This is a genomic window from Actinophytocola sp. (genome assembly GCF_036378875.1).
GTDB lineage: Bacteria > Actinomycetota > Actinomycetes > Mycobacteriales > Pseudonocardiaceae > Actinophytocola.
The window spans coordinates 1-54,744 of record NZ_DASUVO010000107.1 but is presented as its reverse complement, the minus strand read 5'-3'; the positions used below and the strand labels follow the sequence as shown (position 1 = coordinate 54,744).

Genomic DNA, 54,744 nt, shown 5'->3' with positions numbered 1-54,744 from the left:
CACCATCGGCAACGCCCGGTGGGAGGCGGGCAACGTCCGCGACGTCCTGCACTACTACGCGGCCGCGCCGGAGCGGCTGTTCGGCCGGCAGATCCCGGTCCCCGGCGGGGTGGACGTGACGTTCAAGGAGCCGCTCGGGGTGGTCGGCGTGATCGTGCCGTGGAACTTCCCGATGCCGATCGCCGGCTGGGGTTTCGCGCCCGCACTCGCCGCCGGCAACACCGTCGTGCTCAAGCCGGCCGAACTGACCCCGCTGACCGCGATCAGGCTCGGTGAGCTGGCCCGCGAGGCCGGCATCCCCGAGGACGTCTTCCAGGTGCTGCCCGGCCGCGGGTCCGTGGTGGGTCAGCGGTTCGTGGACAACCCGTTGGTGCGCAAGGTGGTCTTCACCGGCTCGACCGAGGTGGGCCGGCAGATCATGGCCGGCTGCGCCGCACAGGTGAAACGCGTGACGCTCGAGCTGGGCGGCAAGAACGCCAACATCGTGTTCGCCGACGCCGACCTCGAGAAGGCGGCCGCCACCGCGCCGTACGGTGTGTTCGACAACGCGGGCCAGGACTGCTGTGCCCGCTCGCGGATCCTCGTACAGCGCGACGTGTACGAGAGGTTCATGGAGTTGCTCGAACCGGCGGTGCGTGGCGTGGTGGTCGGTGACCCGGGGGACGAGAAGACCGAGATGGGGCCGCTGATCTCCGCGGCGCACCTCGCGTCCGTGTCGTCCTATGTGGACGACGAGACACCGGTCGCGTTCCGCGGCGGCAAACCCGATGGGCCGGGATTCTGGTTCCCGCCAACGGTCGTGACCCCGCGCTCGGCCACCGACCGGGTCGTCACCGACGAGGTCTTCGGCCCTGTCGTCACGGTGCAGACGTTCGCCGACGAGGACGAGGCCGTCCGGTTGGCCAACGACACGGAGTACGGCCTGTCCGGCTCCATCTGGACCGAGAACGTCGGTCGCGCCATGCGGGTCGCCCGCGGCGTCGAGGCCGGCAACCTGTCGGTCAACTCGCACTCCTCGGTGCGGTACTGGACGCCGTTCGGCGGCGTCAAGCAGTCCGGTCTCGGCCGCGAGCTGGGGCCGGACGCGCTGGCCGCGTTCACCGAGACCAAGAACGTGTTCATCTCCACAGAGGGGGTCTAAGTGAATCGTTTAGAGGGCCGCGTCGCGGTGATCACGGGGGCGGCCAGCGGGATCGGGCTCGCCTCGGCGAAGAGGTTCGCCGAGGAGGGTGCCGTCGTGGTCGGTGTCGACCTCAACACCGACGCCATCGAGACGCTCGCGAAGGAGACCGGCGGCGCCGCGATCACCTGTGACGTCACCGACGAACAGGCCGTCGAGGCCATGTTCGCGCAGGTCGTCGCCGACCATGGCCGCGTGGACGTCGCGTTCAACAACGCGGGTATCTCCCCGCCGGAGGACGACTCCATCCTGGACACCGGCATCGAGGTGTGGGAGAAGGTGCAGCGGGTCAACCTCACCTCGGTGTACCTGTGCTGCAAGCACGTTCTGCCGCACATGCGCGCCCAGGGCAAGGGGTCGATCATCAACACCGCGTCGTTCGTGGCGGTGATGGGCGCCGCGACCTCGCAGATCTCCTACTCCGCCTCGAAAGGCGGCGTGCTCACGATGACCCGCGAGCTGGGCGTGCAGTTCGCGCGGGAAGGGATCCGCGTCAACGCGTTGTGCCCCGGCCCGGTGAACACGCCGCTGCTCCAGGAGCTCTTCGCGTCGGACGAGGAACGGGCGCAGCGTCGGCTCGTGCACGTGCCGATGGGCCGGTTCGCCGAAGCCGCGGAGATCGCCGCCGCCGCCGCGTTCCTCGCCAGCGACGACTCGTCGTACATGACCGCTTCGACGTTCCTGGTGGACGGCGGGATCTCGGGCGCGTACACCACTCCGTTGTAAGGCCGTGGGGGGAATGAGCCAGCGGACCGTGACCGAACACAAGGGAGTGACCGAGGCGTTGTTCCGCCCGGTACGCACCCGGAACGCCTTCGAGGAGACCGTGGAACGGCTGCTCCAGGCGATTCGGCTCGGCGTGGCCGCGCCGGGGGAGAAGCTGCCCGCCGAACGGGACCTGGCCGCGCGGCTCGGCGTGAGCCGGGTGACCCTGCGGGACGCCATCCGGGCGGTCGCCGACGCCGGTTACGTCGAGTCACGGCGCGGCCGCTACGGAGGCACGTTCGTCGCGGAGTCCCTGCCGTCACCGGCGCCCAGCCCGGCGCCGGCAGGGGACCTGGAGGATGTGCTCACATTGCGGCACGTTCTGGAATGCGGCGCGGTCGAGGCGGCGGCCGCCCGCGCACTCACCCCGGCCGACAGGCAACACCTGACCGCGGCGCTCCTCGACGTGTCCGGTGTGGACACCGAGCAGGCGGAGTACCGCCGCCGCGACTCCCGGCTGCACCTGGCCATCGCGGAGGTGGCCGGGTCCCCGTCGCTCACCACCGCGGTCGCCGACGTCCGCACCCGGGTCAACGAACTACTGGACGCGATCCCGTTGCTGGCGGCCAACATCGAGCACTCCAACACCCAGCACCGGACCATCGTGAACGCCATCCTGGCCGGCGACGCGCCCGCGGCACGCCAGGCCATGGCCGAACACCTCGAGGGCACCGCCGCACTGCTGCGAGGGTTCCTGGCGGGCCGCTAGAAACCACGCAGCCGGAGGCCGTCGACGTCGTAGCCGCCGTTCGCCAGCATCATGATGCCGTCGACCCAGCTCCAGATGATCCCGACGAGCAGGAGCGAGGACACCAGCTGCGCCACCGCGATACCCGTGTGTCCGGTGTAGAACCGGCCGATCCCGAACGGGAACGCGAGCTGTAACACGCCGGCCACCAACCGGTACCGCTCGGACTCGTACTGCACCGCCGGCGGTGCGGACGGGACGTACGTCGGTGGCCCGACCGGCGGTGGCAGGGTGATCAGCGGCGCCATGAACGGCGGGTGCGGCGGCGGCAGATCCGTGAACAGGTGTTTCAGGTCCGCTCTGGTACGGGCCTCCAGCGCGGCGGACATCCGCTCCTCGTACTCCTCTAGCGAGAGCCGACCGGCGGACATGTGGTCAGACAGGAACTTGACCGCGGACTCGCGCTCCTCGGTGCCGATGCGGAGGCTGTCACTGTCGGTCATAACTGTTCCGCCTCCCCGAATTTCAATGTGTTGGTCACGTTGGGGAGGGCAGGTCCCGCTTGGTCACGTGCCTGTGGCCGGCTTACGTCACGTTCCCCTGAGGTGCGGTCGCCAAGCACTCGGCCTGATCTCGATCCCGAGGCCGACACAGGGAGCGTCATGTATCCACTGTATCCCCGCCGCGCGGTATGCCGGCGGGAAGCGGCGAGCGGCGATAGGCTCCCGCTGGCCGGGCAACGGCGTCCGGGTGGAGGGAGGGGTCGGGGATGCTGGTCGGAGTGCCTCGCGAGGTGAAGAACCACGAGTACCGGGTCGCGATCACGCCCGCCGGGGTCGTCGAGCTGGTGCACCACGGCCACGACGTGCTGGTCGAGGCCGGCGCCGGGGACGGGTCGTCGCTGCCCGACCACGACTACGTCGCGGCCGGCGCCAAGATCGTCCCGACCGCCGACGAGCTGTGGGCGTCCGCCGACCTCGTGCTCAAGGTCAAGGAGCCGATGCCGGAGGAGTACCCGCGACTGCGGCGCGGCCAGATCCTGTTCACCTACCTGCACCTCGCCGCGAACGAGGAGTGCACCCGCGCGCTGGTCGACGCAGGCACCACCGCCATCGCCTACGAGACCGTCCGCGGCCCGGACGGCTCGCTGCCGCTGCTCGCGCCGATGAGCGAGGTCGCCGGCCGGATGGCCCCACAGGTCGGGGCGCACTGCCTGGAACGCGCGCAGGGTGGCCGAGGAGTGCTGCTCGCGGGTGTGCCCGGGGTGCCGGCGGGCAAGGTCGTGGTGATCGGTGCCGGGGTCGCGGGGATGAACGCGGCGACGGTCGCGCTGGGCATGCAGGCCGAGGTGATCGTCCTCGACACCAACGTGAACCGGCTGCGGCAGATCGACTTCACCTACCGGGGCCACCTGCAGACCGTCGCCAGCAACGCCTACGAGATCGCCAAGGCGTGCCGGTGGGCGGACCTGGTGATCGGCGCGGTGCTCGTGCCGGGCGCGAAGGCGCCGAAGCTCGTGAGCAACGAGTTGGTGGCGCAGATGCGACCCGGGTCAGTCCTGGTCGACATCGCCATCGACCAGGGCGGTTGCTTCGCCGACTCGCGACCGACCACACACGCCGACCCGACGTTCACCGTGCACGAGTCGGTGTTCTACTGCGTGGCGAACATGCCGGGCGCGGTGCCGAACACCTCGACGTGGGCGCTCACCAACGTGACCCTGCCGTACGCGGTGGCACTGGCCGACAAGGGGCTCGCCGCGCTCCAGGACCCCGCCCTGGCCGCGGGCCTCAACGTCGCCGAGGGCAAGGTGATGCTCGCCGAGGTGGCGGAGGCGCACGGCATGGTGTTCGGGGGTGCGGGCTGACCGTCGGCAGCGCCATCACCGCTTACCTGGACCACCTCGCCGTCGAGCGAGGTACCGCACGCAACACACTCGACGGGTACACCCGTGACCTGCGCCGGTACGAACGGCACCTGGCCGCACTCGGCGTGCTGACTCTGGACGCGGTGACCGAGGCACACGTGTCGGCGTTCCTCGCGGTGCTGCGGGAGGGCACCGACGAGCACCCGCCCCTCGCCGCGTCGTCGGCCGCGCGTGCACTGGTCGCCGTGCGTGGCCTGCACAAGTTCGCTGTGCGGGAAGGGATCGCCGAGCTGGACGCGGCCCGCGAGGTGAAGCCGCCGGCCGCGCCACGCCGGTTACCCAAGGCACTGCCGGTCGACGACGTGCTGCGGCTGCTGGAGACGCCGTCGGGGCTGCGGGAGCGCGCGTTGCTGGAGGTCCTGTACTCGACCGGCGCCCGCATCTCCGAGGCGGTCGGCCTGGACCTGGACGACATCGACGCCGCCGAGCGCACGGTGCTGCTGGACGGCAAGGGCGGCAAGCAGCGGCTGGTGCCGATCGGCCGGCCGGCGCTCGACGCGCTGGACGCCTACCTCGTGCGAGCCCGGCCGGAGCTCGCCGCGGGTGGCCGGGGGAGTCCCGCCGTGTTCCTGAACGTGCGGGGTGGGCGGCTGTCCCGGCAGAGCGCGTGGCAGACGCTGAAGGTGGCCGCCGAGCAGGCCGGGCTCGCGGCGACCGTCTCCCCGCACACCCTGCGCCACTCGTTCGCCACGCACCTGTTGGAGGGTGGCGCTGACGTCCGCGTTGTCCAGGAGCTGCTCGGCCACGCGTCGGTCACCACGACGCAGGTGTACACCCTCGTCACGGTGAACACGCTGCGCGAGGTGTACGCCACCGCACATCCCCGAGCGCGTGGATAGCGCTTTCCCTAGGGCTTGTCACGCCAGGTGAACGTTCAGTGACCCATTGACGTCGTCGGTGTCCGGTTCTACCGTCTTAGGCAAGCGCTTTCCGCGTACCCTGCTGATCGTCGAATGTGCGGAGGCAACGATGCCCCCATTGCTTCGCCGCGCCCTCCTGCGGTCCTTCTCCGTCATATTGCTCGCGCTCCCATTAGTGGCGGTGGCGCAGTCGAGCGCCGAACCCGTCAGTCCACTGGCAGACACGCCGGTCGGGTTCGCCAGCGTCAACGCGTTGGGACAGAACGGCACCACCGGCGGCGCCGCCGGTCCGACCGTCACGGTCACCAACGCGACCGACCTCGCGTACTACGCGGGCCGAAACACCCCGTACACCATCCAGGTCACCGGGCGGATCACGTTCGACGACATGATCACCGTGGTGGCCAACAAAACCATCGTCGGCGTCGGCGCCGCGGAGATTTCCGGCGGCGGCCTGCAGATGGGCTCGACCACCCGGCCCGGGAACAACGTGATCGTGCGCAACATCAGGTTCACCGGCGCATCGGACGACTCGATCAGCGTCACGAACTCGGCGCATCACGTCTGGATCGACCACAACGACTTCTCCGGCGGCTACGACGGCCTGCTCGACATCAAGCGGGCGTCCGACTACGTCACCGTGTCCTGGAACCACTTCCACGGCCACAGCAAGGCCTCGCTGGTCGGTCACTCGGACACCTACACCCAGGACGCCGGGCACCTCAGGGTGACCTACCACCACAACTTCTTCGACGGCACCGAACAGCGCCACCCACGCGTGCGGTTCGGCGACCCGGTGCACGTGTTCAACAACTACTACCGGAACAACGGACTGTACGGCGTCGCGTCCACAATGGATGCCGGGGTGCTCGTCGAGGGCAACTACTTCGAGAACGTCGCGCACCCGAGCTACGTGGGGTACGACGAAAGCGGGCCCGGCCGGTTGGTGGCGCGCAACAACGTCTTCGTGAACTCCGGCGTGCCGGAGACCGCCGGCACGGTCACCGAGCCCCGCACGTTCTACGCGTACACGGTGGACGCCCCGTCCAGCGTGCCGTCGATCGTGCGCGCCGGCGCCGGCGTCGGCAAGATCACGGCGACGCTCGCGGCGAACGCCGTCGACGGCTTCGCCAGCGTGAACGCGTTGGGGCAGAACGGAACCACCGGCGGCGTCGGGGGTCCGGTGGTCACCGCGACCACCACCGACCAGCTGTTGGAGTACATCGACACCGTCGGCCCGATGGTCATCCAGGTGTCCGGGCGGATCGCCATCACCAGCAAGCAGGGCGTCCGGCCGAACAAGACCATCGTCGGCATCGGCACCTCCGCCGAGATCACCGGGGGAGGGCTGGACTTCTACCGCTCCTACAACGTGATCGTCCGCAACATCAGGTTCTCAGGCGCCGAGGACGACGCGGTGAACGTCGGGCAGAACTCACACCACATCTGGATCGACCACAACGAGTTCGTGGCCCCGGTGGACGGCGCGGTCGACATCGTCCGCGGCGCCGAGTACGTGACCGTCTCGTGGAACCACTTCCGCGGCACCGACAAGTCCATGCTGATCGGGCACTCCGACGGCAACGCGTCGCAGGACACCGGGCACCTGAAGGTCACCATCCACCACAACTTCTTCGACGGTTCGGTCCAGCGACATCCCCGCGTCCGGTTCGGCGAGCCGGTGCACGTGTACAACAACTACTTCCGCGCCAACAGCCTCTACGCCGTGGCGTCCACGATGAACGCCGGCGTGCTGGTCGAGGGCAACTACTTCGAGAACGTCCCGTTCCCGTGCTACTCGGCCAGCGGCTACGCCGACTCCGGTCCCGGCAGGCTCGTGCAGCGGAACAACGTGTTCACCAGCTCAGGTGGCTGTGAGGTGTCCGGTTCGGTCACCGAACCCCGCACGTACTACCAGTACACAGTGGACAACCCGGCCAGTGTGCCGGCGGCCGTGCGGGCCGGTGTCGGTATCGGCAGGATCTAACGGGCGAAGCCGTGCAGCAACCCGCGGTACGGCTTCGGTGGTGGGGCCGCGAACTCGCCGCGGTCGCCGGTGCGCAGCCCCATCGCCAGCAGTGACTGGACGGCGAGCGTCGCGGCCTGCACGCCGTCCACCACCGGGGCGCCGATCTCCGCGCTGAGGTCGGCGACCAGGTGCGTCATGCCGGCGCAGCCCAGCACGATCGCGTCCGACTCGTCGCGTGCCAGTGCTTTCCGGCACGCCGCGGTGATGGTCGCGAGCGCGTCCGGGTCACGATCGAGGTCCAGCACCCGGATGCCGCACGCGTGCACACCCCGGCAGAACCGTGCGACGCCGTACCGCTCGGCGAGGTCCCACGTGCGGCCCCTGCTCCGGTCCACAGTGGTCACGACGCTGAACCCGCGGCCGAGGTAGCTGGCCGCACGCATCGCCGCCTCGGCCATGCCGACCACGGGCCCGTCCGAGACCTCGCGGGCCGCGTCCAGGCCGGGATCGCCGAAGCAGGCGATCACGTACCCGTCCGCGTCCCCGATCTCGGCCAGCACGCCCGGCGCCGCGAGCGCCTCGTCGTAGTGGCTCTCGATCGACGCAGGACCCATGGACGCGGTCACCGCGTGCACCTTCTCACCGGCCACGGCCCGCGCCGACCGTTCGATCGCCTCGGTCATCGGCACGCTGGTGTTCGGGTTGATCACCTTGATCAACACGCGTCAGACCTTCCGCCGGGACAGCAGGGTGTGCACCACGAAGCCGACCGCCATGCCGATGAACCACGTGTACTGGGCGGTGGTGGACATCCCGGGACCGCCCTTCCACAGCACCGGTACCAGTGCGAGCACCGCGCCGGACGCCGTCGCGATGATCGCCTTCGGGTTGTATCCCTTGCGGAAGTGGTACTTCCCGTCCTCGGACAACGTGAACATTGCGTCGATGTCCACGACCTGCCGGCTCACCACGTAGTAGTGCGCGATCAGTACGCCGAACAGCGGGCCGATGAACGCGCCGAGCACCTCGAGGGTGTAGTGGATGACCTCCGGGTTGTTGTAGAGGTTCCACGGCGTGATGAGCACGGAGCCGACGGCCGCGATCATGCCGCCCGCGCGCCAGCTGATCCGTTGTGGACTGACGTTCGAGAAGTCGAACGCCGGCGAGATGAAGTTGGCCACGATGTTGATGCCGATCGTGGCGACCGTGAAGGTCAGCGCACCAAGGACGATCGCGAACGTGCTGTCGATGCGGGCCACCGTCTCGACCGGATCGGTGATCAGCTCGCCGAACACCGGCACCGTCAGCGACGCAGTCACGACGACGAGGATCGAGAACATCAGGAAGTTCAGCGGCAGGCCGAGCAGATTGCCGCGCTTGACGGCCGCGAAGCTCCTGCCGTAGCGGGAGAAGTCGCCGAAGTTCAGCATCGGACCGGAGAAGTAGGACACCACGAGCGCGATCGCCCCGAGCATCACCGGCACCGCGTCGAAGCCGGTGTAGCGGACCTCGCCGAGGTTCAGGTCGATCGCGCTCCAGCCGGCCTCGTAGATCAGGTAACCGCAGAGCAGGAACATCACGACGTACACCGCCGGACCGCAGAAGTCGATGAACCGGCGGATCGACTCCATGCCCGTCCAGAACACGGCCGCCTGCGCCACCCACAGGATCGCGTAGGACAGCCAGCCGAGCAGCGGCAGGCCGAGGAAGCCGTACTGGTCCACGTCCGCGAGCGGACCGAGGCCGGGGAACAGCTTGATCAGCACGACGTTCAGCGCGACCGAGGCGAGGTAGGTCTGGATCCCGTACCAGGCAACGGCGATCAGCCCGCGGATGATGGCCGGGATGTTCGCGCCGAGTACACCGAACACGGTCCGGCAGATGACCGGGAACGGCACCCCGGTGAGCTGGCTCGGCTTCGCGACCAGGTTGCAGAACAGGTAGACGATCGAGATGCCGACGACCAGCGAGATCAGCACCTGCCAGCTCGACAGTCCGAGCACGAACAGGCTGCCGGCGGTGACGTAGCCGCCGACACTGTGCACATCGGACATCCAGAACGCGAAGATGTTGTAGGAGCCCCAGGTCTGGTTGCGGAGCGGGGCCAGGTCCTCGTTCGTCAAGCGCGGGTCGTAGTCCGGTGCGGCTACGATCGTGGCGTCACGCGGCACGGTCTCGGTCATGCCCATCGACGCTAAGCGCGGTGTGTTACGCAGCTGTGTCCTGGATCATATATTTGGCCGGAAGAGTCCGGTGTGTTCCGGGAGCGTGGCGAGCGAGGCCTCGAGCCGCCGGTGGTGCTCGCCAGCCACCCGCAACAAAGCCGCCGCGTCGCGCCGCTCGAACGCGGCCAGCATCTCGCCGTGGTCGCGGTGCAGCGTCGTCCGGCCGGCCACGGACAGGTGTGCCATGGGCTGCACCGGTTCGGTGATGTTCCACGCGGACTCGAACATGGTGAGCAGCCGGTGCATCCCGCACGGCCGCACCAGTGCGAAGTGGAACCGCCGGCTCTCCCGGTGGTACCCACGCACGTCACCCGAGGAGATCGCGTCCTCCAGCGCGCCGTGCGCCTCGCGGGCGTGCGCGTCGTCCGCCGCCGTCGCCGCGCCGACCGCCGCGTTGAGCGCCGCGGTTTCCAGCACCTCGCGGACCAGGTACAACTCGCGCAGCTCGGCCGGGGTCAGCTTCGCCACCGTGTAACCGGCGTTGGGCCGGTGCTCGACCAGCCCCTCGCCGATGAGCGTCTTGAGCGACTCGCGGACCGGGATCCGGCTGACCCCGAACACGGCGGCGACCTCGTCGGGCGGTATCGGCGTACCCGGCGGCACGCCGCCGTCCAGCAGACAGCGCCGCAGCTCGGCGAGGATCGCCGCCTGCGAGGTGACCGCCGGTTCCTGCAACAACTGCGCGATCAGCGCTGACCGGCGTCGTGGCCCTGGCATCCCCCGAGGCTAGGCCGATTGGCAAGGATGTTGGTTGACGGCGTGTTTCAGCTCTCGTCCATCTGGAACAGAGTCAGCTGTAGCCCGGCCGGGCCCTCGACCCGCGCGTTCGTCGACCGGAACGGGGTCTTCCTCGGCTCCGCGAGGACCTCGCCGCCCGCGTCACGCAGCGCGGCGGTGCCGCCGTGCACGTCGTCCACCTCGAACGCGACGCGGATGTGGCCCGCCACCCGGCGCCCGACCTCGACCTGGTCGATGTACTCGGCCGTCGCAGGCTCGGCCAGCTCCAGGGTCGCCGCGCCGGCGTCCAGGATCATCACGCGGCTGCCGCCCTCCGGCTGGACGGACTCCCGTTCGGCCATGCCGAGCACGTCACGGTAGAAACGCACCGCGGCGTCGTAGTCGTCGGCCGTCACGACGAGGCGGAGCTGGCGAACGGACATCCGAACCCTCCAGGAAGATCGTTTTGCCATGGCAAACCGGCAGGTCAGGCTTTTTATTCCATAAAAAACCCGGGTTGACGGCGAGCCGCTTTGCCGGTTCGTGACAACAATCTCTAAGCTTCGGCGCACAGCGCGGACTACAAGGAGCTAGGTCGATATGTCGACATTGCAGCCCTCGGACCAAGAGCTGAGTCTCGCACCGAGGGCGGCCTCTGACGAGGACGAAGCACTCGACGAGAGCTCGAACGGATCGGGCGCCATCAACCGTGCCAAGCGGCAGATCCCGGAGCCGCCGCTGCTCAACGGCCACGGCCCGGCGAAGATCATCGCACTGTGCAACCAGAAGGGCGGCGTCGGCAAGACCACCTCGACGATCAACCTCGGTGCCGCGCTGACCGAGTACGGCCGCCGGGTGCTGATCGTCGACTTCGACCCGCAGGGCGCGCTGTCCGTCGGCCTCGGCATGCCAGCGCACACCCTCGACAAGACGATCTACAACGTCATGATCGAGCGGTCGATCACCGTCGACGACACGATCATCCGCACCGGCGTCGACAACATGGACCTGCTGCCGAGCAACATCGACCTGTCCGCGGCCGAGGTGCAGCTGGTCGCCGAGGTCGGCCGCGAGCACACGCTGCTGCGGGTGTTGCGGCCGGTCATCGACGTGTACGACTACATCCTCATCGACTGCCAGCCCTCGCTCGGCCTGCTGACGGTCAACGCGCTCACCGCCGCCGACGGGGTGCTCATCCCGCTGGAGTGCGAGTACTTCTCGATGCGTGGTGTCGCGCTGCTCACCGACACGATCGAGAAGGTGCGTGAGCGGCTCAACCCCAAGCTGGAGATCACCGGCATCCTCGCGACCATGTACGACCCGCGCACCGTGCACTCCCGCGAGGTCATGTCCCGCGTCATCGAACGTTTCGGTGACGTCGTGTTCGACGCCGTGATCAACCGGACCGTCCGGTTCCCGGAGACCACGGTGGCCGGCGCGCCCATCACTGTGTGGGCGCCGCGTTCGGCGGGGGCCAAGGCGTACCGCCTGCTGGCCAGAGAGGTGATCGCTCGGGAGACGGTCGCCCGACAGGTGTCCGCCAGGTGACGCGCCGGCCTTCGTTGCCGGGAGCGGATGAGCTGTTCAGACCGACGGGCCCCGCCGACGGTGTGGCCCCGGGGTGGGTGGAGCGTGCCGGGGGCCCGGCACGCCGCGGCACACCACGGCAGAAGCACACGTCGAAGATCACCGTCTACGTTTCCGACGAGGAACTGCTCGCGCTGGAACACGCCCGGCTCGCGCTCCGAGGTACACACGGGCTGACCGTGGACCGCGGCAGGATGGTCCGCGAGGCGATCGCGGTCGTGCTCGCCGACCTCGACGAACACGGCGAGGAGTCGGTGCTCGTGCGGCGCCTACGTCATGACGAATGAGACCCCGCCCGCCGAGGACACCCGGTCCGGCCGCTTCACGGTCCGGCTGTCGAACTTCGAGGGCCCGTTCGACCTGCTGCTCCAGCTCATCTCGCAGCACGAGCTGGACGTCACCGAGGTCGCGCTGCACCAGGTGACCGATGACTTCATCGCACACCTGCGCCAGGCGGGCGACGACTGGAACCTCGACGAGACCACCGAGTTCCTCGTCATCGCGGCGACGCTGCTCGACCTGAAGGCGGCCCGGTTGGTCCCGACGGGCGACGTCGAGGACGAGGAGGACCTGGCACTGCTGGAGGCCAGGGACCTGCTCTTCGCGCGGCTGCTGCAGTACCGGGCGTACAAGCAGGTGGCGGCACTGTTCGCCGAGCTGGAGGCCGGTGCCCTGCGCCGATACCCGCGGTCGGTGACCCTGGAGGACCGCTTCCAGGCGCTGCTGCCCGAGGTGATGCTGGGCGTGACCCCGAACCGCTTCGCCGACCTGGCGGCCGCGGTCTTCCGCCCGAAGAAGCCCCCCATGGTGTCCCTCGACCACCTGCACATGGGCAAGGTCTCGGTCCGGGAGCACGTGGCGGTGCTCCGCGTCCGCCTGGCATCGGCGGGCAGGCTGACCTTCGCCGAACTGGTGACCGACTGCGAGCACAGCATCGAGGTGGTCGCGCGGTTCCTGGGCCTGCTCGACCTGTACAAGGAAGATGTCATCCGGTTCTACCAGGAAGAAGCCCTGGCGGAACTACACGTCGAGTGGACGGGCGGCACCGTGGAGGAAGCCACAGCGGCCGCGACAACACCCGCCCCCGGCGACGAGGAGGAGTACGGGTGAGCGACCAGCACCCACACCACGAGCCCCACGCCGACAGCACCCCGGCACCGACTGGCTCATCCACTGAGCCAGTGCCGGGGGCTCCCCAGGAGGACGTGACGGAGGCGACCCGGGAAGCCGGGGACGCGGTCTCCGAAACCGCGGCTTCGGAGACTGGGCCTTCGGAGACCTCTGCCTTGGCTACCGCACCATCGGCCGACGCCCCTGCGGACAGCCAAGCCGAGCCAGAGGCCGAGTCCGATGCCGACCCCGGTGCCGAGAGCCGTGCCGCGTCAGGGGCTGAGCGGCATTCCGAGTCCGCTGTTGAGGCCCAAGAGGAGCCCACCGTCGAGCCGCCGGCGGAGACCCAGGCCGAGACTTCGGCGGAGGGCGCCGTAGCGGATCCTGCCGCCGCGACGGCACCCGACGAAGTGGCTGATCCACTCATCCACTCAGCCACGGCCGGCGAAAGTGGCTCATCCACCGAACCACCCGACTCCCAACCGGCCGTCGACACGACTGACCCCCAGTCGGCCATCGTTGACGACGCTTCCCTCCTCGTGGGCGATGCCGTGGATGACGGTCCCGCGAGCGGCGAGGGCGCGGTCCCTGTCGACACGACCGATCCCCAGCCGGCCATCGTTGACGACGCTTCTTTCCCTGTCGGCGATGCCGTCGATGACGGTCCCGCGAGCGGTGAGAGCCCAGTCCCGGCCGACGTTGCCGGCGAGGCAGCCGGTCCGGTCGACGATGACTCCGAGGACGGCCTTGCCCCACTCAGCGACGCCGACCTCGAGTCAGCGCTCGAAGCGCTCCTTCTCGTCGTCGACGCGCCAGCTGAGGAGGAGGGGCTCGCCGCCGCACTGGACACCACGCCTCTTCGGGTGGCCGAGCACCTGCGGCTTCTTTCCGACAAATACACCAATCAGGACCGTGGCATCGACCTTCGTCGGGCCGGGGGTGGCTGGCGTTTCTACACCCGCGACCGCTACGCCCCCTATGTCGAGAAGCTCCTACTCGATGGTCAGCGGGCCAAGTTGACCAGGGCCGCCCTCGAAACGCTTGCCGTCATCGCCTACCGTCAACCCGTGACCCGTGCCAGGGTCGCCGCCGTTCGTGGGGTGAACTGCGACGGTGTCATCCGTACCCTGCTCGCCCGCGGGCTGGTGGAGGAGACCGGTACCGACCAGGAGACCGGCGGTTTCCTCTACCGCACAACCGAACTGTTTCTCGAGCGCCTCGGACTGTCTTCTCTGGACGACCTGCCGCCGATCGCGCCTTTGTTGCCGGAGGTCGACTCCATCGATGAACTCTGAACCGGAGGGCATCCGCCTGCAGAAGGTGCTGTCCCGCGCCGGCGTCGCGTCCCGGCGTGCGGCCGAGGATCTCATCGCCCAGCGGCGGGTCAAGGTTGACGGCAAGGTGGTCACGGAGTTCGGCCGCCGCGTCGATCCGGACACCGCGGTGATCCACGTCGACGACGTGCGTGTCGTGGTTCGCGAAGGGCTCGTGTACTTCGCGTTCAACAAGCCGCGCGGCGTGCACACCACGATGTCCGACGACCGGGGCCGGCCCTGCGTCGGCGACTACGTCCGTGACCGGGATGAGCGGCTCTTCCACGTTGGACGCCTCGACGTCGAAACCGAGGGGCTGCTGATCCTCACCAACGACGGCGATCTCGCGCACCGCCTGATGCACCCGTCCTTCACGGTCAACAAGACCTACCTCGCCGAGGTGCCCGGGCCCGTGCCCCGCGGGGTCGGGCGCGCGCTCCGTGACGGCATCGAACTCGAGGACGGCCCGGTCAGGGTCGACGCGTTCCGGGTCGTCGACACGAGCGGTGGCCGCGCGATGGTCGAGGTGGTCCTGCACGAAGGCCGCAACCACATCGTCCGCCGGCTCCTCGCCGCCGTCGACCTGCCGGTGCGCAAGCTGGTCCGCACCCAGATCGGCGACGTCCACCTCGGCAACCAGCGATCCGCCTCGCTACGCCCGTTGACCCGCCAGGAGATCGGCTCGCTCTACGCCGCGGTCGATCTCTGACATGGGCTGGGTACGGCCGATCACGCGAGGTTGGGTCGTGCGCGACGAGGTGCCAGGCCCGGACGTCGACGAGTTCGCCGAGCCGGACCGGGTCACCGAAGCCCTCGCCCGGTCCGGCGCCACCCTCCTCGCCGTACAGCATCCACATCGGACCCCCGAGGCGTTGGCGGCCGGCCGCGGCCTGCTGGAGTCGTTGCCGGCGGCCAGGAACACGCTCAAGACGCTGCTGCGAACCGCCTACCGCGACGTGTCCACAGTGGTCGCACCGTACGAGGTGGACGGCCCGGACGGCACCGCGTGCGGCGTGCTGTGCATGGTCGACCCGGCCGCGGTCGGCGCCGGACACGTACGCCACAGCGAGGAGGTCTACCCGGACATCGTGGCGGAACGCGCGGCGGTGTTAGCCGGCCTTGGCTACGCCACCAGCGCCGCCCTCCTGGTCCCGGTGGGGGAGCGGGACGACCTGACGGCCGAGGTCCGGGCCCACACCGCGGGCCAGCGACCCGCGGTGTCCACGGTGGACTCCAAGGGCCGCCGCCATCGCCTGTGGCTGACCAGCGACACCTCGCTCCTCGCCGTCGTGGAAGCACATCCGCTCATGGTGGCCGACGGCAACCACCGGGTAGCCGCCGCCGCGTCCGCCGGGCTGGGCGGCTTGTTGGCACTCGTCACCGCGGGCCCCGGGCTCCGCATCGGCGCGATCCACCGGGTGCTGACGAACACGGGCCTGACGGCGTCGGACCTCGCCACGGCGTGGCGCAACGCAGGACTGACCGTCCACGAGGAACCGCGATCACCCGCACCGGGCACCGTGGTAGTTCGCTGCCCGAACACGACCCTGGTGGTGGACTTACCGCCGGGCGGCCTGGACCACGCGGTGGTGGAGGAGACCCTCCTCGCCGCGGCACTCCATCTGGACCCGGAAGGCTCCAAGGTTCAGCCCTTACCCGCCGGCCGCAAACCTCCACCCAACACCGACGCGGTGCTGGAACTGGCCCCCATCCCACTGTCCACTGTGCTGGCAGAACACGCGGCAGGTCGCCGCATGCCTCGCAAGAGCACGTACTTCACGCCGAAACCCCGCAGCGGACTGCTACTGGCCGACCTGCGTTAGCGCGAGTGCGGCGTACACGGCGGCGCCGTCGGTGATGACACCTTCGTCGAATACCACGGTCTCGGAGTGGTTGTCCGGCGCGGTCTTCGGGTCGGCGTCGGGCGGGCAGGCGCCGAGGATCACGAACGCCCCCGGCACCTCGGTCAGCACGCGCGAGAAGTCCTCGGCGCCGGCGAACGGGGCCGCCATGGGCTGGAACCGTTCCGTGCCAACGACGTCGGCGATCACCGTCGACGCGAACGCCGCCCTGCCGGGGTCGTTCACCGTCACCGGATAGCCGTCCGCGATGGACACGTCGACGGTGAGTCCGTGTCCGGTGGCGATCGAGGTGACCAACCGCCCCGCCGCCGACAGGACCTCTTTCCTGGCGCGGTCGGAGAACGCGCGCACGGTCGTCTCGAACCGGGCACGGTCGGGGATCACGTTGCGTCGGCTGCCTGCGTGGAACTGACCTGTGGTCAGCACGACCGGGTCGAACACGTCCATCCGGCGCGTCACCATGGTCTGGAGCGCGAGCACCATCTCGCACGCCGCCGGGATCGGGTCACGGGCCTTGTGCGGCGCAGACCCGTGCCCGCCCGAGCCGAGGACCGTGACGTCGAACGCGTCGCAGGAGGCCATGACCGGGCCGGGACGCGTGGTGAACGTCCCCTGCGGCAGCCCCGCGGTGAACACGTGCATGGCATAGGCGGCCGACACCCGCTGTCCGGCCGCGTCGAGCACGCCTTCGGCGACCATCAGCGCGGCCCCGTCGCAGCCCTCCTCGCCTGGCTGGAACATGAACACCACATCGCCGGCGAGCTCGTCGCGACGTGCCGCGAGCAGCCGTGCCGCGCCGACGAGCATCGCTGTGTGCAGGTCATGCCCGCACGCGTGCATCGCCCCGTCCACAGTGGACGCGAAGTCGAGTCCGGTCCGCTCGGTGAGCGGGAGGGCGTCCATGTCCGCGCGCAGCAGCACGGCAGGTCCTGGCCGGCCGCCACGCAGCACGGCCGTGACCGAGGTCAGGCCGGCGCCGAACGTCAGCTCCAGCGGCAACCCGTCGAGCGCGGCGACCACCGTGTCGCGGGTGCGGGGCAGGTCCAGGCCCACCTCGGGCTCGGCGTGGATGGCTCGCCGCAGCGCGACCAGGTCGTCCCGCATGTCTCGTGCGTCGTCGAGAATCATTCCTCCACTGTCACCGATCGGTCCTATCCTGGGTCCCAGGTATCGGAATCGCGTCACAACAGGGGTGATCGATGCCGGAATCGACCACGCTCGATGAAGTCGACCGCGCGCTGGTGAACGTGCTGCAGGTCGCGCCGCGCGCGTCGTGGACCGAGGTGGGCGCGGCGCTGGCGATCAACCCGGCGACGGTCGCCCGCCGCTGGACCCGCCTGCACGACAGCGGTCTGGCCAGGGTGACCGCCTACCCGAACCTCGCCGCGTGGGCACGGCACCGCTGCATGGCGTTCGTCGACGTCGACTGCGATCCGGCCGGCCGCGACGGCGTGGTCGCGCGTCTGGTCCGGGTGCCACGCATCGTGTCGGTCACGATTGCGAGCAGCGGCCGGGACCTGTACCTGACCGTACTGGCACCGGACCTGGCCGAGCTGTCGACGACGGTCCTCGGCGTGACCGGTGTCCGAGGCACCCGCACACACCTGGTGACACGCCTGTTCACCGAGGGCGCCACGTGGCGGCTCGACGCGCTGGACAGTGAGCAACGCGCGGCACTGCACCCGCGATCAAAGGCCGCCGCGGTCCTCCCGGACGCCGACCGTGACCTGCTCCTCGCCATGTCCGACGGCCGGCGCAGCGTCGCTGAGGTCGCCGAACGCACCGGCACCAGCACGTCCACCGCACGTCGCCGAATGGTCCGCGCCCTGCGCGACGGCACCCTGTCGCTCCGCTGCGAGACCACCCAGCGGGCGACCGGCTGGCCGGTGGCGGCGAGCTTCTGGGCACGGGTGCCCCCACACGAGCTCCGTGACGTGGCAGCCGGACTCGTCGGCCTGCCGGAGATCCGGATGTGCGCGGCGGTCACCGGCGTCGACAACCTGGTGATCAGCCTGTGGCTGCGCTCGCTCGCAGACAGTCAACGGTTCGAGGAGCAGCTCTCCACCCGGTTCCCGACCCTCGCCGTCACCGACCGCACGATCGCGTTGCGGGCCACCAAGCGCATGGGCTGCCTGCTCGCTCCGTCCGGTCACATCCGTGAGGTCGTCCCGGCCGACCCGTGGAGCGGGTAGGTCACGCCGTCGCCGGGCGCAGCCGGGCAACCGCCAGCCGGGCGATCGGTTCGACGAAGCGGGCCGCCAGCGGACCGAGGACCGCCATGATCAGGACGTACGCCGTGGCCAGCGCGGCAAGCTGGTCGTCGACCGCGCCAGCCGACACCGCGAGGCCCGCGATGACGATCGAGAACTCGCCGCGTGCCACCAGCGCCGCGCCCGCACGGGCACGGCCCATGCGCGCGATGCCCTGGCGTTTCGCGGCCCACCAACCCGTCGCCACCTTGGTGATGGTCGTGACGAACGCCAGCGCCAACGCCACACCCAGCACGGGTGGCATGGACGCCGGGTTCGTGTTCAGTCCGAACACGACGAAGAACATGGCGGCGAACAGGTCCCGCAGCGGCTCGAGCATGCGGGTCGCGTTCTCCGCCGTCGAACCCGAGATCGCGATGCCCAGCAGGAACGCGCCCACCGCCGCCGAGACCTGCAGCTGGGACGCCACGCCCGCCACCAGCAGCGCCGCCCCGAGCACCCGCAGCAGGAAGACCTCAGGGTCGGGACTGTCCACAAGGGCCGACACGTATCGGCCGAACTTCAGCGCCAGCAACAACACCAGCGTCACGACGAGCAGCGAGATCCCGATCGCCGTCAGGCCGCCCAGCAGTGTGGCGCCCGCGAGGACCGCCGTCAGGATCGGCAGGTAGACCGCCATCGCCAGGTCCTCGAACACCAGGATCGACAGGATGACCGGGGTTTCGCGGTTACCCAGCCGGCCCAGGTCTCCCAGGACCTTCGCGATGATGCCCGACGACGAGATGTACGTGACGCCCGCCATGGCCAGCGCGCCGACCGGCCCCCAACCGAGCATCAGCGCCACCGCGACACCCGGTGCCGCGTTCAGCACCAGGTCCACGATGCCCGCGAGCCACGACCGGCGCAGGCCCGTCACCAGCTCCGCCGCCGAGTACTCCAACCCGAGCAGGAGCAGCAGCAGGATCACGCCGATCTCGCTCGCGATCGACGAGAACTCCTCGATGCCTTCCAACGGAAGGAGCCCGCCGCTGCCGAACGCGAGGCCGCCGAGGAGATAGAAGGGGATTGGGGAGATGCCGATCCGCCACGCGAGCCTGCCGAGCACGCCCAGGCCGAAGAAGATCGCGCCGAGTTCGATCAACGCGACTGCGGTGTTGTGCACGCGTCCTACCCGCGGTCGAGGACGTCAGCTGCCTTGGCGAGACCTTCCGAGGTACCGACGGTGATCAACGTGTCCCCACCGCCCAGCACGAAGTCCGGTCTCGGTGACGGGTGGACCGTGCCGGCGCGGAACACCGCCACCACCGACACCGCGGTACGCGTGCGCAACGCCGTGTCACCGAGCGTACGCCCGTCGTACGGTGAGCCGTGCGCCAGCGGCAGGTGCTTGGTGTGCACACCGGACAGTCCGTCGTTCTCCTTGCGCAGCTGGGCGACGAGCTGCGGCGCACCGAGCAGGTTCGCGAGCGCGCCCGCCTCCTCGACGGTCAGTGGGATCGAGGCCGTGCACGCGTCCGGATCGTCCTCACGGGACACGATCAGTTCCAACCGGCCGTCCCGGTACGTGATCACGCCGAGCCGCCGCCCCCCTCGGGAGACGAAGTCCTGGCGCGTACCGATCCCTGGCAGCGGAGTCACCTCGACGTTCACCACGCCAGGTTAACCATTCCCGGTACGTCTTTCTTCCCGCGCCTCCTGCCCCTAGGTTGGGGACGGTACCGTCCGCAGACGTCCGGGAGGCACCGCATGACCGGCCGCACCAAGTTCATTCTCGACGAGTCCGACATGCCGACGAGCTGGTACAACGTCGTGCCGGACCTGCCGGAGCCGCCTCCGCCCCCGCTCCACCCCGGCACCGGGGAGCCGGTCGGCCCCGACGATCTCGCGCCCCTGTTCCCCCAGGCACTCATCGCACAAGAGGTGAGCACGGAGCGTTACATCCCGATCCCGGACGAGGTACAGGAGGTGTACCGGCTGTGGCGGCCGTCGCCGCTGTACCGGGCCCATCGACTGGAGAAGGCGCTCGGCACGCCGGCTCGCATCTACTACAAGTACGAGGGCGTCAGCCCCGTCGGGTCGCACAAGCCGAACACCGCCGTCCCGCAGGCGTTCTACAACGCGCAGGAGGGCGTCAGCCTGCTCACCACCGAGACCGGTGCTGGACAGTGGGGCAGCGCGCTCGCGTTCGCATGCGCCCAGTTCGGGTTGGAGTGCGAGGTGTGGCAGGTCCGCGCGTCGTACGACCAGAAGCCGTACCGCAAGATCATGATGGAGACTTTCGGCGCGACCGTCCACCCGAGCCCGTCGGACCTGACCGAGTCCGGCCGCGCGGTGCTCGCGGCGCACCCGGACTCGACCGGCAGCCTCGGCATCGCGATCAGCGAGGCGGTCGAGATGGCCGCGGCCAACCCGGACGCCCGGTATGCCCTGGGCAGCGTGCTCAACCACGTGCTGCTGCACCAGACCGTGATCGGCGAGGAGGCGATCCGGCAGTTCGAGATGGCCGGCGACTCCCCGGACGTGATCGTGGGCTGCACCGGCGGCGGCTCGAACTTCGGCGGGCTCGTGTTCCCGTTCCTCCGGGAGAAGCTCGCCGGCAAGATCTCGCCGTCGATCCGCGCGGTGGAACCCGCGGCGTGCCCGTCGCTCACGCGAGGCCGGTACGCCTACGACTTCGGTGACACCGCGGGGCTGACGCCGCTGCTGAAGATGCACACGCTCGGCCACGAGTTCATCCCCGACCCGATCCACGCTGGTGGGCTGCGCTACCACGGCATGTCGCCGCTGCTGTCGCACATCGTCGAGTTGGGACTGATCGACGCCGTGGCGATCGGGCAGAACGAGTGCTTCGCGGCCGGCGTGCGGTTCGCCCGCTCCGAGGGCATCGTCCCGGCTCCGGAGCCGACGCACGCGCTGGCCGAGTGTGTCCGGGAGGCCCTGCGCTGCAAGGAAACCGGGGAGGAGAAGGCGATCCTGACCGCGTTGTGCGGGCACGCGCACCTGGATCTGCCGGCGTATGCGAGCTACCTGGCCGGTGACATGGTGGACCGCGAACTCGCCGACGAGGAGTTGGCGGCCGCTTTCGCGACGATCCCGACCCGGTAGCCGTGTAGAGTCTGGCCTTGTCGTCAAGCTTGGGGGCCTGGCATGAAGAACCTCGCCCGGGCTGTTCTCGGACTCATCGCCGCGGCCGCGCTCACCTTCGCCGGGTCGGCGGTCGCGGCGGCCGATGACGTCGTCGTGCAGCCGGCCGGCAACTGTGCCACCTGCGTCTGATCTCACGCCGGCTCCGCACGTCGCCGCGTGTGGAGCCGTTCAGCGGTAGAGGTGGCGGGCGATGATCTCGCGCTGGATCTCGCTCGCACCCTCGTAGATCCGGGGCGCCCGGACCTCCCGGTAGAGGTGTTCCAGCAGGTGTCCTTCCTCGAGGGCACGGGCGCCATGTACCTGTACGGCCACGTCCACCGCTTGCTGAGCGGTTTCCGTCGCGAACAGCTTCGCCATCGCGGACAGGTGACCGGTGCGTTCGGCGCCCGAGTCGTATGCCGCCGCCGCGTCGTGGACCAGGAGGCGCGCCGCCTGCAGGCGGGTCGCCACGTCGGCCAGTTGGTGCGACACGGCTTGGAAGTCACGCAGTGGCCGGCCGAACGCCTGCCGGTCCGCGGTGTGCGCCACCGCCGCGTCCAACGCCGCCTGCGCCATGCCCAACGCGAACGCGCCGACGCTGGGGCGGAACATGTCCAGCGTCCGCATGGCCAGGCGCCAGCCGCCGTCCACGTCGCCCAGCACCGCATCGGCCGGGACGCGTACATCGTCGAACCGCAGGCTCCCGATCGGGTGTGGGGACACCAGCCGTTGCGCGGTGCCGGACAGGCCGGGCGCGTTACCGGGGACCGCGAAGGCCGTGATGCCGCGAGCGCCGTTGTCGCTGGTGCGGGCGAACACGGAGTAGACGTCGGCGTGCGGGGCGTTCGAGATGAACACTTTCTCGCCGTTGAGCCGGTAGTCGTCGCCGTCACGGGTGGCGGACAGTGACAGTGACGCGACGTCGGAACCCGCGTCCGGCTCGGTCAACGCGAAGCCGACCGCCGCCTCGCCTGCCGCGATCCTCGGGAGCCAGGTGTCCACAACGGACGGTGAGCCGCCGAGCAGGATCGGGTACGCGCCGAGACCCTGCAACGCGAACGCGGTCTCCGCTTCCGTGTGGTGACGGGCGAGTGCCTCGCGGATGAGACACAGGTCCATGGCCGAGGTCTTCGGGAACAGCCGGCCGAGGAGCCCGTGCTCGGCGAGCGCTGCCAACAACGGCCGGTTGATCGTGCCGGGTTCGCCGTTTGCCGGGAGCGTCGCCGCGATCTTCTCCGTGTGGTCGCGCAGTTCTCGTTGCGCTTCGGTCAGGTGTGTGTACGTCATGCCGGGATCACCGCCGTGCCGAGCAGTTCGATCTTCGCGGCCTCGTCGAACAGTTCCGCGACGCCGAGGAGCGCGACGGCCGGGTAGTGGCGGCCGAAGTGCTTGCGCCACACCGGTCCCAGCTCGCGCAGCGAGGTCCGGTACTCGCCGACCGAGGTCGTGTAGATGATCAGCGACACGAGCTGGTCCGGGGTGGCGCCGGCCGCGGTGAGGGCGGCGACCACGTTCCCGGCGGCGACGTCGAACTGTTCGACCAGTGTGGTGCCGACGATGGCGCCGTCCGGCCCCTGTGCGGTCTGCCCGCCAAGGTGGACGGTGCGGCCGGGCGCGGCGACGACGGCGTGCGCGAATCCCACCGGCTCCGCCAGACCGGGTGCCGTGACGATCTCGTGCGGGCTCATCGGCCGGTCCACTGTGGACGTCGGCCGGCGGACCATGCCGCGTAGAACTCCGCGTGGTCATCACTCTTCATGAGCAGTGCCTGCGTCATGGCCTCCAACTCGATGCTGCTGCCGAGATCCATGTCCAGCTCGCGGGTGAGGAGCACCTTCGTCGTCGAGTACGCGAGCGCCGGGCCGTCCGCCAGGCGCTGGGCAAGCGCGCCGGCCTCTTGCGCCAGCGACCCGTCCGGCACGACCTTCGTCGCGAGTCCGATGTGGTCCGCCCGCGCCGCGTCGATCTTGTCGCCCAGTATCAGCAGTTCCGTCGCGCGGCCGAGGCCGATCAGCCGGGGGAGCAGGTACGCCGAACCCATGTCGGCGCCGGCCAGCCCGACTTTTGTGAACAGGAACGCGAACGACGCCGACTCGGCCAGCAGCCGGAAGTCGCTCGCCAGCGCGATCACCGAGCCGGCTCCGGCGGCCACCCCGTTCACCGCCGCGATCACCGGCAGCGGGCACTCCCGCAGTGCCTTCACCACCGCGCCGGTCATCCGGGTGAACTCCAGCAGCTCCGCGGCCGCCATCTTCTGCAACTCGCCGATGATCTCCTCGACGTCGCCGCCCGAGCAGAACCCGCGCCCCTGCCCGGTGATGACGACGACGCGGGCGTCGCCGCGGTGCGGCAGCTCGGCCAGCAGGTCACGAAGGTCCGCATACACGTCGAAGGTGAGCGCGTTAAGCTTGTCGGGCCGGTTGAGCGTGACGGTCGCGACTCCGTCCGACACGTCGAGGTCGAAGTGCCGCCACTCGTCGGTGAACCCGGGCGATGCTCTGAACGGGCTCATCTCTGTACCCCTCCTCCATCGAGCACGATCGTCTGGCCGTTGACCGCCGCAGCCTCCCGGGCGGCGAGGAACACCACCGCGAACGCGACCTCGTCGGGCTCCAGCAGCCGGCCGAGCGGTGACATGCCCGCCACCATCCGTTCACTGTCCTCTTCGGAGCGTCCGGTGGTCGCGGCGATGCGTTGCACCGTGGTGGCCGTCATGTCCGTGCGCACGAACGTCGGGCACACCGCGTTGGCCGTGACCCCGGTGCCGGTCACCTCGGCGGCCACCGCACGCATGAGGCCGACCGCGGCGTGTTTCGACGCCGCGTACGCGGCCGTGTACCGCTGGCCGGCCAGCGCCGCCGTCGACGCGACCGTCACGACCCGGCCGTGGTCGCGCGCCAGCATGCCCGGGAGCACGGCTCTGGTGCAGAGGAACGCACCGGTCGCGTTGACCTCCCACTGTGACCGCCAGTCCGCCACGCTCGTCTTGGCAAGCGGCGCGCTCGACGCCACACCGGCGTTGTTCACCAGTACGTCGATCTCGCCGAGTTCCTTGAAAACGGTTGCTACGGCGTCTTCGTCGGTCACGTCGCAGTCGGCGCGGCCCAACGCCACCACCCGGTCACCGAGGTCGGTGAACCGTTTCGCCACCGCCGCGCCGATCCCGCGCGTGCCACCGGTAACCACTACGAGGCGGCTCATGACATGGCCTTCAACGCGCGCCGGTCCAGCTTTCCGTTCGTCGTGCGGGGCAACGAGGTCACGAACCGGATCTCCTGTGGACTCTTGTGCCCGGCCAGCCGTGCCCGGACGTACTCACGCAACGCCGCCGCCAGCTCGGGGGTGCCCTCGACGCCCTCGCGCAGCACCACGTACGCCCTCGGTCGCACCAGGCCATCCACCTCGAAGCCGGCGACCCCGCACTCCACCACGTCCTCGTGCCCGATGAGGCAGTGCTCGATCTCGCTCGGCGCCACCCAGATCCCGCCGGACTTCAGCAGGTCGTCGGCGCGGCCGTGGTAGACGTAGAACCCGTCGGCGTCGCGGCTGAACAGGTCTCCCGTGTGGACGGTGTCGCCCCGGTAGGTCGTCGCCGACTTCTCCTTGTCGCCGAAGTACTCCAGCGCCACCGTGCCGCCGGTCACCTCGAGCGTGCCGACCTCGCCGTCCGGCACCTCCGTGCCGTCGTCGCCGACGACCCGCGCCGAGTAGCCAGGCACGACCTGACCACAGGTGCCCTGCCGCGCCGCGCCGGGGCGGTTCGAGATGTAGATGTGGTAAGCCTCCGACGAGCCGATCCCGTCGACCACCTCGACGCCGAACATCTCGTCCCACTTGCGGTGCAGCTCGGCCGGCAGCGCCTCACCGGCCGACGTGCACAGCCGCAACGAGCTGAGGTCCTGTGTGGATGCTGACGGGTGCGCGACCATCGCACTCATCATCGTCGGCACGTTCACCAGGATCGTCGGCCGGAACCGGGCGATCAACTCGAAGATCCGCTCGGCGGTCGTCCGCTCCGGGAACGCGATCCCGGCACCCCCGACACCGAACGGGTACAGCGCGGCCAAATCCCGTGCGTAGCCGAAGAACAGCTTGGGCACCGGCAGCACGATGTCGTCCTGGTCGATGTCCAGCACGCCGCGTGCGTAGCTCTCGTAGCTGACGATCGGGCTGTTCGCGGTGTGCACGCACGCCTTCGGCGCGCCGGTGCTGCCGGTGGTGAACTTCCAGATCGCGACGTCGTCCCGGGTGGTCGGTGCGGTGTCGAGAGTGCCCGAGGCCTGCGCGACCAGCGTGGCGAAGTCGTGTTCGTTGTCCTGCGGGTCGTTGCCGCCGACCACCAGCACCTGCCGGTCCGCGATGCCGGCCTCACGCAGCCGGTCGAGCGTGACCGGATCGGCGATGACGACCCGAGCCCCTGTGTAGTCGAGGAAGTAGCGATAGTCCTTGGGCTGCAGGAACGTGTACACCTCGGCCGTGACCGCGCCGATCTTCTGTGCGGCGTACCAGGTCGCGACGAACTCGACGCCGTCGGACAGCGCCAGCAGCACCCGCTCACCCCGCCGCGCACCGAGGTCGAGGAGCACGTTGCCGACCCGGTTGACCAGCCCGGCCAGCTCGCGGTACGTGGTAGCGCCCTCGGGTGTGAACAACGCGGTCCGGTCGCCGCGACCGAGTGCGAGGTTGCGGTCGACGAAGTAGTCGGCGACGTTGAACATCTAGCTCGCCACCTCCCGGATCGCCTCGACCAGCAGGTCGGTGAGGGTGTCGAAAGTGGACCTGCCTTCCGCGTCCGTCGCGGCGGCCGGCGCGCCGCAGTAGGCGCGATCCATTCCCATCGCCAGGAAGTCGGCCCTGCCCTCGGCCATGGCGGCCGGCATGTCCACCGGCCTCGGCGGAAGCGTCGCCATCGTCGCGGTGTCCACAAGCGCGGGGCGGTCCGCCAGCACGAGCGAGGTCTCGTACTGCCCGGCATGGCACGCCCCGGACTGGAACTCGGCCGTCAACCGGGCCGCGTTGCGCCGCCGCACGAGGTCCAGGTACGCCACACCGGCCTCCGCCGTTGCCTTGCGCAGAGTCTCGACGTGCGCGGGCTCGAAGTGGTTGTTGACCACGACGAGGCGAGAGAACCCTTGTGCGGCGAGCGAACGGCAGACGTCGACGATCAGCGCGTGCAGCGTGCTCGCGCTGACCGACACCGCGCCGGGGAACGCGGCACCGAACTCGGTGACGCCGTAGTTCAGCGTGGGCAGCACCAGCACGCGCACGTCGGGATCGTCCGCCAGCCGAGCCGCGGCGCGGGCGCACATGCCGGCGGAGATGATCTCGTCGGTGCCCAGCGGGGCGTGCGGTCCGTGCGGCTCGACCGCACCGACCGGCAACAGCAGCACCGGTTTCCGTGGCCCGGCGAGGACATCCGCCACCTGCGGCGACGTGAGATCAGCGAACGAGGTCACGACTGCCTCTCGAGCGGACTCGGCGGCGGGTCGAACAGGCACAGGTCCGCGCGTCCCGCGGCGACCACCGTGTTCACCTCGTCCGGTGTGGTCAGATAGCCGCCGACCAGTGTCGGCACACCGGCCTCGTTGCGCACGCGGTCCGACAGCGTGGTCAGGTAACCGCGCCGGTACTCCGGCCGGGACGTGGCCGTCGTGTGCCCGGCCCGCACGTGCACCAGGTCCGCGCCGTGCTCGGCAACCGCCCGGGCGTGGTCGATGCCCTGCTCGACGGTCGTCCCGCCACGCGCCCAGTCCGTGATCGTCAACCGGGCGACGAGCAGCCCCGGCCACACGGCCCGCACGGCGTCCACAACGGACAGCGGGAATCGAGGCGGATTGACGCCGTACGCGTCCTCGCGCCGGTTGGTCAGCGCGGACAGGAAGCTCGCCAGCAGGTAACCCTCCGCGAGATCCAGTTCCAGCGCATCGAACCCGGCCTCGCGAGCCCGCTCGGCCGCCGCCACGAAGTCGTCCCGTATCCGCGCCATGCCGGCTTCCGTCAGCTCGGCCGGCACCGCGCTGAACGGCGTGTACGGCAGCGGTGACGCCGACACCAGCGGCCACCCACCCCGCAACGGCACGTCGACACCGCCGGACGGGCGCGTCGCGCCACGCCGGCCGGCATGCCCGAGCCGTACCCCGATGAGTGGGCCGGTGTCGTGGACCTCCTTCACCACCGCCGCCCACGAGTCGTCCAGCACCGGACAGTCCGGGGTCGTGCGCCCGTCCTCGGCGACGGCCACGAACCCGGTCAGCACCAGCCCGGCACCCGCTTTCGCCGCGTTGGCCAGGTCCGGTGTGGACACTGCGCGCACGACCCGGTTACGCAGGGTCAGACCGCCGACCCGCAGTGGCGCGAACATCGGCGGCGGGGCCACGGCGCCCGGCACGAGTGGCGCGTCGCTGGCGGACGCCGCGAACCACGCGTCGAGCACCCGCACGAACCGCGGGTCCCGTTGCATGAGGTTCGCGTGGCTGATTCGCCCGCTGCGGGTCAGCAGGTTCGCCGCGAACTGGATCGGCGCGAGACCGAGGTGGCTGGCCACCCGGCTGAAGTAGGCCGCGCTGTCTCCGGCCGCCTGCTGGAACCGCTCGACGGCTGGTTGCCGTTCCAGCTCGTAGTCGACGAGCGCCTGTTCCACACTGGACGGATAACGTTCCACCGCGTTGGCCAGTGCGATGGCGTCCTCCATGGCGAGTTTCGTGCCCGACCCGATCGAGAAGTGCGCGGTGTGCGCGGCGTCACCGATCAGCACGAGGTTCCCGTGATGCCAGCTCTCATTGCGCACCAAGGGGAAGTCGAGCCAGATCGACTTGTTCGACATCAGGCGGTGGTCGCCCAGCTCGGGGGCGAACAGCGACTGGCAGAACGCCATACTGTCCTCTTCGGACATGCGGTCCAGGCCGGCGCGCCGCCACGTCGCCTCGGTCGTCTCCACGATCCACGTGCTGGTGTGCTCGTCGAACGGGTACGCGTGCACCTGGAACAGACCGTGCTCGGTCTTCCTGAAGACGAACGTGAAGGCGTCGAGCACCAGGTCGGTGCCGAACCACACGTACTTGCAGCCCTGCGGGGTCACCGAGCTGCCGAACTCGGCAGCGAAACGTTTGCGGAGCACGCTGTTCGAGCCGTCGGCGGCCACCACGAGATCGGCGTCGGACTCGGACGACGTGACCTCCTGCTGGAAGGTCAACTCCGCGCCGAGCGACCGGGCCCGCCGCTGCAGGATGTCCAGCAGGTGTGTGCGCCTGATCGCGGAGAACGTGTGCCCGGAGGAGCGCAGCACCTCGCCCTGGTAGTGGATGTCGATCGACGTCCACCGCGCGAACGAGTCGGTGATCTCCAGGTAGGTGGGGTAGTCGGCGTCCCGCAGCGAGCCGAGTGTCTCCTCGGAGAACACCACGCCCCAACCGAACGTGGCGTCCGGGGTGTTGCGTTCCACCACGGACACGTCGTGTCCGGTCTTGCGCAGCAGTATCGCCAGGTACAAACCGGACGGTCCGCCGCCGACGACCGAGACTCGCATCAGGACACCGCCTCGGCCAGCCGTTCGAGCTCGTCGAGGGACGCGACAGTGGGGTAGAGGATCAACTCGTCGCACCCCTCCGCCTCGTAGCCGCGCACGAAGTCCCGCACCGCGCGTGCCGAGGTCAGGTTCCCTGCGGCGATCTTCTCCGCGAACGGTCCGGTAAACGCGTAGTAGTCACGCAGATAGTCGCTGCCCCGGTCGGGATCGCCGAACGCGAAATAACCCTGCCCCCACAAGATCGGCTCGCCGGTCCGTTCCAGGTCCCGCCACGCCGCTCGTGCCCGGTTCGCGGCCGAGCCGAACGCGCGGGGCGGACCGCCACCGTGCGCGTACCCGTCCCCATAGCGGGCCATGCGGGTGAACGCAGCACCGCTCGACCCGCCGACCAGCAGGTCGATCGAGGGCCGCGCCGGGCCGATGCCGGATTCTTCGAGTTGGCCACGTAGGTAGGCGAGCTGCTCGGACAACGCGGCGCCACGGGTGCCGCGGGAGACGCCGGCCGCCTCGTAGTCGTCCCGCCGGGCACCGACGCCCAGGCCGAGCGTGAACCGACCGCCGGACAACGCGTCGACCGACAGCGCATGCTTGGCCAGCAGGGCGGGGGAGCGCAGTGGGCCGATCGCGATGTTGGTGGCCAGCCCGATGCGCGACGTGACGGCGGCCGCCGCGGACAGCGCGGCGAACGGCTCGATGCTGTCGTACACGAGCCGGTCGAGTACACCGAGAGTGCCGAACGGTCCGGCATCGGCGCGCCGCGCCCACTCGACGAGCACCTCGCCAGAGGTGCCCGGAATCGTGTTCGGAAGTCCGACGCCGACCTTCACGTTCAACACATTACGGTTGACCTCGCTGAGGCGTCAACTATGCTCTTGGGTATGGCCAACCAGCTGCGCGGCTTCGAGCCGGCACCGCAGGACCTGGTGCTGACGCTGCTCGGCGCGTACCACGCGCCGCGCGAGGTCGGCGCCGTGTGGTCCGGTGGGCTCGTGCGGCTGTTGGCGGAGTTCGGCTTCACCGAGGGTGCCGCGAGGGTCGCGCTGAACCGGCTCGTCGCCAGAGACCTGCTGTCGCGCACGAAGAACGGCCGGCACGTGCACTACGCCCTCACTCCACGCACACTCGCGGTGCTCGGCGAGGGCGACCGCCGGATCTTCACGCTCGGCGAGCGTCCCCGCCGCGAGACAACGTGGACAGTGCTGTGGCACTCGATCCCCGAGGAGCGCAGGCTCGCCCGCACCCGACTGACCAGCAGGCTGCGGTTCCTCGGCTTCGGGTCCGTACAGGATGGCACCTGGCTCGCGCCGCACGACCGCGAGAAGGATCTTGCCGAGCTGCTCACCGAGCTCGACGTCGCGGAGCACGCCGGAGTCATGCTGGGCAGACCCGCGACCGCCGTGGACTTCCGCGCCTTCGTCGCGCGGGTGTGGGACCTCGATGAGCTGAGCGAGCGGTACCGGGCGTTCGTCGAGCACTTCCACGGCCGCGAGGTCGACAGCGACCAGGAGGCCATGTTGTTACGCACCAGGCTGGTGCACACGTTCCGCGAGTTCCCCTCGCTGGACCCCGAGCTGCCGGAGGACCTGGTGCCGGCACCCGCGCACCGGGCGGAGGCCCTGCGCCTGTTCCACGTCCTGTACCCGGCGCTGGCCGAGTCGGCCCAGCGGCACTTCGACGAGGTGACCAAGCCATGACCGAACCAAGTGGACAGTCCGCCGCGCTGACCTACACGTCGTACCTGGCGCTCGACGAAGTCCTCGCCGCCCAACGGCCGCGCTCGGACGAACACGACGAGCTGTTGTTCATCGTGATCCACCAGGTGTACGAGCTGTGGTTCAAACAGATGCTGCACGAACTGGAACTCCTGCAACGCTCCCTGGAGAAGGGAGACGCTCCGCACTCGGTCCGCACGCTCCGGCGCGTGCTCACCATCCTCAAGGTGGTGGTCGCGCAGATCGACGTGCTGGAGACCATGACCCCGCGGCAGTTCACCAGCTTCCGCACCCGGCTCGAGGCCTCCAGCGGGTTCCAGTCCGGCCAGTTCCGCGAGCTGGAGGCCGTGCTCGGCCGCCGGGACCAGCGGATGCTCGCGCCGTACGACAAGGACTCGACCGCGCACGCGCGGATCACGGCGGCCATGTCGCGCCCGACGGTCTTCGACTCGTTCCTGCGCTACCTCGCCAACGCGGGCTACGACGTCCCCGACACGCATCTCAACCGCGATTTCCGAACACAGTGGACGGAAGCGGAGGACGTGCAGCGCGTGCTGGTCCAGGTCTACGCCGACGACGCCGGACCGTCCACGGTGGCCGACCTGCTCGTCGACCTCGACGAGGGATTGCAGGAGTGGCGCTACCGCCACGTCAAGATGGTCGAGCGGACGATCGGCGGCAAGGCCGGCACCGGTGGTTCAGCCGGCGCGGCCTACCTGCGCGGCACGCTGTTCCACGCGATGTTCCCGGACCTCTGGGCCGTGCGGAGCCAGCTGTGACCACACTCGACGCGCTGCGCGCCACCCCGAACGCGCTGTCAGTCCACTACGGACGGTTTGATGTCGCACACCGGCTGCTGTTGACCGGGCACTCTCACCAGGCATGGCCGGACGTCGCGCTGCACGGCCAGATCGAGGCGTTCACCGACGCCGCCGCGGCCGTCGACGAGAAGTGGGACCTCGCCTTCGCCAAGGCGGAGCGGTTGCGGCAGGCGTACCGGGACCTGCTCGACGATCCCGGCGGCGACATCGCCCTGGGCGCCAACACCCACGAGCTGGTGGTTCGCTTTCTGTCCAGTGTGGACCTGCGAGCGAAGCCGCGCCTCGTCACGACCGACGGCGAGTTCCACACCCTGCGCCGCCAACTCGCCCGCCTCGCCGAGGAGGGCGTCGAGGTCGTGCGCGTCCCGGCGGCGCCGGTGGACACGCTGGCCGAGCGGCTCGCGGCGTCGGTGGACGACCACACGGCGGCCGTGCTGGTGTCCCATGTGCTGTTCGAGACCTCGCGGATCGTGCCAGGACTCTCCGCGGTCGCCGACGCCTGCCGACACAGGGGAGTGGAGCTTCTCGTCGACGCATACCACGCGCTCGGCGTGGTGCCGTTCTCGTTGCGGGAACAGGGGTTGACCGACGCCTGGGCCACTGGCGGCGGGTACAAGTACCTGCAACTGGGCGAAGGAAACTGCTTCCTCCGGCTGCCAGCGCACGCGGCGACGCTGCGACCGGTGATCACCGGCTGGTTCGCCGAGTTCGAGGACCTGACGGCGAAGGCGGCCGGCCTGGTCGGCTACGCACCGGGCGGTGACCGGTTCGCCGGCGCCACCTACGACCCGACGAGCAACTACCGCGCCGGGGCCGTCCTCGACTTCTTCGGCACACATGGCCTCACCCCCGCGTTCCTGCGCGAGGTTTCCTTGCACCAGAACGATCTGCTCGCGGCCCGGTTCGACGACCTCGACGCGCCGGCCGACGTGATCACGCGCGACCGGTCCGCGCCACGCAAGGCATTCGGCGGCTTCCTCGCCCTCACCGCACCGAACGCCGGCGAGCTACGCAAGAAACTCGCCGAGCGTGGCGTGTGGACGGACAGCCGGGGCGACAAGCTCCGGTTCGGCCCGGCGCCATACCTGTCCGACCAACAGCTCGAGGCCGCGATCGCCACGCTCGGCGAGGTGCTCTGACTCAGTCGTCGACCACGATCCTGTTCGAGGCCGGGGTGGCCGCGCCGGCGTACAGGTTCTGCACGCGGCTGCGTTCCGACGCGTTCGGGTTGGTGTTCGTGCAGGACACACCGCCCGTGCTGCCCGACATCAGGCTCGAGCAGGGGCCGGGTTTGATGTCCGGCAGCCCGAGGGAGTGGCCGAGCTCGTGCGCGGCGATGCGGACCACGCTGTAGCCGTCGTTCACGGCCTGGCGACCCATCCAGACGGTGGCGCTGCCGCCGGGCCTGACCGGGCCAAGCGTCGCGCGCGGCCATCCGTCGTCGGCGATGACCGTGATGTCGGCTCGTGCGCCAGCGGCGGCCTTCTGGATGCGAACGTTGGTCACGCTCGCGTTCCAGACCGCTACGCCCGAAGCCACAGCGCTCTTGAACTCGCCCGCGCGCGCGTCGCTGTAGGTGAGGGTGACGACCGCCACACCGACGTCCGCTTGTGCCTGTTGAGCAGGGACACCGGCGACCAACGACACGGTCGCGGCGGTGGTGGCAAGCAACCCGATGAGTGTTCGCCTGAACAAGGTTACCTCCAGTTATTGCAGGGTAACTGGATGTTAGGGCAATCTTTCCCCGGCGGGGTCCCGCCGTTGGCCGTCACCAGTTACCGGTCTGCCACCTGGCAGAATGGCGGTAGTGACAGACCTTGAGGAGGCATGCCGGTGCGACTCGGCGAACTGCGTGGCGTGATCGCGCTGGATGGCCCGTCGGGGACCGGGAAGTCAACGGTCGCCCGTCGGCTCGCCGTCACCCTCGGGGCCGGTTATCTCGACACCGGGGCGATGTACCGGGCGGTCACGCTCGCGGTGCTTCGGGCCGGCGTGGCCACCGACGACGAGCAGGCGGTGTCAAGCGTCGCGGAGCACGTCGACCTCCAGGTCAGCACGGACCCCGAGCACCAGGAGATCCTGCTCGGCGGCGAGAACGTCGGCACCGAGATCCGCGGCCAGGCCGTGACTCTCGCGGTGTCGGCCGTGTCCGCCGTCGCGCCGGTGCGTGCGCAGCTGGTCGCCTGGCAGATGCGGATCATCGACGAGGTCTGCGAGGAACGCGGCGGGATCGTCGTCGAGGGCAGGGACATCGGCACGGTCGTGGCGCCGGACGCCGCGCTGAAGGTGTACCTGACGGCCTCGTCGGACGCGCGCGCCAAGCGACGGTCGCTTCAGGACAGTGCCTCCGGTCGGGTGGTCTCCCTCGACGAGACCAAACAGGACGTGGACCGCAGGGACCGGCTGGACTCCGGCCGAACGACGTCGCCACTGCAGCCGGCCGACGACGCCGTGTGGCTCGACACCACGCACCTCGACCTGGAGGGCGTGCTGGCCGAGATCATGGCACTGGTCGACGAGCGCGACCTGCATGGCGTGGCCGCGGGCAGGTGATTCGACAGTCGGTGGTGCCGCGTAGTCGGCGAAGGGCTCGACCGTTGGCACCGCCCGTTCGTTCGACGGCGACCGCGCACGAGTGTCCCTTTCGCTCGCACTCACCAGACAAAGTTGTCCACAGGCCCCCGCGACCAGGGGTTTTGTCGGTGCCACTTGGTACGATGGCCTCGGGGTGGCCCCCCGGGTATGGGTGGGGGATGCCTACGCAACCATCTGTGTTGGCGTTGATCAACGCGAGCTGCCCTTCGGCCCCGGCTCAGGTGGAGTGGTTCTCGTGAGCGGCGCCCTTCCTCCCGGAGCGGTGCCGTGGCTGCACGACTTCGCGCGGTGGATCGCCCGGTGGCTGCATCGGCCTCTCTATCGGATCCGGGTTCATCACCGCGCTCGGGTGCCGGCCACCGGGCCGGTGGTGCTGGTCGCCAACCACAGCTCACTGATCGAGCCGCAACTGCTGTTCGGCCTGGTCCGGCGCCGTGCCGTGTTCCTCGTGAAGGCCGAGTTGTCGAAGGGTGTCGCCGGACGCGCCTTCCGGTGGATCGGGCAGATCATGGTGCGCCGCGGCGCCGCTGACCGTGAGCCGCTGATGATGGCGGTGTCGGTGCTCAAGGCAGGCGGCCTGATCGGTATCTTTCCGGAGGGCACCCGAGGCGCCGGTGACGTCGAACACGCGGAACAGGGCGCGGCGTGGCTCGTGCGCATGACCGGCGCGGTCGTGCTGCCGGTCGCGACCCGGGGCACGTTCGAGCGCCGCGGCTTCCGGCCTAAGCTGGACATTCTGGTCGGGGAGCCGCTCGAGTTGTCGGTCCAACGCGGACGGACTGGATTAGCCGCCGCGACAGAGGACATTCGCAAGCACCTGGCCGACCTGGTGCGTGAACTGGATGAGTTACGTAAATGACTGAGTTGGATGGCACCTGGTCGTCCGAATCCGAGTGGACCGTTGTCGACGAGGAGTTCGGCCACCCCGATGGCACCGGCGCCGAGCCGCCACAGCCCGTGCTGGCCGTGGTCGGCCGCCCGAACGTGGGCAAGTCGACGCTGGTGAACCGCATACTGGGCCGCCGAGAAGCGGTCGTACAGGACAAACCGGGCGTTACCAGGGACCGGGTGGCCTACGACGCACTGTGGAACGGCCGCCGCTTCACGGTGGTCGACACCGGCGGCTGGGACCCGAAAGCGGACGGCCTGCAGGCCTCCGTGACCGCGCAGGCGGAACTGGCCATGCAGACAGCGGACGCCGTGCTGCTGGTCATCGACGCCTCGGTGGGCGCGACCACGACGGACGAGGCAGCGGCCAGAGTCCTGCGCCGCTCGGACAAACCAGTCCTGCTGGCAGCCAACAAGGTGGACGACGACCGCCTGCTGGCCGACGTGGCGTCCCTGTGGTCGCTGGGCCTGGGGGAGCCCTACCCGGTGAGTGCCCTGCACGGCCGCAGCTCAGGCGACCTGTTGGATGCGGTGCTACACGCACTCCCAGCCACCCCACGTGAGTCGTTCGGCGCCGTCGACCGTGGCCCACGCCGAGTGGCGCTGGTGGGCAAGCCGAACGTGGGCAAGTCCAGCCTGCTGAACCGCCTGGTAGGCGAGGAGCGGGCGGTCGTGGACGCGGTAGCGGGCACCACCGTCGACCCGGTCGACTCGCTGGTAGAACTGGACGACGAGGTATGGCGCTTCGTCGACACGGCAGGCCTGCGCAAACGAGTGAAGACCGCCAGCGGCATGGAGTACTACGCGTCGCTGCGCACAAGAGCCGCCATCGAAGCCGCCGAGGTGGCGATCGTGCTGCTCGATGCCTCGGAACCCATCTCGGAACAGGACCTGCGGGTACTGACGATGGTGGTGGACGCGGGCAGGGCGTGCGTCCTGGCACTGAACAAGTGGGACCTGGTAGACGAGGACCGCCGCCACCAGCTGACACGCGAACTGGAACGCGGCCTGGTCCGCGTGCCCTGGGCAGAGCGGATCAACGTGTCTGCCCGCACCGGCCGATCCGTGCGCAAGCTCGCTCCGGCCCTCCGCACAGCCCTGGAGTCGTGGGACAAGCGAGTACCCACCGGCCAGCTCAACTCGTGGCTGTCAGACCTGATAGCCGCCACCCCACCCCCCGTCCGCGGCGGCAAGCAGCCAAAGGTGCTGTTCGCGACGCAGGCACAGACCCGCCCACCCACATTGGTGCTGTTCACGTCGGGTTTCCTGGAGGCCGGCTACCGCCGCTTCCTGGAACGCCGCTTCCGCGAGGAGTTCGGCTTCGTCGGCAGCCCGATCCGCCTGTCAGTCCGAGTCCGAGAGAAGCGCCCCCGAAAGAGTTGATCGCGAGGGCTGCGGTAGGCTAACCGCGCAGCTCCTCCACGGGAGCTGCGGCCGGGCTGTGGCGCAGTTTGGTAGCGCACTTGACTGGGGGTCAAGGGGTCGCAGGTTCAAATCCTGTCAGCCCGACCATGAAGCGGGTTCTCGCAGCTCAGAGGCTGCGAGAACCCGCTTTTGTTGATCTTGGGGTCGTTCGTCCAGGTGAGCACAGCGTTCGGTGACACCTTGACTGGAGGATGGCCCTATGAAGGGGGATTTAACTGAACAGCGTCTACCGCGGCCGGCGGAGTCGGTGTGGCGTGGTTACGTGGAGGAGTGGGGATCGGTCGTTGCGGGCGGCGAACAAGCCGTTGACGACCCGCTACAACTACGAGTTGGCGGTCACCCAGCTCGCCGAGTTCCTGGCCGGTGACGAGCTGCCGGCGTTCCTGGAGACGTCGGGTCTGGTGGTGGACGACGCGTCCGATGCGGCGGAGGATCCGACCGACGTGGCGCGGGGGCATGTGGAGGTGTTCCTGGCGTGGATGATCGAGACCCGGTCGGCGTCGACGGCGTTGAACAAGTACAAGGCGCTTCAGCAGTTCTTCAACTACTTGGAGGATGAGGAGGAGATCAGCCGGCATCCGATGCGGCGGATGCCCCAGCCGAAGAAGACCAAGAAGCTGATCCCGGTGGTGCCCGACGACGAGTTGACGGCCCTGCTGGCGACCTGTGACGGTAAGTCGTTCCGGGACCGGCGGGACACCGCGATCATCCGCCTGCTGCTGGACACCGGGGGACGGTTGACCGAGACCGCCATGCTCGATGTTGACGACGTGAACCTGCGCCGGGATCTGATCAAGGTCCACGGGAAGGGGGACAAGGAGCGGTCGATCCCGTTCGGGGAGAAGACCGGGCAGGCGCTGACCCGCTACCTGCGGGTCCGGGCCAAGCACCCGGGCGCGGATCTGCCGGCACTGTTCCTGAGTGAGCGGGGTCGCAAGCGTTTGGGCCGCGACGGGGTCAAGACCATGCTGCGCCGCCGCGGTGAGGAGGCTGGGATTGCGCACATGCACGCCCACCGCTTCCGGCACACCCTCGCGCATGAGTGGCGGCTCAACGGCGGCGACCCCGATGACCTGATGGCGATCATGGGCTGGGAGTCCCGCGAGATGCTCCGCGTCTACGGCGAGAGCGCGGCGGCGGTGCGCGCCGAGGCATCGCACCGCAAGCTCGGCCTCGGCAACCGCGTCTGACCGAATGTTTGTGGTCGCGGCCCTGCGGCCCTCTGCTCGGTGTCGGGATGGGAGGGCTGGAGGGCCGCGTCCGCGCGTCGTGTCCACCAACGGTGTCGATGAGCTGGGTGACACCGGGTATGGCTTGATGGTGTCATGGGGGAAGAAGATCTGACACCAGCGCAGCGGAGTCTGCGCGCGAAGCTTGCCGCGCACACCTCGTGGGCGAACACGTCGGACCGAGCGGCCCGCACCGCGGCGGCGCGTAAGGCCGCCGACGAGCGGTTCGCCCGGCAGGTGGATCCCGACGGCACATTGCCGCCGCGGGAACGGGCCGAACGCGCCGCGAACGCCCGTAAGGCCTACTTCACCGCGCTGGCGCTGCGCAGCACCCGGGCCCGGCGCAGGCGTCGCACCCGCCGGGGAGAGGACTCGTCCTGACAGCTGCGGGTGCGCTCGTGGCTGTGGTCGCCGACGTGGCTTCGGGGACGAGTGTGGTGTAGCAGATCGAGGCTAATGAACGAAGACCCGTGACGGAGACAGGTGAGGGTGCGGTCTGGACAGTAACGTCACCTGTTTCTCGAAGCGCATGTGCACGTCGGATTCAGGAAGTGGGACGAGTCAGTAGCGGTGGAGATGGGCACGTTCGGCGTCGGCGTCGATCGCGTTCATACTCCGCGTGCGCGGACCGGCAGGGGTTGCACCGGCAGCGATGCATGGCATAGCGGGGGTTCGTGCCGTGCGCCGGCAGCACCCGCGGCGCCGCGACAGCGCGTACCCGCGCTAGTTCTCGTCGCTCGTCGGCGTCCAGTCCGCCCCAGATTCCCACGGCTCTCGTGACTCGATCGCGAACTCAAGACACTCGATCCGCACCGGACACCTTCCACAGATCGAGCGGCACTCGTCGGCATTGACCGGAGATGGCTCGATCCAATCAAGCTGCGGATGATGCGGACACGCCGCGCGCGTTCGCCACGCAAGACCGAGATGTTGTCGATGCTCGGTTCTCATCGAGGTGGCATCCTGGTTCACTAATCCCCCAGCGGACACACAGGTGTCTTAGCGGGACACCCGACGCTTTGACTGTCTTCACAGGACTGTCTCGGGTGAGCGCGGCGGGGCTTTGCCGAGACAGACAACGACTAGCGAGTCGTTGCTGTGGTCTTCGACCTCGAGTCTGCGCGTCGTCGGGCACGCTGGGGCGTGTGTTGCGTCGATCTACCACACGGACGACAGCGACGATGTCGCCCCGTTGAGGGTGTGGCCTGCGGGTTCGCAGCCCGCGGGGCAAGCTGTGGCGACCCGTGGGGAAGTCCATGCCACAGGACAAGCGAGGAAGTGGTGCTGTGGCGTCAAACGTGTAGATCCTGAGGAGCGTGACCGGCCGGAGGTGAGCGGTACGGGTGACTCGACGGCAGCGCTGTGACCCAACGTTCGACGTCGGATGGCAGATATTTGACGTATTTGCCGATACGGCGACCCGGTGGGCCGTACCCTTTGGTGCGCCATTGATAGATCGTTTGTTTTGGTATGCCGAGATATTCGGCGAGCTCTTTGGTCCCCACAGTTTGTCCATCATGGCATTCCTCTTTGTGGATGTCCGACGCCGGGGAACGTCGTGTGAGCTATGAACGAGACCGCTGGCTTACATGTGGCCGCAACGACTTCGCGATCGAGAGGTCCATGTCGCTGAGAAGACAACGAGGGGACCGCCTGGTGTTCTCGAGCGCTGTTGTCGTGCGTTTCCTCCTGGAGAGTCGATGGCGCTGGGGGGAGTGCGCCGGTGTTAGTCATGTGCGCCCCGTTGCCTGTCGACGTATGCGGGCGCAGGTCCAGGATTCCTGCTGGATCGCCATCGTCGAAGGTATGAGCGGTGGTGTGGCAGGCGTCGCGCCGAGGTCGAGTCGTATCGAAGTATGGCCTGATCTGCGGACGGTGCCGATGTGTGGCCAGACGTGGGGAAGGGAATACCACACGCAGAATGCGACGTGTGGCGCGCGCCATTTGCTGACCCGGCAAGCATGGAGAGCACGACGTTCAGTTGTTGTTGCTACCGACAGCCATCGTCGCGGTACGCGGCGTTTTGGTGCGGGCTCGTTAGTGATTGTTGCGGCCGTGGTCGGTGCTGTGTAGTGTCCGATCTGGGTTCGCCGAATTCGGTGGCCACCTGGGGGAGTTCGACAGTCGATTCTTTCAACGTTTGTTGTTTGTTGGATGCAAGTTCGGATACCAGTCGGGTCTTCTCTGGATATTTGTTGTTGGAATGCCGTTGATCAAAGAAGGGGGAATGACAGCATGAGCAAACGCAGGTTTGTTACTGGTGTGTTGATGGCGGGTGCGATCGCGTCGGGTGGTGTGGCGATGGCGTCGCCGGCGTGGGCGTCACCCGTGGGGTCGGCCGGGAGTTCGTCGGCGAGTGCGGCGGAGGTGGGTCCGGCGGCGTGTTCGCTGAACGCGTCGCCGCCGAAGTCGTCGGGAGCCGTCTGAGTGGCTACGGCTCGCGGACCGGGTGCGGGAGCACCGTCACCTATTTCTGGGTGCGGGTGTACGAGCACATTCCGTGGTGGCCGGACGGTGAGCGGGCCGTGGCGGGCGCCACCTACTTCCAGAACGGCGGTCTGACGGCTCGGGGGAGCTGTGATGGGCGGGGTGACTACTACACCCACGTGTCCACGGCCACCGGCGCCAGTGGCGAGAGTCGCGAGTCGCTGCGGAACACGATCTGCTGATCAGCTGGCCGCTGGTGCGCGCTGACGTGTTCGTCGGTTCGCGGTGACGTGGTCGGTGCTGGCCCCGCCTTGGGGTGGTGTTGTGGCGGGGCCGGCACCGTGCCAACGGGAACGTGTCTGGACTGTCTTGTCGGGAGGCGGGGTATGGCGATCACGGTGAAGGGCGTCTGTTTCTCCTACGGGCGCAAGCGGGTGTTGCACGACATCGATTGGACGGTCCGTCGAGGGGTGACCGGTTTGCTCGGGCCGAACGGGTCGGGCACGACGACGCTGTTGTCGGTTCTCATCGGCCTGGTGCGGCCGACCACGGGCGCTGTTGTCCCGTTCATCGCGCGGGCAGACGACACGGTCGCGGCGGAAACCGACGAACGTCCCCGAACGAGGGCTGGTCGGCACGCCTCGGCGGGGCGTGGTGAGGCGCGGTTTGGGTTTGTGCCGCAGCGGTTCTCGCTCGCGGGCGGGATGCGGGTGGTGGACGCGGTCGCCTACACGGCGTGGGTGAACGGGATGCCCCGCGGTGAGTGCGAGCCGGCGGCGGTGCGGGCGCTGGCCGCGGTGGACCTGGCCGACAAGGCACGGGTGAAGGTGAAGACCTTGTCGGGTGGGCAGCGCCAGCGCGTCGGGATTGCCGCCGGCCTAGTGCATGATCCGGACGTGTTGGTGTTGGACGAGCCGACCGTGGGACTGGATCCCGAGCAGCGGCTGCGGGTGCGGGACATGATCGTCGAGATCGGGCGCGCTCGGACGGTCGTGGTGTCCACGCACCTGCTCGACGAAGTCTCCCAGCTGTGTGGGCGGGTGGGCGTCCTGTCGGAGGGCCGGCTGGTGTTCGACGGCACCGTCGACGAACTCGAATCCATCGATATCGGTGGTGATGTCGGTGGTGATGTGGGGGAGGCCGGTCGTCGCGGTGAGGCGCGACGCTCGCCGATCGAGCGGGGCTACCAGCGGCTGCTGAAGACCATGGGGGGCGCCGAATGACCGCGACACAAGAACGAGCGCAGCGGCCGGCGCAGGAGACGACGCGCAGGCCGCGACAGCTGCTGGCGGCCGTGCTGGCGCATGTGCGTGGGTGGTGTTGGCCGTTAACGCCTGCCACGGTGGTGGTGCCCGCGGCTTTAATCGTGGTGGTCGTGGTGGTGATGACTGCGCCGATGTGGGGGTGGCCGTACCCGCTGTGGGTGCAGACCTCGGCCCAGTTCCACCAGCAGTTCACCTGGGCCGGTCTGATCGCCGGAACGTCGGCGTGCTGGTACGCCACCCAGTTGCATGCTCCGGACCGGATCTGGATCCAGCCCCACGCGCCCCGCCTGGGTGCCCCTGCCGTACATCGACACCTACGGTTGCTGGTGTCCTGGTTCGTCGGGGCGTATCTGGTGGCGCTCACACCGCTGGTGGTGGCCACTATGGTGGCGGGCGGGTTGGGGAGTCCGGATCCGCTGGCGATGCTGTCCGGTGTGCTGGCGATGGTCGCGGCCGTCGCGCTGGGGTATGCGTTGGGCACGGTGGTGCCGTTGCTGGTGATGGTGCCGATCACCGCGGCCGGCTTCTACGCGCTGCTGGTCGTGGGACACGCCGGCGGGGACAGCTACGCGGCGGTCGCCCCGGCTCTCCATCTGGAGCCGGAACTCGGCCAGCGGGAATCACCTGCGTTGCTGGTGTTCCGGATCGCGGTGTTCGTCGCGGTGGCGGTGATGGCGACCGGGCTGGCGACACGGCGTCTCCAGCGGCTGGCGTTCGGCGGCTCGCCGGTGTGGCAACGGGTCGTTGATGTCGTGATCCATGCCGCCACACCAGCAGTGTTGATCACGGTGTCCCTCGTCAACAAGCCGGCGTTGTTCGAGGTGGACGTGCACCCGGACGCGGCGTGCACGGTGCAGCGAGAGATCCGCTACTGCGTCCACGCCGACCAGCAGCTGCGGCTGGCCGCGTTGGTCGACACTGTGGACCCGGTTATCGCCCGTTACGGCGCCACACCCGACCTGCTCACCCAGGTCTGGGACCAGTCACTGGCCTGGGGACCCATCGACCGAGACTTGGCGCGCGGGCTGCAACTCGCCTGGCTGCGCCCGGATGGCACGATCCAGACCGACATCGCCATCGTCCTGTCCGGCCTCTACAGCTGCTCCCTCGACCCCGCCGCACCAGACACCGCTGCGGGCACTGCCTCCGACGACGGTGGAGACGGTGCTGGTGGGACACCGGCGGAGGCTCAAACGGAGACGCTGGCGGCGGTGCCGGGCGATATCCTGACGTTCCTGGAAGGCGATCCCCCCTCCGGGACCTTCGCCGGCATGACTGTGCCGCAGGTCCAGCAGTGGCTCGACCGGCACCAGCGGGCACTGCACACCTGCACCCTGACGACCGAGGACCTGCCCCAGCCGTGATCTTCATCATGCGCGCGATCCTGCACAGTCGCTCCGGACACACGGTCCTGGTCACCACCGTCGCCATGTGCGCGCTCGCCGCGTTCACCGGCCGCCGGTCCATCGAGCTCGACCTGTCCGCCCAGTACCCACCTACCAAGATGGCCGTGGTCGAGCTGTGTTCGATCCTGACGGCCACCCTGCTGGCTATCCAGATGCGGCCCCGGTTCTGGGAATGGGATCGCCTCGCCGCCCGCCGACCCAGCGGCTACCGACCTTGCACCCTGGCAGCCGTCACCGCGGCGGCTGGGATCGGACTGCCCGCGCTGTGCGTCCCGGCGGTCGTGCCCACGCTGCCGCCGAACACACCGTGGGCCTGGGTGCTGGCCAACGCGCTCCTGATGGCCGCCATCGTGCAGCTGATCGCACCCCTGCTCACCCCACTGGCCGCCGGCACCGTGGCGCTGGTCGCGTGGTTCGGCTGTGGTCTCGCGACCAACCTTGCCCCCGGCCTGTGGCTGCCGGTCAGCAGCTATCACGAACTCCAGGGCCGTTGGTTCGTGGTGAGTGTGCTCGCGGTCGTCACCGTGGTGCTGCACGCCGTGACCTGTGGCAGAACCACCTGGGCACACCGCCAGTTCGGCAAGCACGAGTAACACCCGGCCAACCCAACATCCAAGACGTCCATTGGAGGAGTGCCGTGGTCAACCTTCGCCGCCGAAGAGGGGGGCCAAGTGCCTCGTCGGGGTACGCCTGCCTGTGTGTTCGCGCGTCGTGGCCGAACAGTCTCGGTGAGATGGCAGCATACGGGCTGTGAGCAGGCATTGGGTCGACTCTGTGCTGGAAGCGCTGCGACGCGATGGATCTGTCGTGGTCGCTGCTTCCACGCTCGATGATGTTGATGAGTGGCGTCGGACAGTGCGGCAGGCATGTCGTTCGGCTGGGTTACGGGTCCGGACAGGTATCAATGCCCATGGCGCCGTGTGGGCATATCACGTGGATCACGTCGTGACCGACGCAGATATGGCCGCTGCCGCCCGCGCAATGGACGCAGCCTACAGAGGCGTGGAACGGCGACCTTTTCACGAACTCGTCCGGGAGGAACAACGCAAGCGGCTGACTGTTGTCAGCGATACACCAGCTGACACGACAGACAAGCGAAACACCCTCGACGAGACCGAGTAAAGCTCAGAGACACGTCGTCACCCCCGGCAGCGCGGCCTACCTCGGCGACCGCCTCAGCAAGCAGAACCTTGACTGCTGACAGAGGTCTTGAGACCCCTCCCAGTGCAATCCGGTCAAGCCAAGAGGCGGCCACTCTACTCCCTATGCTCCTTCTGCAGGAAGCAATAGGGGGTCGATGGACTCAGTCACCCGAACGAGGAAGCGTTGCTGAATTTCGGCGTCGTCCCATGCCCGAAGGCGCCATGCCTGCGGGGCCTTCGTGGCGTCGCGCGCTGAGTATTTCGCCATCGTGACGCTTTCCTTGCCTGAGGCTTAGGCGGAGTGACGGGTGGCTTGTTCCTTGCGACCCGCTCCGCGGAGGAGAGATTCTGATAGTCCCCCACATGGCGCGTACCGTGCCTCAGCTGAGGCTATGCGAGGGCTCGCTCGTCACCTCGCCGCCGATCATGGCCGCAGGTCGGGCGCCCTTTCTGAGGAGGTCGAGGTTTACTCGTCTAGGTGAGCTTCCCTCCTCTCGGGTGGAAGGTGAGAAGCCGTGCGGAACTGGGGCACGATGCCGGCTGGCGCGCTGTCGGTTTCGCAGTTGGAGGCCGACGTGTGTGAGGGCACCGGTAATTGAGTTGGCGTTAGCGACGGTGCGGGTGCTTTTTGAGGATGCGTCGGACGGTGGTGGCAGGGGCTCCGTCCCGTGTGGAGGTTTCGTTGTCTCTGTTCATCGCGATGCCGAGGACTTGCGTGGCGAGGGTGAGCCATGCGTGGGCGTCGGCGCCGCTTTGGCGGTTTCCCGGTCCGGTTCCACATCGGTGGCAACGTCACCCCCGTGACCCGGGCCGCACCCACCAGGAGCCGATCAGTGCGCTGCTCCTGCAACGGGGACGCTTGAGATAGACGAACACCAGCGAGTCGCCCGCCACGACGGAGTCGAAGACGCGTCCAGGACAGCGCGCTGGTTGTGTCCACCGGCTGGCGTCACGAGGGAGTAGTGGGAAGGCGGGGCATCCGCCGCAGCCCCAAGGTCTTGTACCTGTGAGTCCCCCTCGGATGGAGTGGTGGTTACCTGCTGCCGGCTGGCCCACCTCCTGTCCGACTGGCGTCAACGAGGGCTGACGGGCCGTCATTCCCGAGCGCTGAACACCTCATTTGCTCCCAGTCCTAGTACTCCAACGTCACTTGGCTTCGGCGTTGGGCGTGGCGTGGGCATGAAGACGGCCACCACGTTGATCATCGATGGTTTGTGAGGACAACCGAAGATCGCGCGACGGCCGTGGGCCACAGCCTAGACCTTGACCGGTGGCGGTTCATCCTCGACGAGGCGGTGACGCGTGTTGCTGGCCGGTTCGTGCGGGCGGAGCCACGACGGACCGCGGGGCAGATCGTGGAAGGACTGCTGTCGGAGGCGGATCGCAAGACCTGCTGGTCGTTGGCCGAGCGAGCTGGTCACGCCGATCCGCAGGCGATGCAGCGGCTGCTGCGCACGGCGGTGTGGGACGCCGAAGCCGTCCGCGACGATGTGCGTGACTGGCTGGTCGAGCAACTCGGCCATCCTGACGCGGTCCTGGTCACCGACGAGACCGGCTTCCTGAAGAAGGGCGTGTGCTCAGTCGGGGTGCAGCGGCAGTACACCGGCACCGCCGGTCGGGTCGAGAACAGCCAGGTCGGGGTGTTCCTGGCCTACGTGACACCTGCGGGGCGCGCGCTGATCGACCGCAGGCTCTACCTACCCGAGACGACCTGGTGCGACCAGCCCGACCGCCTCGCCGCCGCGGGTGTTCCAGACGACATCGGGTTCGCCACGAAACCGGGCCTGGCCCGGCAGATGATCGCCGCCGCCCTCGACGCTGGTGTCCCGGCCTCCTGGGTCACCGCCGACGAGGTCTACGGCGCCGACCCCGGCCTACGCGCCGACCTTGAACAGCGCAGGATCGGCTACGTTCTCGCGGTCGGCTGCGACCGACGCGTACACATCAACGACGGCCGCACCCTCGTACGCACCGACGAGGTCGCCGAGCGGATCCCCACCCGCGAGTGGCAACTGCACAGTTGCGGACCGGGCGCGAAAGGTCCCCGCGAGTATCTGTGGGCCTGGATCACCACCGCTACTCGACCCGGTGAGCATCGGTGGCTGCTCATCCGCCGCAACCGCACCACCGGCGAACTGGCCTTCTACCTGTGCTGGTCACCTCGTCCGGTGCCGCTACACACCCTCGTGACCGTGGCCGGCTCCCGCTGGAGCATCGAAGAGCTGTTCCAGACCGGCAAAGGCCAGATCGGCCTGGACCACTACCAGGTCCGCGGCTGGACCGGCTGGCACCGGTTCATCACCCTGGCCATGCTCGCCCTGGCCGTCCTGACAATCCTCGCCGCCACCACCGCCCAGCAGCCTGACGCCGACCCGGAGATGATCGCGCTGACCGTCGCCGAGATCCGCCGACTCCTCAACGCCTTCGTCCTGGCCGTGGCGCTACCGCCAGAGCACACCCTGCACTGGTCAACCTGGCGACGAACATCCCAAGCCCGAGCCCGACGATCCCACTACCAGCGCAGACTCGGCCACTTAGCTTGGGACTTACTCGTCTAGGGCTCGAGCGTGGCGGGCATGCTGAAGGCGGCGACGTGACGGGCACCGATGAAGGCGTTGCTCTCTACGATCTTCCCGTTCTCGATCCGGAGTACGTCGACGACCAACGCCTCGTAGTGCGGGCTGCCGGGCCGGCGGAGATAGTTGATCAGTGCCGGGCGCCCGTTGGCCGAGGTGGGGAACGTACGCCAGTTGAGCGGTCGGCCGAGGAACTCCGCGGCCGCGTCGATCCCGACGACCGGCGGCTCGGGTGGCATCGTGATCCGTACGTCCTCGGCGAGCAGTGCCCGGATCGTCTCCGGGTCCTTCGCGTTGGCGTAGCGGCGCAGGATCTCTTCGTCCTCACTGGTGAGCTGCGGGCGGCGCCAGTCTTTCGGGTCCGACGGAGCGCGCCGCCGGAGGGTGTGGCGGGCCCGCTGGAGGAGGCTGTTGACGGCCGCTACGGCGGTGTCGAGCGCGGCGGCGATCTCCTGCGGCGTCCAGCCGTAGACATCGCGCAGCACGAAGGCCGCCCGCTGCCGCGGCGGCAGGTACATGAGCGCTGCGATCACGGCCAGCTCGACGGTCTCCCGGGCGGCGAGACCGGTCTGCGGATCGTCGGCCAGCAGGGCGTCGGGATAGGGACCGAGCTCGGTGGACCACTCCAGCGGATCACCGTACGGTACCGTCCGGTGACCGGCCGCCTTGCGGCTGTCGAGGAAGACGTTCGTGGCGATCCGGTAGAACCAGGTGCGCGCCGACGCCCGACCCTCGAAGCGGTCGCGAGCCCGCCAGGCACGCAGGAAGGTCTCCTGCACCAGGTCGTCCGCGTCGGTGACGTTCCCGGCGAGACGGTAGCAGTGGACGTGTAGCTCACGCCGGTGCTCGTCGAAGGCGCGCTGCAGCCAGACCGCCTGCTCGTCAGGCGAGTCGGACATGTGATTTCCCCGGGGCTGAGTGGTCCTCACAACCGTACTGACGACCGCGGACCCATCCGTCATCGGTCACCGATGACGATCGCCGACCCGGTCGTCTGTACCTGTGACCGATCCCCACTCCACGAAGGAGATAGCCATGACGGCAACCCCCGCGTCCAGCGCCGCCGCGCCCCCGGTCGTCGACCGGGAGACCTGGCTGCGCGAGCGCGACGAACTGCTGGTCCGGGAGAAGGCCCATACCCGCGAAGGAGACGCGATCGCAGCCGCTCGTCGTCAGCTGCCGATGACCTTGATGCCGACGGTGACGGTGCGGGGCCCTGGCGGGGACACCCCGCTGGTGGAGGTGTTCGAGGGCCGCCGAATGCTCATCGCCTACTTCCACATGTGGCACGACGGCAAACCGTACGAGCATCAGTGTGAGGGGTGCACCTTCTCGACCTGTCACATGCAGATGCTGGACTACCTGCACGCTCGGGACGTCACCTACGCCGGGTTCTGCGAGGGTCCCTACGACGAAAGTGCCCCGTTCGCGGAGTTCATGGGCTATAGGTTCCCCTGGTATTCGGCGAAAGACTCCGACCCGGCTCTGGCCGACGGTCGTGACTTCGGGTTCATCGCGTGCTACCTGCGCGACGGCGACAAGGTCTACGAGACCTACTGGACCACCGGGCGGGGCGTGGAGGCGTTGATGACCACCTACCACGCCCTGGACCTCACGGTGTACGGCCGGCAGGAGAACTGGGAAAACTCGCCTGAAGGCTGGCCGCGGGTCACCGGGCACCCGTGGCGTCTCAACGGCCGCCCCACCGCGCAATGGTCATGCCCCGGCGTCGCACCGCGATGACGTCCTGATGATCGAGGTGATCATACTCGGGTCGGCCGCGGTGTCAGCCTGCTGCTGCGTCGTGCCGCGGGCGGGCGCTTCCCGCAGAGCCCGAATGCTTGCGGGTGCGACGGTGGCTGTCATGGTCGCGGTGACCCTCGACGCCGCACCGGTTGTGCAGCACGCGGGCACGCTGCTGCTCCTGGCCGTGGCGGTGGCAATCGTCGTCGGCGGTCCGACCGAGCGCGGCCCGGAGCTGGAGTGGCACCGTATGGCCGGGGCCGTGCTCATGGCGCTCGCCGTGCTGATGCATCAACACGGCGAGTCGATGGCTACCCACCACATGACCGCCGGGCCCCGGACGGACCACGGCACCGTCACCGGCCATGACGCGGCGCTCGTGTTGCTACGCGCCGCCACGGCGGCTTACCTCTGTTGGATGGCGACCGCACTCGTCCGGCTGCGCAATCGACCGATCACGGACCTGCTCCGTTGGGAGCACCTGGCAATGGGGGCAAGCCTCGCGGCCATGATCTTCTTCATGAACTAGCCGAGCAAGCCAGTCGGCAGATCAAATGACGTTGGAGTACTAGGCGGTTACCGAGGGAGTTGCTGTCCTGTGGCTGTGTCGCACGAGTGATGTTGCTCGTCCAGACCATGTGGTTACGGAGAGTGCTCGTCGGCGTCGTCTGTTCGGTGGACAGCGTCGGGTGGCCGGGCAGTCCTGTGTCGGCGGGTCAGTCCAAAGCAGCCGGGACCTGTAGCGCCCGGCCTGGTGGTGTCGCAGCAGGGAGGGCGGTCCTCGGACGGGGATCGCACCGCACTGGCCCCAGTGGGCCATGGCGAAGGAACCTCGGCTCGATCACGGCGGGTGAGGGCTTCGTCAATCCGAACTCTGCGGAGGGACCTGTCATGAGCAAGATCAGCAAGAAGGCCAAGTTCGTCGTCGCCGGCGCGGTCGCGTTGACCATGATCGGCGGCGGTGTCGCATTCGCGTACTGGTCGACCACCGGAGAGGGCTCCGGCTCCGCGACCAGCTCCAACGGCGCCAGCGACCTGACCATCTCTCAGACGAACGCACCGAGCGGCCTCGCGCCGAGCGTGGCGCCGGTCGACGTCACCGGCTCGATCACGAACAACGCGCCCAACTCGGCCTACGTCAACCAGTTGACCGTCGAGATCACCGGGGTCGACGCGGGTCACCCTGGTTGTTCGGCGGCGGACTTCGGGCTGACCACGGGTTCGAGCCCGCTGTCCAAGCTCGGTGCCACTCAGACGCTGACACGTCCGGTGACGACCGAGCTGGCGAGCGGCGGCTCGGTGTCCTTCCCGGCGTTCAAGATCGGTTTCGCGAACGACCCGAGCGCCTCGCAGGACGCGTGCAAGGGTGCGCTGCCCCAGCTGAAGTTCACCACCAACTGACCCGCCGCACTGGGGTGGGGTCACCTGGCCCCACCCCCAGCGGGTCGTGGCAGCGCCTAGGGATCGAGGACGAGATGCGCGGAACGAAACGGCTGGCGTTGGTGTTGTCGGGCGTGGTGGCCGCCGGTCTGGTGGGAGCCGCGGCGGTGTACGCGGCGGCGTCCAAACCGGACTTCACGCTCGGGATCAGTCCGACCAGCCAGTCGGTGCAGCAGGGTCAGTCCGCCGTCTACGCGGTGACCGCGGCCGCCACCAACGGGTTCACCGGTGCCGTGTCACTGACCGCGTCCGGTCAGCCCAGCGGTGCCACGACCGGGTTCTCCCCGTCGGCGGTCACGTTGTCGTCCTCGGCTTCGACGGGCACGTCCACAGTCACCGTCGCCACCGCGGCCACCACACCCGTGGGGTCGTACTCGATCACGATCACCGGGACGAGCGGGAAGCTCAAGCAGACGATCACGGTCAGCCTCACCGTCAACTACGCACTGTCACAGTCGTTCGCGCTGTCGGTGACACCGGCGTCCGTGACCGTGCCAGTCGGCTCCACCGCCGTCTACACAGTGGCGATCACCCGGACGAACTACCCCGGCGCGGTCACGTTCGCCGTCTACGGCGGCCTGCCCGCGGGTGCCGCCGCGACGTTCAGCCCCGCGTCCACCACCGGCGGGTCCACCACGCTGCAGGTGACCACCAGCGGGTCGACTCCGGAAGGCACGTTCACCCTCTACGTGGTCGGCTCGGGCACGGTCGGTGGGACGACGAAGTACGCCTACGCGCAGTCGAAGCTGGCAGTCAGCGCGCCGGCCGGGAAACCGTTCACGGTCTCCGGCGACCTGCCCGGGACGCTGGCGCCGGGCATCCCGCCTCGCCCGCTGGACCTCACGCTGCGCAACACGAACAACCAGGACCTGGCCATCACCAACCTCACCGTGACGGTCGCCAGGACCAGCGCGGGTGCCGCGTGCGCACCGACGAACTTCACGGTCGTCCAATTGAGCGGCCCGTACCCGGTCCGCCTTGGTGCCAACCAGACGGCCTCGCTGTCCCAACTCGGCGTCCCGTCGTCGAACTGGCCGAAGGTCGGCATGCTCGACCTGCCCGTCAACCAGGACGCCTGCAAGAACGCGACCGTCACCCTGGCCTACTCCGGCTCGGGACAGGGGGCCTGATCATGCTGACCTCGCACCGGCCACGACCGGCCCTCCGAGTGCTCCTCACCGTCGCCGCGTTGTCCATCGCGGGCGCGGGCGTCGCGAGCGCGGTCTGGTCCACCACCGCGACCGGCTCCGGCTCCGCGACCGGCGGCGACCTGACGATCTCCGGCGAAGCGGTGTCGGGCGAGACGGTCACCGACACGCTCTACCCGGGCGGCTCGGCCGACGCCGTGATCAAGATCCACAACCCGAACCCGTACCCGGTGCAGGTCGTCGCGATCACCGCCACCGCGGTCCCCCAGGCCGGCAACGGCTGCACCCCGACCGGCGTCAGTTTCGCGGCGCCTGCCGACCCGCAGTTCTCCCTCGGCGCCGGCCAGTCCACCGTGCTGCACCTGCCCGGCGCGATGTCGATGGACCTCGCCTCGGCGAGCACCTGCCAGGGCCAGACCTTTTCCCTGCCCGTCACCGTGACAGTGCGGAAGTGATCTCCATGAGGACGAGCCGCCGCGGCCTGGTGATCGCCGCCAGCCTGATCACCGCCACCGCCCTGGCCACCGGCGTCGCCTGGGCGTACTGGAGCGCTCAGGCCGACAGCGTGCCCGCACTGTCCAAAGCGGACGTTGTCGGTGCGGGCAGCCAGCCGACCGTGACCGTGAACGCCGACACCGTCGCCCTGAGCTGGGCCGCCACCACCACGACCGCCGGCCGCGGTGTCACCGGCTACCTGGTCAGCCGCTATCCCGCCGCGACGGGCGGCACGGCCACCGCCGCGTCCCAAGGGACGTGCGCCGCCACACCGGTCACCGGCCTCACCTGCAGCGAAACCAGCACGCCCGGCGGCAGCTGGTACTACACGGTCACCCCGGTCCTCGGGGCGTGGCGCGGCAGCGAAAGCGCGCGCAGCACCGCCGCCGTCGTGAACCAGAGCCACACCTTCGCCTTGTCCTGGACGGCAGGCGGCACCCGCACGGCCGGCGTCGGCTCGACTCTGACGATCACCGCGCTCGTAGGGGCCCAGACCGACGCCACCTACAACGGCGGGAAAACCCTGACGTTCAGCGGCCCCGGCGCCGCGCCCAACGGCGCATCACCCTCCTACAACGGCGGCAACCCGTCGGTCACCTTCACGAACGGTGTCGCCACGGCGCCGGTCACCCTGTACAAGGCCGAGTCCACGACACTCACCGTCACCGACGGCACCTCCTCCGGCAGCCTCCCGACCACGGTGACTCCGGCCGCCGCCAGCCGACTCCAGGTGCCGACCCCGGCGACGCCCACCGCCGGCACCACGTTCTCACTCACCCTCACCGCGCAGGACCCGTACCGCAACACCGCCACCTCCTACACCGGCAACAAGACCCTGGCCTGGACCGGCCCCGGCACCGCCCCCAACGGCACGAGCACTCCCACCTACCAGAACCCGGTCACCTTCACCAACGGTGTCGCCACCACACCGGTCACCCTGTATCGCGCCGAGACCACCACGCTCACCGTCTCCGACGGCACCAACAGCGGCAGCACCACGGCGTTCACCGTGCTCCCCGCCACCGCGAGCAGTCTCGACCTGCCCACACCAGCCGCCCAGACCGCCGGCACCGCCTTCACCGTCACGCTGACGGCGCTGGACGCATACCGGAACCGGGTGACCAGCTACACCGGCGGCAAGACCCTGAACTGGACCGGCACGGGCACTCTCGGGAACTCGCCGAGCGGCTCCACGCCGCTCTACCCCACCAACCCGGTCAGCTTCACCAGCGGCGCCGCCACCGTGTCCATCACCCCCGTCAAAGCGGAAACGGCCACCCTGAAGGTCACCGACTCGACGATCAACGGCACGTCCGCCACCTTCACGATCAACCCCGGCGCGGCCACCAAGCTCGCCTGGACCAACGTGACCGTCTCCGCGGGCACCCTCAGCACTCCGTGCCTGTTCACCTGCACCGCGAACGCGGTCGGCAACAACAAGAACTTCACCGCACGCGTCGCCGTCACCGACGACAACGGGAACACGGTCAACAACCTCGTTGCAGGAACAAACGTCACCGTCACGACCGCGGGAGGCGGGTCCTTCACCGCCCCGACCCCCGTTCCCAACGGCGGAGCCGGCCCGATCACCCTCACCATCAGTACCAGCGGACCAGCCGTGTCCACCCAGCAGTTCACGCTCACCACCCAGAACGGTGCCTGGACCACCGACACCCTCACCGCCACCAAAACCGGATACACGAGCGCGACGGCCACGATCAACAAGGCCTGACCCAACCGGCCGCTGTCGCTCTGGGTGCACGCCGAACTCCGCACCGATGCCGGCAGGACCACGTCACGCGACACCTGAACACGCTGAGGATGGCCGCGTAACAGCGCGGTCTGCGTCGCGAAGGTCTGCTCATCACGGACAGAAGCGAGGACAGGGACTGGTGATGGTGGCACGCCGGGTATGCCGATCTGAGTCACGAATCCACGGGCGACGCCTGGTCGGCGCGCTGACGGTCGCGTTCGCCACGTTTCTGTCCGTCCCAGCGGAGGCCGCTGCGGTGCCGGACGACAGCCGGGACATCCTCGGTGGGCTCAACGTCGCGGCGGGGAGTCAGGCGGTCGACCCGCGCGCGGCTGTCACCGCCGCGGTCCGTGCCTCGGCGGCGCGGGGAGGGGCGGCGGGGCGGACCACGGTTCCCGGCACCGTGCGGGCGCTCGCGGACCGGCTGGGCACTCCGGAGCGGATCTTCAACTGGGTCCGCTCCAACGTCGTTTTCGAACCCGGCTGGGGCAGCGTGCTCGGTGCGGACGGCTGCTTCCAGATCCGACGCTGCGACGCCCATGACACGTCGTCGCTGCTGCTGAGTCTTCTCGCCGCCCGGAACATCCCAGCGCGCTACGTCACCGGTCTGGTCGACGTCGACGCGGGTGTGTTCCGATCGGCAGCCGGTGACGTGGCGAGTAACACCGCCGCGTCACAGATCGCGGTGGTGACCGGATGGCCGCACGAGACCATCGGTGGCGGCAAGATTCGTCTCGCCCACGTGTGGGTCGAGGCCGACCTCACCGGCCGGGGCGCGTTCCTGCCCCTCGACGCGGCGCTGAAGCCGCACCTGTTCACCCCTCCCGCCGCCCGGGCTGTCGACGCCACCACGCGGGCCGCGGCCCTCGCCGACACGATCACCTTCGACCCGGCGACCGCGACGTTGACGAACTTCGATGCCCAGGCCTTCGACGCTCGAGCCCAAGACGTCAGCGACGCTCTGCTCGCCGAGGTCGGCCCCGAGCCCGTCCTGCGCACACCGGATGCCGTCCGCTTGGTCGGGGAGCTGACCGGTTCGCTGCGGGCGAAGGTCCACGCGGTATCACTGTCCAAAGGGGCCGCTCCGCTCGGTGACATCGTGTCCATCGCCGGGCGCGATCAGACGCTCCCCGACTCGGTGCGGCACCGTCTCGAGGTGTCGTTCGTCGCCGGCGCCGGCGCCGGCGCCGGCGACGGCACGGTGACGACGACGATCCCCCTCGACGAGACGGACGACACACGCCTGACGGTCGACTTCGCCGCCGCGACACCAACCGATGCCGACGAAGTCGCCCGGTACGGCGGCCTCTGGTCCACCCCACCCGGCGAGGTCGCCCTGCGCCCGACGCTGTTGATGGCCGGTGAGGCCAAGCTGATCGGCGCGCCCATCGCGTTCACCGCCTTCCAACAGGTACACACCCGGGTGCTTCGTCCCAATGGGACGGTCACCGCCAACGTGAGCAACTTCCTGCGTGCGGGCAGTGTCGGCGCCCTCGTCGTCAACCCCGTACGGGTCGGCATCGGCTCGTTGACCACCAGTTCCACCCGCGTCGGCGGCCTGGCCGATCGCTTCACCACGCCGCGACCGGGCACCGTGACCGGAGACGAACTGCAT

The 54,744-nt window shown here is 69.1% G+C and carries 55 protein-coding genes, 1 tRNA gene and 1 pseudogene; 37 read left to right on the top strand and 20 right to left on the bottom strand.

The genetic code is table 11. The features are described from left to right. From VF106_RS32530 to VF106_RS32520, 3 genes are all read left to right on the top strand, one after another. Positions 1-1,141: aldehyde dehydrogenase family protein (locus VF106_RS32530; RefSeq protein ID WP_330843727.1), on the top strand; the 1,141-nt coding region annotated here is incomplete at its 5' end. Beyond that, positions 1,142-1,906, top strand: a complete 765-nt coding sequence (locus VF106_RS32525; RefSeq protein WP_330843726.1) for a 3-oxoacyl-ACP reductase — start codon at positions 1,142-1,144, stop codon at positions 1,904-1,906. A gap of 13 nt (positions 1,907-1,919) precedes the next feature. Then, on the top strand, positions 1,920-2,654 hold the full coding sequence (locus VF106_RS32520; RefSeq protein WP_330843725.1) for a FadR/GntR family transcriptional regulator: 735 nt from the start codon (positions 1,920-1,922) through the stop codon (positions 2,652-2,654). Here VF106_RS32520 and VF106_RS32515 read toward each other — a convergent pair. Beyond that, positions 2,651-3,136: a DUF1707 domain-containing protein gene (locus VF106_RS32515; protein ID WP_330843724.1), complete on the bottom strand. Its 486-nt coding sequence runs from the start codon at positions 3,134-3,136 to the stop codon at positions 2,651-2,653. The two genes, VF106_RS32520 and VF106_RS32515, sit on opposite strands and share 4 nt — an antisense overlap. A gap of 266 nt (positions 3,137-3,402) precedes the next feature. On the opposite strand from VF106_RS32515, the gene ald reads away from it, so the two are divergent. The 3 genes from ald to VF106_RS32500 all read left to right on the top strand — a co-directional run bounded on the left by ald (position 3,403) and on the right by VF106_RS32500 (position 7,407). Continuing rightward, on the top strand, positions 3,403-4,500 hold the full coding sequence (ald, locus tag VF106_RS32510) for an alanine dehydrogenase (RefSeq protein WP_330843723.1): 1,098 nt from the start codon (positions 3,403-3,405) through the stop codon (positions 4,498-4,500). Then, entirely contained in the window at positions 4,497-5,399 is a 903-nt protein-coding gene (locus VF106_RS32505) for a site-specific tyrosine recombinase XerD (protein WP_330843729.1), read from the top strand. The genes ald and VF106_RS32505 overlap by 4 nt, the downstream gene beginning before the upstream one ends. A 130-nt stretch (positions 5,400-5,529) precedes the next feature. After that, a complete protein-coding gene (locus VF106_RS32500; protein ID WP_330843722.1) occupies positions 5,530-7,407 on the top strand; it encodes a pectate lyase family protein in 1,878 nt (625 codons plus the stop codon). Here the strand turns inward: VF106_RS32500 and VF106_RS32495 are convergent. The 4 genes from VF106_RS32495 to VF106_RS32480 are packed head-to-tail and all read right to left on the bottom strand — an operon-like array spanning position 7,404 to position 10,774. After that, positions 7,404-8,111 (bottom strand): aspartate/glutamate racemase family protein, encoded by a 708-nt coding sequence (locus tag VF106_RS32495; RefSeq protein WP_330843721.1) that lies wholly within the window; start codon positions 8,109-8,111, stop codon positions 7,404-7,406. The two genes, VF106_RS32500 and VF106_RS32495, sit on opposite strands and share 4 nt — an antisense overlap. 3 nt (positions 8,112-8,114) lie before the next feature. Beyond that, the gene (locus VF106_RS32490) at positions 8,115-9,572 is read right to left on the bottom strand and encodes an NCS1 family nucleobase:cation symporter-1 (RefSeq protein WP_330843720.1); all 1,458 of its coding nucleotides are present in this window, start codon (positions 9,570-9,572) and stop codon (positions 8,115-8,117) included. Positions 9,573-9,617: 45 nt separating this feature from the next. After that, positions 9,618-10,331, bottom strand: a complete 714-nt coding sequence (locus VF106_RS32485; protein ID WP_330843719.1) for a GntR family transcriptional regulator — start codon at positions 10,329-10,331, stop codon at positions 9,618-9,620. 47 nt (positions 10,332-10,378) lie between these two features. Then, complete coding sequence (locus tag VF106_RS32480) at positions 10,379-10,774, bottom strand: VOC family protein (protein WP_330843718.1); 396 nt, start codon at positions 10,772-10,774, stop codon at positions 10,379-10,381. Positions 10,775-10,931: 157 nt separating this feature from the next. On the opposite strand from VF106_RS32480, the gene VF106_RS32475 reads away from it, so the two are divergent. From VF106_RS32475 to VF106_RS32450, 6 genes are all read left to right on the top strand, one after another. Then, positions 10,932-11,879 carry a ParA family protein gene (locus VF106_RS32475; protein WP_330843717.1) on the top strand — a complete coding sequence of 316 codons (948 nt, stop codon included), beginning with the start codon at positions 10,932-10,934 and terminating at the stop codon, positions 11,877-11,879. Next, entirely contained in the window at positions 11,876-12,205 is a 330-nt protein-coding gene (locus tag VF106_RS32470) for a hypothetical protein (RefSeq protein ID WP_330843716.1), read from the top strand. The genes VF106_RS32475 and VF106_RS32470 overlap by 4 nt, the downstream gene beginning before the upstream one ends. After that, positions 12,195-13,028: a segregation and condensation protein A gene (locus VF106_RS32465; RefSeq protein WP_330843715.1), complete on the top strand. Its 834-nt coding sequence runs from the start codon at positions 12,195-12,197 to the stop codon at positions 13,026-13,028. The genes VF106_RS32470 and VF106_RS32465 overlap by 11 nt, the downstream gene beginning before the upstream one ends. Positions 13,029-13,543: 515 nt before the next feature. Continuing rightward, on the top strand, positions 13,544-14,323 hold the full coding sequence (scpB, locus tag VF106_RS32460) for an SMC-Scp complex subunit ScpB (protein WP_414639111.1): 780 nt from the start codon (positions 13,544-13,546) through the stop codon (positions 14,321-14,323). After that, complete coding sequence (locus VF106_RS32455) at positions 14,313-15,050, top strand: pseudouridine synthase (protein ID WP_330843714.1); 738 nt, start codon at positions 14,313-14,315, stop codon at positions 15,048-15,050. The genes scpB and VF106_RS32455 overlap by 11 nt, the downstream gene beginning before the upstream one ends. 1 nt (position 15,051) lies before the next feature. Then, entirely contained in the window at positions 15,052-16,164 is a 1,113-nt protein-coding gene (locus VF106_RS32450; protein ID WP_330843713.1) for a DUF1015 family protein, read from the top strand. Here the strand turns inward: VF106_RS32450 and VF106_RS32445 are convergent. Then, complete coding sequence (locus VF106_RS32445) at positions 16,144-17,331, bottom strand: M20 metallopeptidase family protein (RefSeq protein WP_330843712.1); 1,188 nt, start codon at positions 17,329-17,331, stop codon at positions 16,144-16,146. The two genes, VF106_RS32450 and VF106_RS32445, sit on opposite strands and share 21 nt — an antisense overlap. A gap of 71 nt (positions 17,332-17,402) precedes the next feature. Here VF106_RS32445 and VF106_RS32440 point away from each other — a divergent pair, with 71 nt between their 5' ends. Continuing rightward, a complete protein-coding gene (locus VF106_RS32440) occupies positions 17,403-18,395 on the top strand; it encodes an Lrp/AsnC family transcriptional regulator (RefSeq protein ID WP_330843711.1) in 993 nt (330 codons plus the stop codon). A gap of 1 nt (position 18,396) precedes the next feature. On the opposite strand, the gene VF106_RS32435 is transcribed toward VF106_RS32440, so the two are convergent. Continuing rightward, a complete protein-coding gene (locus tag VF106_RS32435) occupies positions 18,397-19,575 on the bottom strand; it encodes a cation:proton antiporter (RefSeq protein ID WP_330843710.1) in 1,179 nt (392 codons plus the stop codon). Between the two features lie 5 nt (positions 19,576-19,580). Then, positions 19,581-20,063: a cation:proton antiporter regulatory subunit gene (locus VF106_RS32430; protein WP_330843709.1), complete on the bottom strand. Its 483-nt coding sequence runs from the start codon at positions 20,061-20,063 to the stop codon at positions 19,581-19,583. Positions 20,064-20,159: 96 nt separating this feature from the next. Here VF106_RS32430 and VF106_RS32425 point away from each other — a divergent pair, with 96 nt between their 5' ends. Next, positions 20,160-21,518, top strand: coding sequence for a TrpB-like pyridoxal phosphate-dependent enzyme (locus tag VF106_RS32425; RefSeq protein WP_330843708.1), 1,359 nt, complete (start codon positions 20,160-20,162; stop codon positions 21,516-21,518). 42 nt (positions 21,519-21,560) lie between these two features. Continuing rightward, entirely contained in the window at positions 21,561-21,689 is a 129-nt protein-coding gene (locus VF106_RS32420) for a hypothetical protein (protein ID WP_330843707.1), read from the top strand. Positions 21,690-21,728: 39 nt separating this feature from the next. Here the strand turns inward: VF106_RS32420 and VF106_RS32415 are convergent, their stop codons facing one another. The 8 genes from VF106_RS32415 to VF106_RS32380 are packed head-to-tail and all read right to left on the bottom strand — an operon-like array spanning position 21,729 to position 29,891. After that, positions 21,729-22,826, bottom strand: a complete 1,098-nt coding sequence (locus VF106_RS32415) for an acyl-CoA dehydrogenase family protein (protein ID WP_330843706.1) — start codon at positions 22,824-22,826, stop codon at positions 21,729-21,731. Continuing rightward, positions 22,823-23,227, bottom strand: a complete 405-nt coding sequence (locus VF106_RS32410; RefSeq protein WP_330843705.1) for a RidA family protein — start codon at positions 23,225-23,227, stop codon at positions 22,823-22,825. The genes VF106_RS32415 and VF106_RS32410 overlap by 4 nt, the downstream gene beginning before the upstream one ends. Then, positions 23,224-24,051: an enoyl-CoA hydratase family protein gene (locus tag VF106_RS32405; protein ID WP_330843704.1), complete on the bottom strand. Its 828-nt coding sequence runs from the start codon at positions 24,049-24,051 to the stop codon at positions 23,224-23,226. The genes VF106_RS32410 and VF106_RS32405 overlap by 4 nt, the downstream gene beginning before the upstream one ends. After that, a complete protein-coding gene (locus VF106_RS32400; RefSeq protein WP_330843703.1) occupies positions 24,048-24,740 on the bottom strand; it encodes an SDR family NAD(P)-dependent oxidoreductase in 693 nt (230 codons plus the stop codon). Before VF106_RS32400 ends, VF106_RS32405 begins: the two co-directional genes overlap by 4 nt. Next, positions 24,737-26,257 carry a benzoate-CoA ligase family protein gene (locus VF106_RS32395; protein WP_330843702.1) on the bottom strand — a complete coding sequence of 507 codons (1,521 nt, stop codon included), beginning with the start codon at positions 26,255-26,257 and terminating at the stop codon, positions 24,737-24,739. The genes VF106_RS32400 and VF106_RS32395 overlap by 4 nt, the downstream gene beginning before the upstream one ends. Beyond that, positions 26,258-26,995 carry a creatininase family protein gene (locus tag VF106_RS32390; protein ID WP_330843701.1) on the bottom strand — a complete coding sequence of 246 codons (738 nt, stop codon included), beginning with the start codon at positions 26,993-26,995 and terminating at the stop codon, positions 26,258-26,260. Then, complete coding sequence (locus VF106_RS32385; RefSeq protein ID WP_330843700.1) at positions 26,992-29,064, bottom strand: oxidoreductase; 2,073 nt, start codon at positions 29,062-29,064, stop codon at positions 26,992-26,994. The genes VF106_RS32390 and VF106_RS32385 overlap by 4 nt, the downstream gene beginning before the upstream one ends. Then, the gene (locus VF106_RS32380) at positions 29,064-29,891 is read right to left on the bottom strand and encodes an LLM class flavin-dependent oxidoreductase (RefSeq protein ID WP_330843699.1); all 828 of its coding nucleotides are present in this window, start codon (positions 29,889-29,891) and stop codon (positions 29,064-29,066) included. The genes VF106_RS32385 and VF106_RS32380 overlap by 1 nt, the downstream gene beginning before the upstream one ends. A gap of 51 nt (positions 29,892-29,942) precedes the next feature. Between VF106_RS32380 and VF106_RS32375 the strand changes: the two genes are divergently transcribed. Genes VF106_RS32375 through VF106_RS32365 form a run of 3 tightly spaced genes read left to right on the top strand, consistent with a single transcriptional unit; the run spans position 29,943 to position 32,736 of the window. Continuing rightward, entirely contained in the window at positions 29,943-30,758 is an 816-nt protein-coding gene (locus VF106_RS32375) for a PaaX family transcriptional regulator (RefSeq protein WP_330843698.1), read from the top strand. After that, a complete protein-coding gene (locus tag VF106_RS32370) occupies positions 30,755-31,555 on the top strand; it encodes a tryptophan 2,3-dioxygenase (protein WP_330843697.1) in 801 nt (266 codons plus the stop codon). Before VF106_RS32375 ends, VF106_RS32370 begins: the two co-directional genes overlap by 4 nt. Beyond that, a complete protein-coding gene (locus tag VF106_RS32365; RefSeq protein WP_330843696.1) occupies positions 31,552-32,736 on the top strand; it encodes a kynureninase/PvdN C-terminal domain-containing protein in 1,185 nt (394 codons plus the stop codon). The genes VF106_RS32370 and VF106_RS32365 overlap by 4 nt, the downstream gene beginning before the upstream one ends. A gap of 1 nt (position 32,737) precedes the next feature. Here VF106_RS32365 and VF106_RS32360 read toward each other — a convergent pair whose 3' ends face one another. Continuing rightward, on the bottom strand, positions 32,738-33,292 hold the full coding sequence (locus tag VF106_RS32360) for a snapalysin family zinc-dependent metalloprotease (RefSeq protein WP_330843695.1): 555 nt from the start codon (positions 33,290-33,292) through the stop codon (positions 32,738-32,740). A 132-nt stretch (positions 33,293-33,424) separates the two neighbouring features. On the opposite strand from VF106_RS32360, the gene cmk reads away from it, so the two are divergent. From cmk to VF106_RS32330, 6 genes are all read left to right on the top strand, one after another. Then, the gene (gene cmk, locus VF106_RS32355) at positions 33,425-34,150 is read left to right on the top strand and encodes a (d)CMP kinase (RefSeq protein WP_330843694.1); all 726 of its coding nucleotides are present in this window, start codon (positions 33,425-33,427) and stop codon (positions 34,148-34,150) included. A gap of 277 nt (positions 34,151-34,427) precedes the next feature. Next, complete coding sequence (locus VF106_RS32350; RefSeq protein WP_330843693.1) at positions 34,428-35,051, top strand: lysophospholipid acyltransferase family protein; 624 nt, start codon at positions 34,428-34,430, stop codon at positions 35,049-35,051. After that, complete coding sequence (der, locus tag VF106_RS32345; RefSeq protein WP_330843692.1) at positions 35,048-36,463, top strand: ribosome biogenesis GTPase Der; 1,416 nt, start codon at positions 35,048-35,050, stop codon at positions 36,461-36,463. The genes VF106_RS32350 and der overlap by 4 nt, the downstream gene beginning before the upstream one ends. A 52-nt stretch (positions 36,464-36,515) precedes the next feature. Further along, positions 36,516-36,592 (top strand) — tRNA-Pro (locus tag VF106_RS32340). A gap of 197 nt (positions 36,593-36,789) precedes the next feature. Next, complete coding sequence (locus VF106_RS32335; protein WP_330843691.1) at positions 36,790-37,695, top strand: tyrosine-type recombinase/integrase; 906 nt, start codon at positions 36,790-36,792, stop codon at positions 37,693-37,695. 135 nt (positions 37,696-37,830) lie between these two features. Next, positions 37,831-38,115 (top strand): hypothetical protein, encoded by a 285-nt coding sequence (locus tag VF106_RS32330; protein ID WP_330843690.1) that lies wholly within the window; start codon positions 37,831-37,833, stop codon positions 38,113-38,115. Between the two features lie 342 nt (positions 38,116-38,457). Here VF106_RS32330 and VF106_RS51035 read toward each other — a convergent pair whose 3' ends face one another. Beyond that, entirely contained in the window at positions 38,458-38,685 is a 228-nt protein-coding gene (locus VF106_RS51035) for a WhiB family transcriptional regulator (RefSeq protein ID WP_414639110.1), read from the bottom strand. Positions 38,686-39,098: 413 nt separating this feature from the next. Next, a pseudogene (locus tag VF106_RS32325) lies at positions 39,099-39,253 on the bottom strand (helix-turn-helix transcriptional regulator); the annotation flags it as partial. A 796-nt stretch (positions 39,254-40,049) separates the two neighbouring features. On the opposite strand from VF106_RS32325, the gene VF106_RS32320 reads away from it, so the two are divergent. The 6 genes from VF106_RS32320 to VF106_RS32295 all read left to right on the top strand — a co-directional run bounded on the left by VF106_RS32320 (position 40,050) and on the right by VF106_RS32295 (position 46,532). Further along, positions 40,050-40,403 carry a hypothetical protein gene (locus VF106_RS32320; RefSeq protein ID WP_330843689.1) on the top strand — a complete coding sequence of 118 codons (354 nt, stop codon included), beginning with the start codon at positions 40,050-40,052 and terminating at the stop codon, positions 40,401-40,403. 144 nt (positions 40,404-40,547) lie between these two features. Further along, positions 40,548-41,384, top strand: a complete 837-nt coding sequence (locus VF106_RS32315) for an ABC transporter ATP-binding protein (protein ID WP_330843688.1) — start codon at positions 40,548-40,550, stop codon at positions 41,382-41,384. After that, positions 41,381-42,790 carry an ABC transporter permease gene (locus tag VF106_RS32310; RefSeq protein WP_330843687.1) on the top strand — a complete coding sequence of 470 codons (1,410 nt, stop codon included), beginning with the start codon at positions 41,381-41,383 and terminating at the stop codon, positions 42,788-42,790. Before VF106_RS32315 ends, VF106_RS32310 begins: the two co-directional genes overlap by 4 nt. Beyond that, complete coding sequence (locus VF106_RS32305) at positions 42,787-43,425, top strand: hypothetical protein (protein ID WP_330843686.1); 639 nt, start codon at positions 42,787-42,789, stop codon at positions 43,423-43,425. Before VF106_RS32310 ends, VF106_RS32305 begins: the two co-directional genes overlap by 4 nt. A 352-nt stretch (positions 43,426-43,777) precedes the next feature. Beyond that, positions 43,778-43,954 (top strand): hypothetical protein, encoded by a 177-nt coding sequence (locus VF106_RS32300; RefSeq protein ID WP_330843685.1) that lies wholly within the window; start codon positions 43,778-43,780, stop codon positions 43,952-43,954. Positions 43,955-45,254: 1,300 nt separating this feature from the next. Continuing rightward, the gene (locus tag VF106_RS32295; protein WP_524535863.1) at positions 45,255-46,532 is read left to right on the top strand and encodes an IS701 family transposase; all 1,278 of its coding nucleotides are present in this window, start codon (positions 45,255-45,257) and stop codon (positions 46,530-46,532) included. On the opposite strand, the gene VF106_RS32290 is transcribed toward VF106_RS32295, so the two are convergent. Beyond that, a complete protein-coding gene (locus VF106_RS32290) occupies positions 46,529-47,449 on the bottom strand; it encodes an RNA polymerase subunit sigma-70 (protein WP_330843683.1) in 921 nt (306 codons plus the stop codon). The genes VF106_RS32295 and VF106_RS32290 overlap by 4 nt on opposite strands. A 136-nt stretch (positions 47,450-47,585) precedes the next feature. On the opposite strand from VF106_RS32290, the gene VF106_RS32285 reads away from it, so the two are divergent. The 7 genes from VF106_RS32285 to VF106_RS32255 form a co-directional block, all read left to right on the top strand. After that, positions 47,586-48,293 (top strand): DUF899 family protein, encoded by a 708-nt coding sequence (locus VF106_RS32285; RefSeq protein ID WP_330843682.1) that lies wholly within the window; start codon positions 47,586-47,588, stop codon positions 48,291-48,293. A gap of 121 nt (positions 48,294-48,414) precedes the next feature. Next, on the top strand, positions 48,415-48,822 hold the full coding sequence (locus VF106_RS32280; RefSeq protein WP_330843681.1) for a hypothetical protein: 408 nt from the start codon (positions 48,415-48,417) through the stop codon (positions 48,820-48,822). Positions 48,823-49,184: 362 nt separating this feature from the next. After that, on the top strand, positions 49,185-49,694 hold the full coding sequence (locus tag VF106_RS32275; protein WP_330843680.1) for a hypothetical protein: 510 nt from the start codon (positions 49,185-49,187) through the stop codon (positions 49,692-49,694). A gap of 74 nt (positions 49,695-49,768) precedes the next feature. After that, the gene (locus tag VF106_RS32270) at positions 49,769-50,863 is read left to right on the top strand and encodes a COG1470 family protein (RefSeq protein ID WP_330843679.1); all 1,095 of its coding nucleotides are present in this window, start codon (positions 49,769-49,771) and stop codon (positions 50,861-50,863) included. Positions 50,864-50,865: 2 nt separating this feature from the next. Continuing rightward, complete coding sequence (locus tag VF106_RS32265) at positions 50,866-51,336, top strand: hypothetical protein (RefSeq protein ID WP_330843678.1); 471 nt, start codon at positions 50,866-50,868, stop codon at positions 51,334-51,336. Positions 51,337-51,341: 5 nt separating this feature from the next. Continuing rightward, on the top strand, positions 51,342-53,108 hold the full coding sequence (locus tag VF106_RS32260) for a hypothetical protein (RefSeq protein ID WP_330843677.1): 1,767 nt from the start codon (positions 51,342-51,344) through the stop codon (positions 53,106-53,108). 277 nt (positions 53,109-53,385) lie between these two features. After that, a partial coding sequence (locus tag VF106_RS32255; RefSeq protein WP_330843676.1) for a transglutaminase domain-containing protein occupies positions 53,386-54,744 on the top strand: 1,359 nt, incomplete at its 3' end.

Bases quoted from the DNA above. Each gene is read 5' to 3' on its own strand.
- VF106_RS32520 (WP_330843725.1), top strand. From the start codon at position 1,920: ATGAGCCAGCGGACCGTGACCGAACACAAGGGAGTGACCGAGGCGTTG.
- VF106_RS32515 (WP_330843724.1), bottom strand. From the start codon at position 3,136: ATGACCGACAGTGACAGCCTCCGCATCGGCACCGAGGAGCGCGAGTCC.
- ald (WP_330843723.1), top strand. From the start codon at position 3,403: ATGCTGGTCGGAGTGCCTCGCGAGGTGAAGAACCACGAGTACCGGGTC.
- VF106_RS32500 (WP_330843722.1), top strand. From the start codon at position 5,530: ATGCCCCCATTGCTTCGCCGCGCCCTCCTGCGGTCCTTCTCCGTCATA.
- VF106_RS32490 (WP_330843720.1), bottom strand. From the start codon at position 9,572: ATGACCGAGACCGTGCCGCGTGACGCCACGATCGTAGCCGCACCGGAC.
- VF106_RS32485 (WP_330843719.1), bottom strand. From the start codon at position 10,331: ATGCCAGGGCCACGACGCCGGTCAGCGCTGATCGCGCAGTTGTTGCAG.
- VF106_RS32480 (WP_330843718.1), bottom strand. From the start codon at position 10,774: ATGTCCGTTCGCCAGCTCCGCCTCGTCGTGACGGCCGACGACTACGAC.
- VF106_RS32475 (WP_330843717.1), top strand. From the start codon at position 10,932: ATGTCGACATTGCAGCCCTCGGACCAAGAGCTGAGTCTCGCACCGAGG.
- VF106_RS32465 (WP_330843715.1), top strand. From the start codon at position 12,195: ATGACGAATGAGACCCCGCCCGCCGAGGACACCCGGTCCGGCCGCTTC.
- VF106_RS32455 (WP_330843714.1), top strand. From the start codon at position 14,313: ATGAACTCTGAACCGGAGGGCATCCGCCTGCAGAAGGTGCTGTCCCGC.
- VF106_RS32450 (WP_330843713.1), top strand. From the start codon at position 15,052: ATGGGCTGGGTACGGCCGATCACGCGAGGTTGGGTCGTGCGCGACGAG.
- VF106_RS32445 (WP_330843712.1), bottom strand. From the start codon at position 17,331: ATGATTCTCGACGACGCACGAGACATGCGGGACGACCTGGTCGCGCTG.
- VF106_RS32440 (WP_330843711.1), top strand. From the start codon at position 17,403: ATGCCGGAATCGACCACGCTCGATGAAGTCGACCGCGCGCTGGTGAAC.
- VF106_RS32425 (WP_330843708.1), top strand. From the start codon at position 20,160: ATGACCGGCCGCACCAAGTTCATTCTCGACGAGTCCGACATGCCGACG.
- VF106_RS32420 (WP_330843707.1), top strand. From the start codon at position 21,561: ATGAAGAACCTCGCCCGGGCTGTTCTCGGACTCATCGCCGCGGCCGCG.
- VF106_RS32415 (WP_330843706.1), bottom strand. From the start codon at position 22,826: ATGACGTACACACACCTGACCGAAGCGCAACGAGAACTGCGCGACCAC.
- VF106_RS32410 (WP_330843705.1), bottom strand. From the start codon at position 23,227: ATGAGCCCGCACGAGATCGTCACGGCACCCGGTCTGGCGGAGCCGGTG.
- VF106_RS32405 (WP_330843704.1), bottom strand. From the start codon at position 24,051: ATGAGCCCGTTCAGAGCATCGCCCGGGTTCACCGACGAGTGGCGGCAC.
- VF106_RS32400 (WP_330843703.1), bottom strand. From the start codon at position 24,740: ATGAGCCGCCTCGTAGTGGTTACCGGTGGCACGCGCGGGATCGGCGCG.
- VF106_RS32395 (WP_330843702.1), bottom strand. From the start codon at position 26,257: ATGTTCAACGTCGCCGACTACTTCGTCGACCGCAACCTCGCACTCGGT.
- VF106_RS32385 (WP_330843700.1), bottom strand. From the start codon at position 29,064: ATGCGAGTCTCGGTCGTCGGCGGCGGACCGTCCGGTTTGTACCTGGCG.
- VF106_RS32375 (WP_330843698.1), top strand. From the start codon at position 29,943: ATGGCCAACCAGCTGCGCGGCTTCGAGCCGGCACCGCAGGACCTGGTG.
- VF106_RS32370 (WP_330843697.1), top strand. From the start codon at position 30,755: ATGACCGAACCAAGTGGACAGTCCGCCGCGCTGACCTACACGTCGTAC.
- cmk (WP_330843694.1), top strand. From the start codon at position 33,425: ATGCCGGTGCGACTCGGCGAACTGCGTGGCGTGATCGCGCTGGATGGC.
- der (WP_330843692.1), top strand. From the start codon at position 35,048: ATGACTGAGTTGGATGGCACCTGGTCGTCCGAATCCGAGTGGACCGTT.
- VF106_RS32330 (WP_330843690.1), top strand. From the start codon at position 37,831: ATGGGGGAAGAAGATCTGACACCAGCGCAGCGGAGTCTGCGCGCGAAG.
- VF106_RS51035 (WP_414639110.1), bottom strand. From the start codon at position 38,685: ATGAGAACCGAGCATCGACAACATCTCGGTCTTGCGTGGCGAACGCGC.
- VF106_RS32315 (WP_330843688.1), top strand. From the start codon at position 40,548: ATGGCGATCACGGTGAAGGGCGTCTGTTTCTCCTACGGGCGCAAGCGG.
- VF106_RS32310 (WP_330843687.1), top strand. From the start codon at position 41,381: ATGACCGCGACACAAGAACGAGCGCAGCGGCCGGCGCAGGAGACGACG.
- VF106_RS32290 (WP_330843683.1), bottom strand. From the start codon at position 47,449: ATGTCCGACTCGCCTGACGAGCAGGCGGTCTGGCTGCAGCGCGCCTTC.
- VF106_RS32285 (WP_330843682.1), top strand. From the start codon at position 47,586: ATGACGGCAACCCCCGCGTCCAGCGCCGCCGCGCCCCCGGTCGTCGAC.
- VF106_RS32280 (WP_330843681.1), top strand. From the start codon at position 48,415: ATGGTCGCGGTGACCCTCGACGCCGCACCGGTTGTGCAGCACGCGGGC.
- VF106_RS32275 (WP_330843680.1), top strand. From the start codon at position 49,185: ATGAGCAAGATCAGCAAGAAGGCCAAGTTCGTCGTCGCCGGCGCGGTC.
- VF106_RS32270 (WP_330843679.1), top strand. From the start codon at position 49,769: ATGCGCGGAACGAAACGGCTGGCGTTGGTGTTGTCGGGCGTGGTGGCC.
- VF106_RS32265 (WP_330843678.1), top strand. From the start codon at position 50,866: ATGCTGACCTCGCACCGGCCACGACCGGCCCTCCGAGTGCTCCTCACC.
- VF106_RS32260 (WP_330843677.1), top strand. From the start codon at position 51,342: ATGAGGACGAGCCGCCGCGGCCTGGTGATCGCCGCCAGCCTGATCACC.